We start from the raw sequence: 57,671 nt of genomic DNA, 5'->3' as shown, positions 1-57,671 counted from the left end.
CTAGCTTCACGGTGCAACACTTCTTTATAATCCTCATTGATGGGGTCGATACGCAATAGATGTGCGATCATATCTAGCAATTTTTGCATAACTGTAACATCGTGTTTACAGTAGGTTCTGAAAGGAGCCAGTACGTTAAATATGAGTTCTTTAAAGGTGATGGTTTTAAGGTTGATGATAGGATTTTCATCCTCGTCTAAAACGATGCTTTTATCGCTCTTTTGCATGCGTAGTGCAAACAATTCCGTTAGGTAATTGATGGTGTCTAAGGCCGTACCTGGATCGTTGATTCCGGGTGACATGGCTTTGATTCCTATCTCTGTAATTTGCTTGAATCCCAGGACGTAGTTGTCGCTTACTAACTCAGATTCTGTGAAATTGAAATTTTTTGCCAATTCCTTTACCTGCTCATCAGTAAGTTCTTTTTCTGATTTGATGTACTCTTGATTTTTAAAAACATAAAGACCTTTTGTAGCGATCAAATCAAATTTAGTATCGCATTGCTTTGCGAGGTCGAGCAGACCAGAAATGCTTATGTTTTGCATAGTACCACTTCGGGTTGCATGGTAGGTGTACCAACCGGATGAATCTGGAAATTCCTGACCGTAATCTTTTTCATCGACTACGTATTGAAGACGCTTTCGCGAAAGCGTGTAAATATTCTTCAATATGTTATTGATCTGGATACTGGTGGATATGCTATGAATGAAGTAAACGAATGCTCCTAATGCAAACACAGCGCTAATGATACCTATCAAAACGGAGAATCCAGGTAGTTGATAATTATCACCATCTGGTTCGATTCCCATCATGGTGATGATGTTATACAGGATCATCGCTAGAAATATTCCCAATATTGTCTGGTGCTTCCTGTTGGAGATTAGGCTGGGCAAAACTCTTGGTGAATAATTAGCCGCTGCCTGACTCAAGAGCAGCATTACCATGGAAAAGGAGAACACTAACATGCTTAGACCACCTGCAATAAGGGTGGTCAAAAGATTGCGTGCTGTATCCCTATTGTTAATTACTAGAACTGGAGCATTTTCTTGTACAAATCCAGACACGCCTCTAGACTCTGCATACATCATAGCAAATGCAAAAAAAACTGCTAAAATGGAGTAAAGCGTAGGATAAAACGCAATAGTGTTGGTAATTACATTGAAAAAGGAGCGCAGTCGAGTAATTATAATCATGCGTTAAATTTAAAGGTGTAGGAAGCGCTCCTGGGTTAATAATTTCATAAGGATTGATTATTTTCACGCAAACAATGATTGCTATGTCTTATACCATACAGGAAAAAACGGATATCCTGAAAGAATTGATTGCAATGGCACATGCTGATGATCATCTTAAAAAGGAAGAAGTCGAATTTATAAAGGCGATTGCTAGTCGTATCGAGGTAGATGAAGAACAACTGCGCATAATGTTGGACAATCCTGATAAAGAACCTGTGCAACCACCTAAACAATTTGTCAAACGTATCATTCACTTTCATAGATTGATGTTAATGATGCACATTGACGGTAATGTGGACGATAGTGAACTACAACTTTTACATGAAATCGCCTTGCGTTATGGTATACGCGGCCTGACGGTCAACAAATTGTTATCTACTATGGAGAAATATCCACATGGTGAGATACCGCCTAGCGAATTGCTAGAAATTCATTCTGAGACGAGTAATTAGACAACTTGACAGTGTAATACAGAATAAAAAGCGACATTGTGTCGCTTTTTTGCTTTGGTATTTATTTTGACTAATGCTATGTGTAATTATTAATCTAAAATTTTCAATTATGAAATTAGCACATAGAACAGCAAACAATTGGTTACCATCTTTAATAGATGAAATGTTTAACAACGATTATTCTGGAGGTACTGCTTTACCCTTAAGTCAACCTGCCGTGAACATCGCAGAAACCGACGAGCGTTTTCACCTTGAAATGATCATTCCTGGTTTTTCTAAGGAAGATGTTGCGATTGAAGTGGATAAGGATGTCTTGACCATATCTTCTGAGGTAGAGGAAGAGAATGAAGAAAAGACAGAGCAGTTCACCAGAAAGGAATTCACAAAGCGTTCTTTCAAAAGAAGTTTCAACCTACCGGAAACCGTGAATCAGGATCAAATCCAAGGATCTTACGAGAACGGAATTCTAAGTATTGAACTTCCCAAAAAAGAAGAAGCATTACCACAACCAAAGAGAATGATTTCTTTGAAGTAATAAATTGTGGAATTAGCCTGTTAATTGCAGAATGCAAAAAAAATCCCAGCCGCTAGGCTGGGATTTTTTATTAATTGCGAATGAGATTGATAATGACCCATTTTGTTCCATCGCTTTGTACTGTAACACTTCGTTGTTCAAGCGGATTTTTATTCAAATTAAAAGTTGATGATACTGAGCTGTTTCCAGGATAAAAGAACCCATTTCCTGATGTGGTGATCGTGAGATTGTCGGAATTAAGACCCAAAGCGATAGTGTATTTTTTACCCAAATTAGCTGCAGATGCTTCTGGAATGGAAATGTCACCTGTAATTAGTACAGTATCATCTGTATCTGCAATCGTACCAGTATTAATAGTTCTAATCGATGATCTTTCAGTTTCTGATATGGATTGCCAACTCGCAACGCCAGCGCCATTTGTAGTGAGAACTTGACCACTGAGACCATCTGTTGTAGGTAGGTTGTAGCCATCTCCAGCGAGATTAGAATTGCGAATTCCAAAATTTGGACCGATAAATATACCGGAATACTTGTTGGTAGAAGTGCTCCCAACCACTTCACTATACACACCATAAATGTTGCCAGTACTTGAGCCATCACCTACTATCGAACGTATACCGTAATTGTCTAGTCCACTTCCAACGATGTTTCCAATTTTGTTGTCAATACCAATGACATTGCCACCGTTCGTTGCGCTTGAATTATCGAATACCTCATTTAAAAACCCAACATGATTTGCAGTTCCAGCTGCAGTAACGATGGATCTGATTCCAACCTTATTACCTCTACTACCATCTGTTGGGTCCGTAGACCTCGAAGGTGTCGTTGCGTTGTTGGAGTCAATACCATAAGTATTACCTTGTGCTGTTGAAGAATTAGAATTATCTAACTTCAATGCTGTTCTTGCTAATCCCGTGAGAGGTTCTGTGCTTGATATTTCAATGTTCAACCTTCCAGAATTCAAAGAACCCCCTATACTTACATTTCCAGACCTTCTGATATTAGCGGTAGTGTTAGAAGCTAGATTTCCAGTAGCGTCATTGTTTACAAATGCTCCAGAAGCAGTATCATTTACATTGACAAAACTCGATCCATTAAAAAAATAAAAACCAGCAGGGTTGCTGCCATCAATTGTGGTTAGGTAAATGATCATTCCCGTTTGTTCTATTGTTGGAAATTCAATTCCAGAAGGAAGGACATTAACGCGAGGTATGAGTATACCGTCTGTAGCTTTTGGAGCATCAGGGTCATCGACCACAACATCTAATAAACTTTTGGGTTCTATGGTATTGATACCAACCTGCGCCATTGCATGGAAAGAAATCGTAAGAATAATGGTTACGACAAAAAGTAATTTTAACTTCATAGCTAGCAAGATGTTAGATAACGAAGTTAAGATTCTATCTCTATGATATTGAACGTGTTTGGCCAAGTTTGCGACGCTTGGCGTTCTATTTTGTACAACGTCTAAAATAAACGTTGAATTATAGATATAATCGTTGAATTACTGTTCTAAATTGGCCGTTTTTATATTTCAGAGATTTTTTCTTGAAGCATTTTTATTTGATCTCGCAAACGTGCCGCTTCCATGAAATCCAGTTCTTTAGCGGCTGCTTCCATTCGTTTACGAGTATCTCTTACCTTTTGTTCCAATTGTGGTTTTGACATGTAGGTAGCTTCCTCTTCTGCAGCCTGCAAATTCAACGTTTCTTCGATCGCATAAACTGCTTTGGTTTTTCCTGAAAGTGCACTATCCAGAGTTTTCTTGATCGCCGTAGGCGTTAATCCGTGCTTGGTGTTGTACTCAATTTGTTTGGATCTGCGGTAATCGGTTTCATCCATTGTTTTTTGCATGCTCTCGGTGATCTTATCTGCATATAGAATCGCTAATCCATTCACGTTACGAGCGGCACGACCTATGGTTTGGGTCAATGATCTATTGTTTCTTAGAAAACCTTCCTTATCGGCATCTAGAATGGCAACTAAAGATACTTCTGGTAAGTCTAGTCCTTCACGTAAGAGATTGACACCAATCAACACGTCAAATATCCCTTTACGTAGATCTGACATGATCTCCACACGTTCTAGAGTATCGACATCACTGTGAATGTAACGACATCTTATGTTGATTCGGGAAAGGTATTTAGTCAATTCTTCTGCCATACGCTTGGTAAGCGTGGTGACAAGAACGCGCTCGTCACGTTCTTCACGTAATCTTATTTCTTCAACCAGGTCGTCAATTTGATTTTGACTGGGTCGTACTTCTATAATGGGATCCAGCAGGCCAGTTGGTCGTATGATTTGCTCTACTACGATTCCTTCGCTTTTTTCCAGCTCATAATCGGCTGGTGTGGCACTCACGTAGATCACTTGATTTTGCAAGGCCTCAAATTCTTCAAATTTTAGAGGTCGATTATCCATAGCAGCTGGCAACCTAAATCCATAGTCCACCAAATTCACCTTTCTGGATCTGTCACCACCATACATGGCACCAACTTGTGGAACGCTTACGTGGCTTTCATCAATGATCATCAGGAAATCATCTGGAAAATAATCTAGCAAACAGAAGGGTCGTGTTCCTGGCATCCTACCGTCTAGATATCTACTGTAGTTTTCAATTCCAGAACAATAGCCCAATTCCCTTATCATTTCCAGGTCAAACTCGGTTCGCTCCTGTAGGCGTTTTGCTTCAAGTGGTTTACCTATTTCCTTAAAGTAGTCAATTTGTTTTACCAGGTCTTCTTGAATCGCGTGTATCGCGCCCTGCAAACGATCTGGAGAAGTCACAAACATGTTTGCCGGATAGATGGTAATGGTTTGATACTTTTCTATAACCCGACCATCCGTTGGATTGAAGCGTTCGATTTCTTCTATTTCATCGCCAAAAAAGTGGATTCTAAACGCCGTATCTGCATAACTGGGAAACACGTCTAGGGTGTCCCCATTGATTCTAAAATTACCACGATTAAATTCCGCTGTGGTTCTGGAATACAAACTTTGAACGAGTTGCTTCAAAAGATCTGTACGAGCAATGACTTGATCCTGATTGAGGCGTATGACGTTTTTCTGAAACTCTACAGGATTTCCAATACCATAAAGACAGGAAACAGATGCTACTACGATAATATCACGACGTCCCGACAATAGGGAAGAAGTCGTAGAGAGTCGCATCTTCTCAATTTCTTCATTAATGGAAAGATCTTTTTCTATGTACGTACCGCTGGTAGGAATGAACGCTTCTGGCTGATAGTAGTCGTAGTAGGACACAAAATACTCCACCGCATTTTCTGGAAAAAACGCCTTGAATTCTGAGTAGAGTTGTGCGGCCAGTGTCTTGTTGTGACACAATACCAAAGTTGGTTTTTGAACCTCTTCCACCACATTTGCTACCGTAAAAGTTTTACCACTTCCGGTAACACCCAGCAGGGTTTGGTAACGTTCTTCTGCTTTGACTCCAGTAACCAGTTTTTTGATCGCGCTAGGTTGATCGCCAGTAGGCTTGAAGTCTGATACTATCTTAAAATCCATATGTTGTAAAAATAGATTTTTTGGAATCTCGCTTTCGCGAAAGCGTCGTTAAAATAAACACCTTAAAAAAAAAGCCTCTGTAAAAGAGGCTTTCTATAATTAGATTTTGACGCGCCAGCCGTGCTGGTCTGGTGCGCGATTGTATTGAATATCCACTAACGCCTTTTTAAATTGGTTGGAATAGCTGTTTTCTAATTCTGGCAACTCAAAGGTGTAATCATGGTGCTTGTAGCCTTTGATAGGAACAACCACTGCCGCGGTACCACTACCAAAGAGTTCCTTGAGCTCACCATTCTTTGCAGCTTCGTTGATCTCATTGATGCTCACGCGACGTTCTTCTACATCTATTCCCATGTCTTTGGCAATCTGGATAATGCTGCGGCGGGTCACACCATTAAGAATACGGTCGTTGTGAGGTGCGGTCAATAATTTATCACCTATACGCACGAAAATATTCATGGTTCCAGCTTCTTCCAGATATTCATGGGTAGCAGCGTCTGTCCAGATGATTTGTTGATAACCTTCTTGAATCGCGAGGCTATTGGGGTAAAAACTAGCTGCATAATTACCGGCAGCTTTTGCATAACCTATACCACCATCTGCTGCTCTAGAATACTCTGTAGCAATGACAACGCGCACATCACCACGATAGTAGGATCTAGCGGGAGACATTACGATCATAAATTTATATTCTGTTGCTGGAGCTGCGGCAACACCGTTCTCACTAGCAATCATAAAAGGTCTCAAATAAAGGGACAAACCATCGCCGTGGCGTACCCAATCTCGATCAAGATTGACCAGCTCTTTAAGCCCATCCATAAATACATCTTCTGGTACTTCTGGCATGGCAAGTCTTTTGGCACTGGCGTTGAATCGTATCCAGTTATCTTCTGGACGGAAAAGAAAGACATCATCATTCTCATCCTTAAAAGCTTTCATTCCTTCAAAAATTGCCTGACCGTAATGAAAGACCTTGCAACTAGGTTCTACCATGATAGGTCCGTAAGGTTTTATTTCAACGGTACTCCAGCTACCATCCTTCCAGGTGCACTCGAGCATATGGTCCGTAAAGGTTTTACCAAAAGTTAGGTTCTCAAAATCAGTGGAATCAAGTTTAGAATTCCGAACTTTGTCAATAGCAATTTGGTGAGTGTGATTCATTGGGTATTTCTATTTTTGCAAAGATAGTAGTTATGCCATTATTATCGACATTGTCAAATTCTTAATTTTAAACCAAAATTTTAAAGATGAAACATTTATTTGCTCTATTTTTTATCACATTGACAATAGTGGGTTGTCGTGATGCCCAAGAAAATGATGAAACACCAGCGGTGAATGAAGACCAGCTAGAAGAAGTAGCTTTTACCAATTATGGAGATGACGTGACTGCAGACTCCTACATCAAGTCTGGAGACCTTACCTATTTGTTTTCTCAATTGAAACCCAATGATACGGTGAAAGTTAAAGTGCGTACGGTGATCAACGAAGTATGTGCCAAAAAAGGTTGTTGGATTGAAGTGCCTGTGGGCGACGATCAATCAGCTAGAGTTACTTTTAAGGATTACGGATTCTTTTTGCCTAAAAACAGTCAAGGAAAAGAAGTAGTGCTTTCAGGAAAAGCTTTCAAAAGCGTGACCAGTGTAGAAGATGCTAGACATTATGCGATGGACGGTGGTAAAAGCCAGGAAGAAATTGACGCTATTACTGAAGATCAAATTACCTTAAGCATCGTTGCCGATGGCGCTTTGGTAGAAACCTATGAAGGTGCAGACGTTTTTGTGCCAGCTCCAGCAGAAGAATCAGAATAAGTGAAACGAGAAATCATGACCACAGGCGATGGTTCCAAAACCATCCACATGCCTGATCTTAATGAACAATACCATTCTAAACACGGCGCGCTTCAAGAGGCGCGCCATGTGTTTATAAAAATGGGGTTGGAGCATTGCCTAGAGCAGTATCCAGAGCTTAGCGAGCTTCATATTTTAGAATATGGCTTTGGAACGGGATTGAATGCTTTGCTAACTGCGGTATATGAAACACCAGTGAAGATTCTTTACACGGGAATGGAAGCATTTCCTGTGACTATTGAAGAAATTGACGCCATGGATTATGGTTCCTTGATTGAAGAGGAGCTGTTATTCAAATCCATCCATCAAGCTTCATGGGATGAGAACGAGGCCATTTCAGATAGATTTCAATTGGTTAAAAAACAAATGACCTTTGAATCGGTAGCATTTGAAAATCAATTTGATCTTGTCTATTTTGATGCCTTCGGGCCACGAACCCAGCCAGAATTGTGGGAACTCAGTATTTTTCAAGCAGCGTTTAAAGCGTTAAAGAATAGTGGTGTCTTGGTAACCTATTGTGCTGCCGGCCAGGTAAGACGCAATTTGCAAGAAGCTGGATTTCATGTAGAACGATTGCCTGGACCACCAGGAAAACGCGAAATGCTAAGAGCTACAAAAGCATAACTTTTATTTTGAATTTGCTGTTTGTCGGTTCAAAAATGCTATTTCAATACCGCTTTTCATCCATCATTTAATATAAGCTTCACGGGTTGCGCGGTCGTTACCCGTTATTTTTACGTCAAAGCTAAAAAAGGAATTATGAGTGAGTTGGTACGCAGTTTAGAACCCTTGACGTTATGGAACCATTTTGCAGATTTAAATGCCGTTCCTAGACCATCAAAGAAAGAAGAAAGAATAAGGCAATTCATGGTTGATTTTGCCAAAACATTGAACCTAGTTGTCCTGCAGGATGATATAGGTAATGTAATCATTAAAAAACCAGCAAGTCCAGGAATGGAAGATCGCAAAACGGTGATCCTTCAATCTCACCTGGACATGGTGCATCAAAAGAATAATGATACCCAGTTTGATTTTGACACTCAAGGCATCGAGATGGAAGTCAAAACAGACCGAGTTACCGCAAAAGGTACCACGCTAGGAGCAGATAACGGCATAGGCGTCGCTGCTATTATGGCCATCCTATCTTCAAGAAATGTGGCTCATCCACCTATAGAAGCCTTGTTTACCATTGATGAAGAAACCGGTATGACAGGCGCCAAACAATTAGACAAAACTATCCTAACAGGTCAGATTCTGTTGAATCTGGATACTGAAGAGGATGACGAGATCGACATAGGATGTGCCGGTGGTATCGACATCACAGGTACCAAAACTTATACCTTAGAAAGTCTGGACTCAGACTTTGTAACAAAAAAGCTCACCGTCAAAGGTCTTAAAGGCGGCCATAGTGGTATGGACATCCATAAGGGATTGGGAAATGCCAACAAAATCATCACCCGATTGATGGACGCCATGCAGAAAAAAGGAGTGGTCCACTTGCAGGAATTTCAAGGTGGTAGTTTAAGAAATGCCATACCTAGGGAAGCGGTTAGTGTGGTTCGCTTTCGCGAAAGCGAACTAGAAAACATCATGGCTTCATTTGAAAGATGTAAGTCAGCTATTGAAAAAGAGTATCAATCGCTGGAACCTAATTTATCCATCAGTATCGAGGATGCTGCCAGTAAAGAGGTTTTGAATGGTGAAGACAGCAAACATTTAATCTACATGATTCTGGGTATTCAAAATGGTGTCTATCGATGGAGTCCGGACTTTGAAGATCTAGTTGAGGCCAGCAATAACCTAGCTCGCATCCAACTGAGCGATGGACAACTTGAAGTGGCTTGTCTAACCAGATCATCAGTAGAGAGTGTGAAAGACGACCTGAAAGCCACGGTGCGTGGTGTCATGGAATTAAATGATCTAGATGTTGTCTTTTCTGGAGATTATCCAGGTTGGGAACCTAGACAAGATAGCGAAATCCTCAATGTGGCTACCAGTATCTACACAGACCTATTTACACAAGAACCTAGAGTGGTGGCCTGTCACGCCGGTCTGGAATGCGGGATTTTAGGAGAACGTTATCCAGATCTGGACATGATTTCTTTCGGTCCTAATATTAGAGGTGCACACAGTCCAGATGAATACGTAGAAATACGATCCGTTCAGAAATTCTGGAAGTACCTACTGGAGATCTTGAAAAACGTGCCAAAAATATAATGCTTCATAGCACAAACAAAAAACCGCTGCAAGACGCAGCGGTTTTTTGTTTTTAGAACCTTGGATCTGGCTGTCTGCGCTGGTCGTATTTGATATCACTTAAGGCACCAGACTTAATTCCAATGAAGAAGAACCAGCTGTTGTTAACACCTATAGGGTTCCAGTTAAAACTCATACGGAAACTCTCCAGATCTCGCTGAAACCTTATCGTAGTAAAAGAAACACCTTTACCTACAAAGTCATAACCCGTGTTGCCGCCTATGCTCCATCGTGGCGAGAATTCCACGTCACCACTAAGCATGATACTGTTACCGCTTATTTCATTTTGCCTACGTGCATTGTTGTATGTAAAAGTATAGGCAATGTTCAAATTCCACGGGATTTTAAAACGATACAGGCTATCCTCCAGATCTACATCTTGCTGCGTAGGTTCCTCATCATCCAGAAAGTTTCCTGTGGCAGGATCGATAGGGTCACCAAACAAATCATCTGCTCGTCCACCATTGCGCAGAGTAGTGCTTTCTACTTTAGTTTCCTTGTCATCTTCATCTTTGGCGCCTTTCTCAAAATCCTTGCTGTCCAGTTTAAAATTGAAACGAGCACCTGCATTTGTCAATCGTGCTAAACTACCGCCATTGTTGATGTTGAACGTGTTGATTCTTTGATTGTTGGCATCTAGAGCGTAAGGATCAAAATTGGCATTAAGCTGTAAGTCCACGTCTTTATAGATAGGAATAACGCCACTTAAATTTAAAGGGCTTAGCTGCAGTGAATCGCCTGCAAGATTATAGCTCGTACTTATGTTGAGACTTTTTATCCATTGCTTCTTTTTGAGTTCGCCATCTTCACTATCTGGGTCCAAGACTTTGGCTTCTAGGTTATTTTGAATGCTCAGGCCTATATTGCTGGAGAAAACGCGGCCAGGAGCACCAAACAAGGTACCTTCAAATCGGCTAAAGAAGCGTTCCTCTTCAGATACCATGACGCCATCTTCTCTCAACAACCTTTCATAATACTGATCAAAACTTGGGTTGATGTTGTAAGAAACCGATGGTCTTATAACGTGACGTACCGCTTGAATCTTAGCTTCTGGATTAGAGCTGGTAAAACTACCATAGATGGTGGTACCTAAACTGGCGTTGAAGCTATAGGTGCGATAACTATCAAAACCGCTCATGGTATCTCTTCTAATGACTTGGTTTCCGCTTTCATTAGCAACCAAGGTTTGATCTATAGTGTCAAAAACCCAATTCTCTTGGAAGTTTGCACCAGTACTCACGCTAAAATACTTCGCAATCTTAAAGTTGGTCGATATGGGAATGCTATGCTGTATACCCGCACGAGCATCTTTGAAAATATCTGGAGTAAAGAGATTATCGTTGGTGGTGGTAGCTCGATTCTCGCCTCTCACATTATATTGTAAGTTGATGTTTTGAATGATTCCTTTCTTGAGACCACCTTCACTGGCAAAAGGAAATACTCTGGAGACGCTACCTTGAAATGTAGGCAAGGTAAGGTTGGTGGTGTTGGTATTCACATTCTGGTTAATGGAAACCGTGGTGTTCAAATTGACTTGAGGTTCTCCTGGGAAAGTTTTGGAATAACTAATGGAACTGCTCAAGTTGTTGATAAGCTGTGCGCTCTGGTTGGTTTGATTAAACGAGTTTCTATAGAAATCTGGGCTACCTAGGTTAACACTGGCGCTAAATCTGCTATTGGGACTTGCATTGGCGTCCTGACTGTGTTGCCAGTTAATGTTATAACGACCGGTTTGCGCAAAATCTGAAAAACCTCTTTCGCTTCTAATGGACTCTTCCAGTAAAAATCTGATGCTACCCGAATATTTATATCTTTTTCTATAACTACTTTCCACACGGGCACCATAACTACCGTTGGTAAAATAGTCTCCCAACACGGTCAGATCCACGTAGTCATTAATGGCAAAATAGTAACCACCATTTGTCAGGTTATAGCCTCGATTATTATCATTCCCAAAAGATGGCAAAATAATACCGCTGCGTCGCTCATTGGTCATCGGGAAAAACGCAAATGGCAATCCTAGCGGCGTTGGCACATCTGCGATGTACATGTTCACGAGGCCAGTGACGATTTTCTTTTTGGGAACAAACTTGATCTTGCGTGCTAGGAAATAATACTCGGGATTCTCAGGATTGGAAGATGTGGTGAACCTAGCGTTGCGCATAAAAAAGACACTGTCGTTTACCTTCTTGGTGATCTCAGCCACGACGTTGAATTCTCCTTGAGCCGTTTTGGAATTATAAGTAAGCGCTTTTTTCGTGTCTTTATTGAAAATGATGGAATCTGGCTCTACTTTATTGGCACCTTGTGTAAAAATGGGTTTTTGCACATAGGCATTGGTAGAATCCTCGACAATACCATAAGCATAAACGTTGCCCGTGTTATTATTAATAATGATTTTACCAGCTTCCAGTCGTATGTCACCATAAACAATAATCGCCTGGTCATAGAGCGTCAAAGTATTTTGCCTGCGGTCAAAACGGTTGTAGCCTTTAGCGCTGGACTCTAGTTTGTATTGTAGAAAAGCTTTGGGTTTGGTCGTGTCTTGAGCCGTAGAATCCTGTTCTACTAAGGCCTCTTGAGTAACCACAACAGGCGTTTCTACCTTACCAGAATCCTGAATAATAGGTATAGGTCGTTGTACCACAGGATTTTCCTGCGCATAACACCAGTGTAGTCCTGTTAAGAAAACTATTGATAAAATGATATGCCGTAAAAAGGGATACAATCTATACTAGGGTATATTCGTTAACGAATTGGTCTGGTTTTTGAAAAGTCAAAACTACATATAATTTCTAAGGGTTTTTTTGATATTTACGCTTTCGCGAAAGCGAATTCAAAACAACCTTCTTGCAACCGATGAGGTCCTTTTATGAAAACGAAAATTTATTTCTTTATTGCGCTATTCACTGCACCGTTGGTACTATTTGCCAATGTTATGGCATCTCATGAGAACGATCCGCCTAACCGAAAGTTCAAGGTAGTTCTGGACGCTGGACATGGTGGCGACGATGGTGGTAATTCCTATGGCGGCGTGCGGGAAAAAGATGTGGCGCTTAAGGTGACCATGGCGCTGGGAAAGAAGCTGGAAGCACATGCAGATATTGAAGTGATTTATACGCGCAAAACAGATGTTTTTATACCATTATGGAAACGCGCTGATATAGCCAACAAAGCGCAGGCAGACCTTTTTGTTTCCATTCACTGTAATGCCTTCAAAAAGGAAAGTGCAAATGGCAATGAAACCTGGGTACTTGGATTGAGACGTAGTAATGAGAATCTTGACGTAGTGATGAAGGAGAACAGCGTGATCCTCTTAGAGGATGATTATGAAGAAAACTACGATGGATTTGATCCTAACGATCCTTCATCCTATGCGACCAGTGTCTTGACTCAAGAAATATATATGGAGGACAGCATCGACCTGGCTGCGATGATTCAAAACAACTTTGCTTCAAATGTCAAACGTACCAATCGTGGCGTGAAACAAAACGTTTTTGCCGTCTTGCGTCAGAGCTACATGCCTAGTGTATTGGTAGAAATAGGTTTTTTATCCAATACAAGTGAACGCAATTACCTGACCAGCACTAATGGTGAGAAGGCAGTGACCGTATCAATTTATGATGGTATCATCGCTTATAAGCAGAATAGAGACATTAACGTTTCAACGATTTCTGAAGGTCAAAAAGCATCCTCTTCAAGTGCGGTGGCGATCGAGCCTGTGAGTTCCAAAGCCGTTTACAAAGTCCAGATTGCTGCCAGTAGTAAGGCGTTGGCGCCTAAACCCAACAATTTTAAAAAGCTGCCATTGATTTCCAGAGAGAAAGAAGGTGATATCTATCGATATTTTACCGGTGAAACCAATTCCTTAGAAAAGGCTAGTGAACTTAGAGAACTAGCTGTAAACAAAGGCTACAAGACTGCATTTATCGTCATTATCGAGAACGGAACCAGACGCAGATTATAGCAACTCCCAATTAATTGTTAGTTCTAATATATAGGCAAGTCTTATATTTACATTTGCTGAAACTGCTATGCAATGAAATTTACTAAAGAAATCAAGGTTGGATTATTAACGGTAGCTGCTATTGCACTGTTTGTTTTCGGCTATTCGTTCTTGAATGGGCGCAACCTTTTAAAAGCAGATCGCTCTTTCTATGCGGTCTATAATAACGTGGAAGGTTTGACGAAATCTGCTCCTGTAACCATCAATGGTCTAGTTGTGGGGAATATCGATGATATCTATTTTTTGGATTCTCGTGGTCGATTGATCGTTAAATTTCACGTAGATGAAAAATTCAACTTCTCTAAAGAAAGCACGGCAACGGTTTACAGCACAGGATTAATAGGTGGTAAGGCACTGGCTATCATTCCTAACTTTGAGTCAGATGCAAGACTGGCAAAACCAGGTGATACGTTGATCTCAAAAACTGATAGTGGTATTGAAGGTCAGATCATGGAAGAGTTTCTTCCTTTAAAGGATAAGATTGAAAACATGGTGGTAAGTGCAGACAGTGTTCTTACTGCAGTAAACAAAACGCTTAATCCAGATACTCGTAAAGCCATCGTGCAAAGTTTGCAGGAACTTAATAGAACCTTGATTCAAGTGCAAGGTCTTTCCAGTAATGCGAACCAATTCCTAACCAATAACGATAAAGAACTTTCTAGTACCATTAAGAATCTGAACAAGACAACAGAGAATTTTGCCAAAATATCAGACACGCTCGCACAAGTTCAAATTGCAAGTGTGGTTAAAGATTTGGAAGTCACCGTTGGGAAATTCAATAACCTACTTGATGATGTTGCAGAAGGTGAAGGAACGCTAGGTAAGTTAATGACAGACGATAGACTTTATACTAATCTTGAACGCGCCACACGCCAGGCAGAAATGCTTCTTCAAGACATTAAATTAAATCCTACTCGATACATCAATATTTCTGTTTTTGGTAAAAAGAATAAGGAATACGTAGAACCAGACGACCGTAAGTTATAATTCATGCAGTACATACCTAATATTATTTTTGCCATCCTGTTAATAGGAATGGTAGGCTTTTTTGCGACGAACATCCGTAAGATGATTCGCAACATCAAACTAGGTAAAGAAGTTGATCGTAGTGATCGTAAATCAGAACGCTGGTCGCAAATGGCCAAGATTGCGCTAGGCCAGTCTAAAATGGTGCGCAGGCCTATTGCTGGATTTCTGCACGTCATTGTCTACGCAGGTTTTGTCATCATTAACATTGAAGTACTGGAGATCATCATCGATGGTTTGACAGGTCAACATAGAATCTTTGCTCCGTTTCTGGGTGGTTTCTATGACTTCTTGATTGCAACTTTTGAAATCTTGGCTTTCCTAGTTTTAGTTAGCGTGATCGTGTTCTGGACCCGTAGAAATGTGATGAATATTCGCAGATTCCTTGCAAGGGAATTAAAAGGCTGGCCTAAAAACGATGCGAATTACATCCTATATTTTGAGGTAGTTCTAATGGCATTGTTTCTAACCATGAACGCCACCGATCTGGCAATTCAAAATGGTGTTTTAAACGGAGCGTTCACTAGTGAAGCAGCGATGCATTACGTTCATGGCAATGTCGTGACTGGTAGTTTTCCCATCAGTAGTTGGATGACACCATGGTATTCAGGAATGAGCTTTGAAACACTTCACATCATCGAGCGAGCCTGCTGGTGGTTGCATATTGTAGGTATCTTGATCTTCTTGAATTATTTGTACTGGTCCAAACACCTTCACATCATGCTGGCGTTTCCAAATGTCTGGTTGGCAAAATTGACTCCTAAAGGACAATTCACCAACATGGAGGCTGTCACCGCAGAGGTGAAACTAATGATGGATCCTAATGCAGATCCTTTTGCGGCACCAGCTGCAGGAGCAGAGGACGAGATGCCGGCATCTTTGGGAGCTAGCGATATCTTTGACCTGAATCAGGTGCAGCTGCTTAATGCTTACACCTGTACAGAATGTGGTCGATGCACTGCAGAATGTCCCGCAAATATCACGGGTAAAAAATTGAGTCCACGCAAGATCATGATGGACACACGCGATCGACTGGAAGACGTGGGCAGCATCATCAATAAAGAAGGAGAATGGAAAGATGATGGAAAGACTTTATTGAATGACTACATCACCACAGAAGAGCTTTGGGCTTGTACTACTTGTAACGCCTGCGTAGAAGCATGTCCAATAGGTATTGATCCATTGAGTATCATCATGGAGATGAGAAGATATTTAGTGCTGGAAAACAGCGCTGCACCAAATGAACTGAACGTAACCATGAGCAACATTGAAAACAATGGAGCGCCATGGCCTTACAACCAACAAGATAGATTGAACTGGGCAAACGAAATTTAATGAGCGACGACAAAAACTTTATAGAAGCCAAAGCAGAAGACGGATCACTAATCAGTCCTATTTTGCCAGAAGGCGTGAAGAACTACCTCATCGACATTGATGGTACTATTACAGAAGATGTTCCCAATGAAGAGCCAGAACGCATGGCGACCTGCGAACCTTTTCCAGACGCGCTACAAACTTTGAACGAGTGGTACGATGATGGGCACGTGATCTGTTTTTTCACCTCACGTACAGAAGATCATAGAGATGTGACAGAGAACTGGCTCAACAAACATGGTTTCAAATATCATAGTTTACTGATGGGTAAGCCTCGCGGCGGTAACTACCACTGGATCGACAATCATATGGTACGCGCCACTAGATATACAGGTGAGTTCACCCATTTGGTAGAGAAAGAGGTGACCATAGAAGTGTTCAAGAACCATAAATAGTATGCTTTCGCGAAAGCGAAACATCTCAAAATTAATGGAGTATTAAACTATACGATTCCAAAGTAAGAAAATATAGCAATTCTGAATTGACAATTCATAATGCAGAATTATAAGATATGAGTGAAGCAATAAAAGTCCCAACGGTAGCCGAATTTATCGCGCAGAACAAACAACCAGAAGTCCTTTTCTGGGTAGGTTGTAGCGGTAGTTTTGACGATCGCTCCAAGAAGATTACCAAAGCTTTTGTAAAGCTTTTGAACAAAGCAGGCGTTGAGTTTGCCGTTTTGGGAGCAGAGGAAAGTTGTACGGGTGATCCAGCAAAACGCGCTGGTAACGAGTTTTTGTTCCAGATGCAAGCCATGATGAACATTGAGGTTCTCAATGGTTACGAGATCAAGAGAATAGTGACTGCATGTCCGCATTGTTTCAACACCTTGAAGAATGAGTATCCAGAATTGGGTGGTAATTATGAGGTGATTCATCACACTTCATTCCTTAAAGACTTAATAGCTACAGGAAGACTTACCATTGAAGGTGGAAAATTCAAGGGCAAAAAAATTACATACCACGATCCGTGTTACCTGGGAAGAGCTAACGAGATCTACGAAGCACCTAGAGATTTAATTGAAAAACTGGATGCTGCATTAGTAGAAATGAAGCGCAGCAAGCGAAATGGCTTATGCTGTGGCGCTGGTGGCGCACAAATGTTCAAGGAGCCAGAAGAAGGTAAAAAGGATATCAACATCGAGCGTACTGAGGAGGCGCTGGATACTGGTGCTGAAGTGATTGTTGCTGCTTGTCCATTCTGTAATACCATGATGAGTGACGGCATAAAAGCGGCGAACCAAGAAGGAAAAGTAGAAGTTCTTGATGTGGCAGAGATGATTGCAAACGCCGAGGATTTGTAATGTTTAATATGGGGATTTTAGCAACGAATGAAAATAGAGCAACTCTAAAGGTTAGGATCATATTTTCTGTGGTCTGTTCTTTAATCACTACAGCTCTCTTAGTCGGCGCTAATTACTGGGTGGACATGATTGATTTTGAACCAACAAACGCTTTTATTTTTCTTTTAGGGTATTCCATCATTTTGTTTTTGACTTCATATTTTTTCTTAAAAACGAACAAGGAAAAAGGTCGCTGAGAAAAGTTCTCTGATCTCCGTACTTTCTATCGGTTTTAGTTGTGGGTTTTTATACGCCATTGGAATGACTTTGTAGGATTATCTGAATGAAGAACCATTTCAATTGATCCAGTTTTTATTTTATATGATATTCTTTGGTTTTTTTATGGGTTTCTCATCCCGTCACAAGATCACAAAAATTTAATTATGTTAGTAGACTTTCAAGAACTTCCTGATGATGCCAGAGTATGGATCTATCAAGCAAATCGCACCTTCACGGATGAAGAGTTAGAAATTCTCAAGCCTCAACTTGATGCATTTTTACAACAATGGACGGCTCACGGTAAGGATTTGAAAGCAGGTTATGATCTTCCATATCACCGTTTTATCGTCATAGGATTAGATCAAACAGAGGCTGGAGCCACAGGATGTTCCATAGATGCTTCCGTGCGTTTTATTCAAGCTGTGGAAAAGGAGTTTGATATAGATTTGATGGATAAGATGAATGTGTCCTTCAAAAACGGACCTTACGTGGCCTATAAAGAGCTTTCTGACTTCAAAAAAATGGCCAAGGCTAAATCCGTATCGGCTAACACCATCGTTTTCAATAACCTCGTTCAAAACGTAGGTGAATACAAGGAACATTGGGAAGTTCCTGCTTCTGAAAGTTGGCACTCCAGATTCTTTTAAACCGTTCATAAAACAGTTGATATCATCTTTTAATTCTGCCGTATCCATTGGCGGATGGCTAGCAATATTGCTATATTTCCGTGTAGGGAACGATTCTTGATTTCCCTTGCAGACAAGCCGTTTTAGAAGATTATGATGAAGAATATTATAGGGTTGTTTTTGGTTTTCGCTTTCGCGAAAGCGTATCCTCAACAATCCATAAACCCATTACAAACTACAGATGCACAAGCCCAAAAAATATGGGTGGACAGTGTTTATAATTCCCTGAGCCAAAAGGAGAAAATAGGTCAGTTGTTTATGGTGGATCTATTTTCCAATAAGGATAAGGCGCACGTTGACCGTGTGCGCAACCTTGTCAAAAACCACCGTATAGGCGGCATTATCTTTTCTAAAGGTGGACCACTGCAACAGGCTCACTTGACTAATGAACTGCAGGCAGCGTCAAAAACTCCCATGATGATTGCCATGGATGCAGAATGGGGTCTTGCGATGCGACTGGACAGTGTGTATGCTTTCCCATGGAACATGACGCTGGGCGCGACACGCACATCTACCAGCAGTTATGCAGTAGGTAAACGCATAGGTGAGCATTGCAAGCGACTGGGCGTTCATATGAATTTTGCTCCAGATGTGGATATCAATACCAATCCTGATAATCCTATTATTGGGAATCGCAGTTTTGGCGAAGACATGGAAAATGTTACCCAAAAATCTTTTGCCTTCATGAAAGGCATGCAAAGCACGGGAACATTAGCTTGTGCAAAACACTTTCCAGGACATGGTGATACAGATCAGGATAGCCATAAAACACTACCTACGGTAGGTTTTACCGCAGCGCGCATTGATAGTGTTGAGCTATATCCTTACCGACGTCTCATAGACCATGGACTGGCTAGCGTCATGGTAGCACATCTTAATATCCCAAGTCTGGAACCTCGCGCAGGATATCCTACCAGCATTAGCAAAAAAGTAGTGACCGACCTTCTTAAAAAACGACTCAACTTTCAAGGCCTGATCTTTACTGATGCGCTTAATATGAAGGGCGCGAGCAATTTTAGCAAACCTGGCGACATCGATCTTGCAGCCTTCAAGGCAGGAAATGACGTTTTGCTAATTTCTGAAGATATTCCAACCGCCATCAACAAGATTGCAGAGGCCATCGCTAAGGGAGAGATTACTCAAGAACGATTGGAGCATAGTGTTAGAAAAATACTGATGGCAAAATATCAAGTAGGCTTAAATAACTATTCACCTGTCGATACCGAAAACTTGATAAGCGATCTACACACCCAAATGGATGATATGGTGTATGAGTTCGCCATGGAGCAAGCGATTACCTTGCTAAAGAATGATAAGAAGATATTGCCCATCAAGAACCTGGAAACCAAAAAGATCGCCTATGTACATTTAGGTGACGATTCTGGTGACGCTTTTTTAAAGCAATTGAACAAATACACGACGGTTGATAGGGTAGAAGGTAATGATATAGCCACCTTGTTGCGCAACCTTTCTAAGTACAACACGGTTATTGTAGGAGCTCACCGTAGCAACGATAATCCATGGACATCTTACAAACTATCCTCAAAAGAATTAAGCTGGCTTAAGGCGATAAGTAAAAATCACAAAGTAATTGTGGATTTATTTGTGAGACCCTACATGCTGGATCAGTTAAAGGATATTAAAGGCATGGAAGCCATTGTGATGTCCTATCAAAATAGTCAATGGAGCCAGGAAATAAGCGCACAGATGATTTTTGGTGCTAGAGATATTACCGGTCGTCTACCGGTAAGTTCTGGCAACTTTAAGGTAGGCGATGGATTGGAATTAGAAGGTGTCAAACGACTTTCTTATGGTGCCACACCTGCAAGCGTTGGAATGGATCAGTCGATTTTAAATAAAATTGACAGCGTGGCCCAATTTACTATCGATAAAAAAGGCGCTCCTGGAATGCAGATTTTAGTTGCCAGAAAAGGTAAAGTGATCTTTGATAAAAATTATGGTGGTCATACTTATGGGAAAGACGATCCAGTGATGTCTGAGGATATTTATGATATGGCCTCTATTACCAAAATCATGGCAAGCTTGCCTATGTTAATGGAGCTGGAAGACCGGAACGTGGTCAATTTAGATAAGCCACTTTCTGCTTATGACGAGAAATATCGCAATACCAATAAGTCAGATATTACGCTCAAGGAAATGCTTTCCCATTATGCTCGCTTGAGACCTTGGATACCGTTTTACAGATATACCTTAGATACTTTGGACGCTACGCCATTACAACAGTTTTACTCTAAAAATAGGAGTTATCGCTATCCCATTGAAGTGGCAGATCATTTTTATGCGAGCAATTTAGTAACAGATACCATATTTCATAGAATTGCGACCAGCGATCTATTGGAAAGAAGAGAATACAAATACAGTGATTTACCGTATTACATTGTCAAGGATTTTTTGGAAGATTATTATAAAAAGGATCTGAATGAACTGACGCAAAATCATTTTTATGCCTCACTAGGAATGGATCATACAGGTTACCTACCTTTGAAACGTTTCCCTAAAAACCAGATCGTACCCACTGAAAATGATACATTATTTCGTAGGCAGCAAATTCAGGGATATGTGCATGATCAAGGCGCTGCCATGCAAGGTGGCATAGGTGGTCATGCAGGTTTGTTCTCCAATGCCAATGATGTGGCAAAAATGATGCAAATGTATCTACAAAAAGGCTCCTATGGTGGTAAGACCTATTTTAGTAGTGAGACCTTTGATAAATTCAACTATCGATATTTTGCAGATGATGAGGTGCGTCGCGGTGTAGGCTTTGACAAACCATCCTTGGACGATGTAGGGAATACTTGCAACTGTACTAGTGATAGCAGCTTCGGTCATAGTGGATTCACAGGAACCTACACTTGGGCAGATCCAGAAGAGGAACTTATCTATGTTTTCCTTTCCAATAGGGTTTACCCAGATGCTAATAACCGATTTATCATTAGCGAGAACATCAGGACCAACATCCAGCAAATCATTTACGATTCCATCATCCAGTAAAAACCAATACTTATGAAAATTGCAATAGTCTGTTATCCAACCTTCGGCGGCAGTGGAGTAGTAGCCACCATGTTGGGAACAGCGCTGGCACATCGCGGTCACGAGATACATTTTGTCACTTACAAGATGCCGGTACGACTGGAGTTGTTGTCACAGAAAATCTTTTTTCACGAGGTAGATGTAGAGGAATATCCGCTGTTTCATTACCAGCCGTATGATCTGGCTTTGAGTAGTAAGTTAGTGAATGTCGTGCAGGAATACAAAATCGACGTGCTTCACGTGCATTATGCGATACCTCATGCATATGCTGGTTACATGGCCCAACAAATGCTAAAGGACCAAGGCATCACCTTACCTATGGTGACCACCTTGCACGGCACGGACATTACTCTGGTAGGAAGTCATCCAGTCTATAAGCCATCGGTTACTTTTAGTATCAACAATAGTGATGTGGTTACATCAGTTAGTGCCAGTTTGAAGCAGGATACTCTAGATCTTTTTGATATCAAGAAAGAAATCAATGTGGTTCCTAACTTCATAGACATGTCGCTTTACAAGACCGAGTTTTCTGATTGCGATCGCTCCATTATGGCGTTTCCTAATGAGCGCATTGTGACCCATATAAGTAACATGCGTCCCGTGAAACGTATCAAGGATGTCGTCAGGGTTTTTGAGTTATTATCGCAAGAGGTGCCTAGCGTTCTTATCATGGTAGGCGATGGATCTGATCGTATAGAGGCAGAAGAATATGCTCGTTCACGCAAGCTACAGCATAAGATCAAATGGCTGGGAAATAGTAGTGAGATTGACCGTATTTTGTGTTTTTCAGATTTATTTCTCCTGCCGTCAGAAAAGGAAAGCTTTGGACTTGCCGCGCTGGAAGCAATGGCAAACCGCACGCCTGTCATCAGCTCTAACACCGGCGGTCTTCCAGAGGTTAATGAGAATGGAGTCACTGGTTACACGAGTGACGTAGGAAACGTCGAGGAAATGGCGCAAAATGCCATTCACATCCTTAAGGATGACGAAGTGTTGAGAGGTTTTAAAGAGTCCGCTTTCGCGAAAGCGAAACAATTTGACATACAGTTGATCATACCACAATATGAGAAACTGTACGAATCTTTACTGCACGTCCAGCCATAAAAAAAGCGACCCAATTGGGTCGCCTTTAGTATATAAACATCTGTTTTCTAGAATTGGTATCTGATACCTAAAGCGATATCTGATTCTAAATCGTCACGAAAATCTCCAAAATATAATTCTGGTCTGATGTCTAGTGAAAGAATCAAAGGGATATTAAAATTATACTCGATCCCTACTTGACCTGCGGCTAATATAAAAGTCTCGCTATCGTCATTATTAGGTCTGAAATCATCATCAAAGTCAATGCTACCAACACCACCACCAACACCTGCGTACCAGTTGAAACCACCGTCAATATTCCATACCCATTGGTAAACTCCTGTAAGCTTGAAACCGTCAAAGCGATTACCGTTTTCGATACCTAGATCTACTTCTAGTCGATTGTTGCTTCCTAAAGCTCTTTGATATGAAATTTCAGCACCAAAACCATCACCGTCACCAAAACGGAGACCAATAGCATTATCTGAAATGGTTTGCGCCTGTACGGCAAAAGTTGTTCCTACGATTAGGGCTAACGTAAAAAGAATTTTTTTCATAATATTTGAATTTGTTGTCAAATATCCAATTATAAAAAGGTATTAAATCCTTATTTCATGTTAAGATGATGAAAGGTTTATCCTTCAAATTCTTCATCTGGTGCAGCCTCTTCTTCTCGTCGCTGTTCTCTTTTTTGCTGGTTGAAACGGTAGGTGAACGCTAGTGTTACTTGACGTTGTCTGTATTGAAACTCGCTATCAGAAATAAATGATGCCGTGTTAGTAGTTGATTCGCGTCTTCTGGAATTTAATAAATCACTAACATTTAAGGTCAAGGAACCCTGCTCATTAAGTATGTCTTTGCTCGCTGCAAGATTTACAGTGGTGATAGCATTTTGTGTTCCTTGGGCGTTTTCTGAAGCTCCACGATAATTGATTCGTGCTTGAAAATCAATTTCTGATGGTAAAGTAAATTTTTGATTTAACCTTAAGAAGTAGGTTGTGTTGACAAAATCAAAATCTTGATCATCATTTACTCCAGTTGGATCTGTGTAAAAGCCATCTGTCTCTACTCTAAAGACATTGGCATCAGAGTTAATGGTCCACCATTTGAAAGGTCGGTAGGTTAATGTTAGTTCATATCCGAGACGTTCTTGAGTAGAGAGATTTACAGGAAATCTGAAAATTGCTGGATCACCAGTAGAAGGATCAACTCCACGTGTCTCTAAAGTTTCTACATTGTCATCTGTTCTATTATAATAAATAGAGGTGCTTAGTGTCAGTTTAGACCATCTTCTCAAATAACCTAGATCTATTTGATTAGAAAACTCTGGATTCAAATCGATGTTACCTCGATAAAAGGAATTTTGACTGGATCTACTTGGAAAAGGATTCAATCGACGACCTCTAGGTCTGCGCACTCTACGATTATATCCCAAAGTGATATTTTCATCTTCCTGCAGTTCGTACGCTAAGTTTAACGTAGGGAAAAAACTACTGTAATCTTTTTGGTTCGTTACATTAGTAGTTGCTTGATCGATGTTGATATTAGTTTGTTCGAATCTTAACCCAGCCAATAGAGAAAATTCGCCAAATTCCTGTCCATATTGGCCGTAAACAGCATTCACAAATTCTTCATAGTTGAATGTATTATTTTGTTCAAGATCTGGCTGTGGTGTTCCATTAGGTAATTCGTCTCTAGGAACTTCCTCAAAGAAAAAGCTATTTGCAATGTCTCTATAATTCCCACGGTAACCAGCTTCATATTGAATATTCTCACCAACTGGTTTTACCCAATCCACTTGGAGCAAAGCTTCAGTTTCGTCTTCGGTCTCTAGAAGTCTTTCTAAGTCATTTATTCTACCGGAAATTAATTCAGTTTGATCAATATTTGCTTCTTGGTCCTCAACTGAGAGTGAGTATTGAGCAGTCGCTGTTAGTTTTTGACCGTTTTCATCAAGATCGTTTTGATAGTCAAGTGAAAATTGCAAATCATTTTCATCTTCAGATTCTAGCTCTCGTCTTAAATTAATTTCGTTTAAACTCGCAAGCTCATAAGTTCTCGTGTTGTTGTTTGTAGTTTCATCGTCATCATTACCCAGTCTGTAAACGACGTTACCCACAATGCTACTATTGTCATTGATAAAGTACTCCGCTCCAAAACTGGTAAAATAGTTTCTACCCAACCTATCAAAATCCCTGCGTTCTCTTACTGAAAGCAAAGTAGAATCAGGTAGCTGTTCATTTTCATCAAATTTGTAGTCAATATCAGTTCGTGCAAAGCCTGGTGCTGTTCTGTAGTTGTATCCTGTATTGGTAAACAAATTCCATTTGTTAGTTCTATAGTTAATGTTAGCAGATGCTCCATAACGTTCTGGATATCCTGCACTAATATTAAACGAACCGTTAAAACCTTTAATCTGATTCTTTCTAAGAATGATATTTAAGATACCTGCGGTACCTTCAGCATCATATCTGGCACTTGGTGATGTAATCACTTCAACACGCTCGATAGCTTCTGCAGGAATTTGTCTCAATGCTTCTGCACCGTTAAAGCCCACTAAAGCACTGGGACGTCCATCAATTAGGATGCGCACGTTATCATTACCTCTTAACGAAACGTTTCCTTCCACATCCACAGAAACAGAAGGGACATTGTCCAAGACATCACTTACTGATCCACCGCGTACAGTAAGATCTTGACCTATATTATAGATTTTTTTATCCAGTCTCAAATCTACAGTGGTCTTTTCTGCCACGACGACAGCAGCCTCGAGCTGTGCGATATCTGGCTCCATGGAGATGGTTTCAAATACTTTTTCACTCTCGATTACTACGTTCTCACGTACCACAGGTTTAAAGGATATAAATTCCCATTTCACGGTATAGGTGCCTGGAGTTACTAGAAATTGATAATTACCATCAAGATCTGTAATTCCGCCTTGTGGCGATACATTAGGATCTGAGCTGATCACTGATACCGTGGCAAATTCTAATGGTGTTTGTGTGGTTTTGTCCAATAGTTTTCCCGAAACCTGTACTGGTTTTTGAGCAAAAGAAATAAATGAACAAGATAGAAGAAGGGAATAAAAAATATGTTTCATGATAGATTTAGCTTATTGCTAAGACTGCAAATCTATCTTCTGGTTTAAGCGCGAATTGCTAAGTTTGAGTTAAAGGCACGCCACAATTTCATAACTAAAAGTTAATAAGTTGTAGCTACAATTGATCTGTTGGTTTTTCCTGTCCAGTCTCCATTAAAAACGCTTTGAGAAATGCATCCAACTCGCCATTAAGAACAGCGTCCACATTTCCGGTTTCATGATTGGTTCTAACATCCTTGATTAACTTATATGGATGTAATACATAATTACGTATTTGAGAACCCCATTCAATCTTCATTTTACCAGCTTCAATCTCGTCACGAGCGGCATTTTGCTTTTGCAACTCGATTTCATAAAGCTGGGATTTCAACATTTGCATAGCTTTCTCTCTATTTTCAAGCTGCGATCTGGTTTCCGAATTATGGATGATGATTCCTGAAGGATGGTGTGTCAATATTGCCTTGGTTTCTACCTTATTGACATTTTGACCACCAGCGCCGCTGGATCGTGCAAAATCCCAAGAAATATCTGCAGGATTGATTTCTATTTCTATACTGTCATCTGCTAGCGGATATACATATACAGACGCAAAAGATGTATGCCTTTTTGCATTGGAGTCAAATGGTGATATACGTACTAGGCGGTGTACACCATTCTCACCTTTAAGCCATCCAAAGCTATAATCACCTTCTATCTCTAGCGTCACTGTTTTTATACCGGCTACATCACCAGATTGAAAGTTGAGTTCCTTGACCTTATAGCCACTCTTTTCTGCCCACATGATGTACATGCGCATGAGCATTTCTGCCCAGTCACAAGACTCTGTACCACCAGCACCAGCCGTGATCTGTAGCACGGCGCTAAAGTCGTCCCCTTCATTAGACAACATATTTTTGAACTCCAGTTTCTCTACCAGTTCCAGTGCTGCTTGGTACTTTGAGGTCACGTCTTCTTCTGTGGCTTCGTCTTCTTTATAAAATTCATAGAGCACTTCAAGGTCCTCGCCCAGCGTTACCGCAGTAGCATAATCTGTGGTCCAGGCCTTTTTGTTACGCAGCTGTTTCATGATGGCTTCGGCATCCTTGGGCTTGTTCCAAAAATCTGGTGAGAAGGTTTTCTCCTCAAGATTGGTAATCTCGATTTGCTTGGCTTCAATTTGCAGATAATCTTTCAACGCTGCCGTTCGTTCCTTCAATTGCGCGATTTGGTCTGCTGTAATCATGTACTAGAAATAATTTGAAGGGTAAAAATACAGCTTAATTCCCTTTTTTATTGATGATTCCCGATGGTTAAGTGTGTAAATGGGATTAAATTTATCTCGCTTTCGCGAAAGCGAAATATCCTTAAATCTACCTGCGTCTTTAAGGCATAGGAAAATATAAAATGTTTATGATTGATTTGCGTAGTGATACCGTAACCAAACCTAGTCCCGCCATGCTTGAAGCCATGTTTCATGCAGAAGTAGGCGATGATGTGTATAAGGAAGATCCAACGGTAAATGAGCTGGAACGCCGTGTGGCCGAAATGTTTGGAATGGATGATGCCTTGTTTTTTCCCACCGGTAGCATGGCTAATCAAGCGGCAATCAAAATGCACACGCAACCTGGCGAGCAGTTGATCTGTGATAAATATGCCCATGTGTACAATTATGAAGGTGGTGGCGTGTCTTTCAATAGTGGCGTCTCGTGCAAATTGCTGGACGGTTCTCGCGGCATGGTAACAGCGGCACAAGTAGAAGAGGCCATCAATCCACCAGATTTTTATCACAGTCCATTGACCAGTCTTGTTTGTTTAGAGAATACTACCAATAAAGGCGGCGGTGCATGCTATGATTGGGAAGTGGTTAAAGAGATCAAAGCGGTTTGCATCAAGCACGGTTTAGGGTTGCACCTGGATGGTGCCAGATTGTGGAACGCGATAGTCAAAACAAATCAAGATCCCAAAGAATACGGTGAGTTGTTTGACACGGTTTCCGTTTGTTTTTCAAAGGGAATGGGAACACCACTGGGAACGGTACTTACCGGGAAGAATCCGCTGATGAAAAAAGCGATGCGCGTGCGTAAGGTTTTAGGTGGTGGAATGCGTCAGACTGGTTTTATAGCTGCAGCAGCGCTTTATGCGCTGGATCACAATATCGAGCGACTTAACGAGGATCATCGCAAAGCATCAGAACTGGAAACCTTTCTCGCAGCGCAGTCATGGGTGAAGAAAGTCGAGCCGGTAGAGACCAACATCATCATTTTTGAGGTGTTTGATGAAAAGGCGGTAAGCGATTATTGCGCCCTGAACGATATCATCATTAGCAACATGGGACAAGGCAAGCTACGACTGGTCACACATCTTGATTACACTGATGCGCAACACGTGCAGTTTAAGGACTTGATGACGAAGTTTGGTAATTGAATTTGAACTTGAAAATTGAATAGCTAATGTGACCCTGAATTTTTTCAGGGTCTAATTGATCCAACCAATAATTCTATTCATTTTTTCTGTGCCAATCCAATTGCAGCAAGTCAAAATCTAATCTGCTATCTTAAAGGTGCTAAAACCCTTCGGCAAACTCAAGGCTGGGGAATTTAGCATCGCAGAAATAATGTAACCAGCTTACTTGAACATATCTAGTCCCGGAATGTTGGGCATTCCTTCAGATGCAACGGCAGCTACCTCTTTATCATAAATGTCAGAGGCGCGATTCAAGGCTTTATTCAAGTTAAGAATCAAGTAATCTTCCAGTTGCTCTTTGTCTTCAAGAAGCTCATCTGCAACTTCAATTTTTTTGATTTGACGATCTGCAGTTACTGTGATATTAAGAAGGCCATCGCTTGATTTTTCATCAATCAACACGGTAGACATTCTTTTCTTAGTGTCTTCTACTTTTTGTTGGGTTTCTTTTAGTTTGCCCATCATTCCCATCATATCTCCGAACATAATCCTCTCTTTTTTGAATTTTAGAGCACAAAAATAACAACTCCTAGCTTTCTCAAGCATCAGTTAACCTTTGATTATCTTGCGGGCTTATTTTTCAAGAGTACAATTCCCTATGAATATCACACCACCTAGAGCAAAGAAAATACCACACGTTCACGAGATGCATGGTCATCAACGACTGGATAATTACCACTGGATGAAGGAACGCGACGCACCTGAAGTCATCAGTTATCTCAATGAAGAGAACGATTACTACGAGAAAATGACCGCTCATACTGCAGACCTCAAAACGGAATTGTTCGAAGAAATTAAAGGCAGACTGAAAGAGGACGACGAATCGGTACCTTACCTATATAACGGCTACTGGTACTTTACTAAGATGGAAAAGGGTGAATCTTATCCTTATTACTATCGTCGCAAAGATGGATCTGAAAAGGTTGAATTGCTTTTCAATGTGAATGAGATGGCTGCTGGTCACGAGTTTTACAAGCTCTCAGGAATCAATGTATCGCCTAATAACAATTTAATTGCTTACGGTGTTGATGCGGTAGGTCGTAGAGAGTACTCGCTTTTTGTCAAGAATCTGGAAACCGGTGAGATACAAGCAGAATCCATTCTGGGAACCACAGGAAGCTCTGTCTGGGCAAACGACAACCATACATTGTTTTTTGCGCGTCAGGATCCGCAGACTTTGAGAGCTAACAAAATCTTTAAATACAGTCTGGATCAAGAGGCGAGCGATGCATCTGTGATATTTGAGGAAAAGGAGGATACTTATAACTGTTTTGTTTACAAAACGATGAGTGCTAGGTACATCATGATCAAATCCTCATCGACATTGAGTGATGAGATCAGATACATTGACGCCAATAAGCCGGACAGTTCGTTTACCTTGATTCAGGAACGCCAGCCAGAAATGGAATACAGCGCCTCACACTATGACGATCATTTTTATATCATGACCAATAAGGACGATGCGTTCAACTTTAAGGTGATGAAAACCTCGATTGAAACGCCACAGATGGAAAACTGGGTTGATTTGATTCCGCACGACCCTAAAGCTTTGCTGGAAGACCTTGATATTTTTAAGGAATTCATGGTAGTCACAGATCGTTTCAACGGTTTGAATCGCATCAGGATCAAATCTTGGGATGGAACTGTGGATTATTTTTTGCCCTTTTCCAGTGAAACTTATACTGCATACACAAGTGCAAACTATCAATTTGATACAGAAGTCCTGCGCTACGGTTACAACTCGCTCACTTTGCCACCATCAGTAATTGAATTCAACATGCGCACGCGTGAGGAGAAAATATTAAAGACTCAAGAAATTGAGGATCCAGATTTTAATCCAGATAACTATGCATCACAACGTGTTTGGGCCACTGCAAAGGATGGCGTCAAAGTGCCTATAAGCCTGGTGTATAGAAAGGATCAAAAACGCACAGATGGAAATCCCTTACTGCAATACGGCTATGGAAGTTATGGTCACACGATCGATCCCTATTTCTCGATCTCCAGATTGAGTCTGCTGGATCGTGGTTTCTTTTTTGCGATTGCGCACATACGTGGTGGAGAGTACTTGGGCCGTGAGTGGTATGAGCAAGGCAAGATGTTCCAAAAGATGAACACTTTTACCGACTTTATTGCTTGTAGTGAGTATTTGTTGGAGCACGCTTTCGCGAAAGCGGGACACCTTTACGCCTCTGGTGGATCTGCTGGTGGATTGTTAATGGGAACTGTCATGAATCTAGCGCCACACTTGTATAATGGCATTTTAAGTGCCGTACCATTTGTAGACGTGGTAAGTACAATGCTGGATGATTCCATACCGTTGACAACAGGAGAATATGATGAATGGGGAAATCCGAATATCAAAGATAGTTATGAATACATGTTATCATATTCACCTTATGACCAGGTCAAGGATGCGGTATATCCTAATGTTTTGGTGACTACTGGTTATCACGATAGTCAGGTGCAATATTGGGAACCGGCTAAATGGGTCGCAAAATTGAGAGATCATCAAAAAGGGTCGCAAGTCATTCTATTCAAAACAGATATGACCAGCGGTCACAGTGGCGCATCAGGTAGATATGACGCTTTAAAAGAAGTCGCTATTGACTTTGCTTTCTTGATCGATCTGGAGAAACAGGCAGAAAAGTAATTTTTGTTTAGATTTGCAACGTTTTGCGCTTTTTTGAGCCGGGACGAAAACATACCATATGAGCGGACAAATTCAGGCGTACAACAATGTTCTTGAGTTAATAGGAGAAACTCCTCTTATCAAACTTTCTAAAACCGTTGAAGGCTTCCCTGGCGATTATTATGCTAAGGTTGAGTCGTTTAATCCAGGACATTCTTCAAAAGATCGAATTGCATTACATATTATAGAGCAGGCAGAAAAGAAGGGAATTCTCAAGCCTGGTGATACTATTATAGAGACTACCTCTGGTAACACAGGTTTTAGTATTGCAATGGTAAGCCGCATCAAGGGTTACGACTGTATTCTTGCCGTAAGTTCAAAATCTAGCGCAGACAAGATCGATATGCTCAAATCCATGGGCGCCAAGGTATATGTTTGTCCAGCACACGTGAGTGCAGATGATCCACGCAGTTATTATGAAGTGGCCAAAAGACTTCACGAAGAAATCAAGAACAGTATTTATATCAATCAATATTTTAATGAGCTAAATATGGAAGCTCATTATCTTTCTACAGGTCCAGAAATCTGGAAACAAACTGCAGGGAAGATTACCCATTTAGTCGCGTGTAGTGGTACTGGAGGAACCATTTCAGGTACCGCTAAGTATTTGAAAGAACAAAATCCTAATGTCCAGATCTTAGGTGTGGATGCTTATGGTAGTGTCTTGAAGAAATACCATGAGACCCAGGAGTTTGATAAAAACGAAATCTATCCGTATCGTATTGAAGGATTAGGTAAAAACCTTATTCCTACGGCGACCGATTTTGACGTGATCGACAGTTTTACTAAAGTAAAAGATGAGGATGCCGCACACATGGCGCGCAGGATCTCACAAACTGAAGGTATGTTTGTAGGCTACACCAGTGGTGCTGCCATGCAAGCCGTAAAGCAGTTGGTAAAGGAAAGTGCCTTTGGTGACGATGCTGTTGTAGTGGTGATTTTCCCAGACCACGGCTCTCGATATATGAGCAAGATCTATAACGATAAATGGATGGAAGAACAAGGATTTTTTGACAGCATTTCTACCGCTGCAGATCAACACATCGAGTACATCAAGTAAACTATCTAATAATTAGGTGGTTAGGACGATTGGGTACTCAATTTCGCGAAAGCGAACTTACATTTTCAACCCTTTAGTTATCAACACTTTATCAACCAGCAAAGGTTCTCTTTGCCCGCATAAGTCATAGGAAATATGCGATTTCTATCGTATATTTGCTCACTTAATTTGTATCATGAGCGATTTATTTGATAAGATTTATAAAGATAAAGGTCCTTTAGGAAAATGGGCTTCCATAGCGGAAGGTTATTTTGTCTTCCCTAAATTAGAAGGTCCTATTGCAAACCGCATGCGTTTTAATGGCCGTGAGGTAATTACGTGGAGTGTGAACGATTATCTAGGACTCGCAAACCATCCAGATGTTCGTAAAGTAGATGCAGAAGCTGCTGCAGAATATGGTAGTGCTTATCCAATGGGTGCGCGTATGATGAGCGGTCATACAGACTTACATGAGCAATTAGAGCAGGAACTTGCTGCTTTTGTTCATAAGGAGGCGGCTTATTTATTGAACTTTGGTTACCAAGGCTGTATGTCAACTGTCGATGCTTTGGTATCAAAAGATGATGTCATTGTTTATGATGTTGACGCACACGCTTGTATTATTGATGGAGTACGTTTGCATCAAGGTAAACGTTTTACCTACAAGCATAACGATTTAGAGAGCATTGAGAAAAACTTACAACGCGCCACTAAATTAACCGAAGAAACTGGCGGTGGGATTTTAGTGATTTCAGAAGGGGTTTTTGGTATGCGAGGTGAGCAAGGAAAATTGAAAGAAATCGTTGCTCTCAAAGAAAAATATAACTTTAGACTTTTTGTAGATGATGCCCATGGTTTTGGTACTCTAGGAAAAACCGGAGCTGGAGCAGGTGAGGAGCAAGGTGTCCAAGATGGCATAGACGTTTATTTTGCAACTTTTGCAAAATCATTGGCAAGTACTGGAGCCTTTATCGCAGCTGACAAGGAAATCATGGATTATCTTAAGTACAACTTAAGATCACAGATGTTTGCAAAGTCATTGCAAATGCAGTTAGTTATTGGTGCATTGAAACGTTTAGATATGTTGCGTACGATGCCTGAGCTTAAGGAAAAGCTTTGGGATAACGTGAACGCTTTACAATCGGGTCTTAAGAAAAGAGGTTTTGATATAGGTACCACGCAAAGTTGTGTAACTCCTGTTTACTTGAAAGGAAGTATTCCAGAGGCTATGGCGCTGGTTAAGGACTTAAGAGAAAATTATGGAATTTTCTGTTCAATCGTTGTTTATCCTGTAATTCCAAAAGGATTGATATTGTTGAGGTTGATACCAACAGCGACGCACACTATGCAGGACATTGAAGAAACCCTTGATGCATTTGACGCGATTCGGGATAGGTTAGATAATGGAGTATATAAAAGATTAAGCGCTAGTGTCGCTGAGGCTTTTGCTTAATCAGCTTCTATATAACAATTAAAAAATCCCGCTGAAAAGCGGGATTTTTTTGGTTTCAATTCTGTAAAAGAAACTATCACATACAGCATTGAAGCAACTATTCCTTATAAAGTGTAGCGCGCTGCATTACAGAAAGCGGATAGTTCTTGACGATGGCACTTTCTTCGTTTCCTGTCATAGAGGTATCTTGGATTCTAGAAAGGGCAATCATGAATTCCATACGGTCGTCATAGAAGATTTCAGTACTATTTAATAGGTTGTCTGCGACCTCATAGGTGCTGTATAGCGTTTGATTGGCATAGGCACTTTCCAGAATGATTCCGTTATTCTCGTCAACTAGAAATAAGTTAGGATTGTGCGTTCGCTTCAAGTTATAATTGCGTGGTGACCGCTCTTCTCCATAATAAATACTGTATTTAAAATTGTCTGTAGAATCTGTGGCGTTTAAATGAAATTCCATAGGGATTTGCTGCTCACCATTACTAGAAGTGATCTTGAGAGTACCTTTATAGACTCCCAGGAAATCCTCTGGAAATTGTTTTATAGAGACAACCTCGTTCTCAATTAAAGAAGCAGCTGTGGTCTCTACAGTTTCTTTTTGTTCCTGTTTGCAGCTCACAAGGAGTATTAGGGTAATTATAAATGTTATTTCTTTCATGATCCAAAAATACTTTATTCTCTATTTTACTAACCTCTATAAACGAGGAAATCCCGAGAGTCAAAAGACATCTCGAGATTTCCCACTAACCAACCAAAAAACTTTATGAAAGAAATTTACTCTTCATAAACAACCTTCAATTACTATACTACAATTCGTGTGCCAAACTAACTTTAGCCTCTTTTACAACCACTTTTTCCATTTGAAAAAACCTAGTAAAGCCACAAACATACAGCCACTTAGAATCCAGAAATATCGGTAACCGTGTTCCCAGTGTAATTCTGGGATATTGTCAAAGTTCATCCCATAGATACCAGCAATGAAGGTAAGCGGTATGAAAATGGAGGACATAATGGTTAGCACCTGCATGATCTGATTCATTTTATGGCTCACACTAGATAGATACATATCTCGTAAACCTCCATTTATCTCTCTATAGGATTCCACGGTTTCTATAATTTGGATGCAGTGGTCGTAGGCATCCTGGAAATAGTTCTTGATCTGCGGATCGATGTATTTGGAATCTTCCTTCAACAGTCGGCTTATGGATTCCCTCAAAGGGAATATAGCACGTCTCAATTTGAGCAGCATGCGTTTGTTTTTTTGAACTCGCTCTAGCGATGAGCGCTGTGGATCGTCAAAAATCTCATCTTCTAACTCATCCAGATGTTCTCCTATTTGTTCTACTGCGATAAAGTAATGGTCAATCACCGTATCGATAAGCGCATAGAATAAATAATCATTGTTGCTGTATCTAATGCGGCCGCGATTCTGCTCAATACGCTCTCGTATGTTTTCAAAAACATCACCTGTTTTCTCTTGGAATGTAATCACCGCATGTTTAGTTAGCAAAATGCTCACCTGTTCTTGATCTATGTCCTTTTCTTCGACATTGTAGCTTATCATCTTGATACACTGATAGATGCACTCTTCGTAGAATTCCGTTTTAGGTCGCTGAGTAGTATTCGCAATATCTTCTAACAGCAAATGGTGTAAGTGAAACTTACTACCTACTTTTTCTAATAAGTCGATCTCGTGCACACCATCTACATTGAACCAGTTGACTTGATCATCTTCCAGTTTTTCAAGATAGATACCTTCTAGCTTTGTATATTCCTTGGCGTCATAAAAGATCGTCTCTGTAGTTACTTCTTCATGTCTATCTTCACCCACATAAGAGATCGTTCCAGGCGGCTGAAATACACTGTGTTTTGATTTAGGAGTTGCTTTACGACGCAGTCTAGGCTTTTTCATCAAAAGGTTTTTAGGAACTTCTAATTTAGTTTTTCTGCGATAAATGGCGCTGTGTGACTTTCCTTGACTTTCGCCACTTCTTCGGGTGTTCCAGAAGCTACTAGATAACCGCCTTGTGCGCCACCATCTGGACCTAGATCAATAACGTAATCTGCACATTTGATGAGATCCATGTTGTGCTCTATAACAATCACACTATGGCCTTTTTCTATAAGCGCATTAAAACTATCCAACAGTTTATTGATGTCGTGAAAGTGCAATCCAGTGGTCGGTTCATCAAAAATGAACAGTGTCTTGTCGCTGGTGGTTCCCTTGACTAAAAAGCTCGCCAGCTTGATACGCTGTGCCTCACCACCAGAAAGTGTGGAACTACTTTGCCCCAGTGTGACATATCCTAAACCAACATCTTGCAAGGGTTTGATTTTACGCGAAATTTTATCTTGTGAATGTTCCTCAAAAAATTCCATCGCATCATTGATGGTCAAATTGAGCACATCGTCAATGTTCTTGCCCTCGAACTGTACCTCCAAAATTTCCTTTTTGAAGCGCTTACCGTTGCAGGTCTCACAAACCAAAGTGACATCTGCCATAAACTGCATTTCTATAGTTACCTCGCCATCACCCTTGCATGTTTCACAACGGCCGCCATCGACATTGAATGAAAAATGTTTTGGCTGGTAATTTCTAATCTTGGCTACCTTCTGGCTGGCAAAAAGACTGCGTATATCATCATAGGCCTTGATATAGGTTATGGGATTGGACCTAGAACTGCGTCCTATAGGATTTTGATCAATAAACTCAACAGTTTTGACGTTCTCAAACTTCCCTTTGATGTCAGTAAATTGTCCTGCTTTGGCACCGTATCCACCTAGCTTTTTCAACATGGCTGGATATAGGATCTGCTTGACCAGCGTAGATTTTCCGCTACCTGATACTCCTGTCACCATGGTGAGAACACCTAATGGAAACGTCACATCGATGTTCTTAAGATTATTTTGTCGGGCACCTGTGATATCAACGTGATATTTATGTTTTCTTCGCTTTCGCGGAAGCGGAATTTCCATAAAACCATTGAGATATTGAGCGGTCAGACTTTTACTTTTCAGAATCTCTGCAAGTGTTCCTGCAGCAACGACTTCACCACCGTGCGTTCCTGCTTCTGGACCTATGTCGATGATGCGATCTGCAGCCTGCATGATTTCCTCATCATGCTCCACGATGATGACTGTATTACCCAAATCCCTAAGGTTTTTCAAAACCTTTATCAATCGCTTAGTATCTCGTGGATGCAATCCTATACTGGGCTCGTCCAAAATATACATACTTCCCACAAGGCTACTACCTAGCGATGTTGCCAGATTGATGCGTTGTGATTCACCTCCAGAAAGGGTATTGGATTTACGGTTTAAGGTCAGGTAATCCAATCCTACATCAGACAAAAACTCGAGGCGGCTGTTGATTTCCTTAAGCAATCGTTTTGCAATGACCTGCTGTGACTCATCCAGCTTGATTTCCTGGAAATAGGTTTTTAAATTTTTGATGGGCATTTCTACAAGATCTGTGATCGTCGTGTCATTGATCTTGACATAGTTGGCCTCAGGTCTAAGACGTTTTCCCTTACAAACCGAACATTTTGTTTTACCTCTATAACGAGAAAGCATTACTCGGTTTTGGATCTTGTAGGCCTTTGATTCCAGCTCTGCAAAAAAATCATTGAGACCGGTGAAATATTTGTTGCCATCCCAAACCAGATCCTTTTGCTTATCTGTTAATTCAAACCAAGGCCTATGGATAGGGAAATCAAATTTTGACGCATTCTTAATCAACTGGTCTTTGTACCAACTCATGTTGTCACCGCGCCAGGGAAATACCGCACTTTCATAAACCGATAATGCCGTATTTGGAATCACGAGATCTTCATCGATCCCTATCACATCGCCATAACCTTCACATTTGGGACACGCACCATAAGGATTATTAAAACTGAACAAGTTAGGATTAGGCTCTAAAAACTCCATGCCATCCAGCTCGAACTTGTTGGTAAATTCTCGAGTTTGAGATCCGTCAAGATGTTCAACATAGGCAACACCTTTACCTTCAAAAAAGGCAGTGTCTACAGCATCTGCAAGACGATTATAAAAATCTTCATCATCGCGTTTGATAATACGGTCAATGACGATAAAGACTTTATCCTTACTTGAAAAGGTAAGATCATTTTCATCGATACGATGTACTTCATCATTGACTTTGATACGTGTAAATCCCTGTTGTAATAAAACCGCAAGTTGTTGCGGTATATCACGTTTACCCTTTACAATGAGTCGAGTGGTCAGTAATAACTTGGTTCCGTCTTCCTCTTTTTTAATGTAATTAATAACGTCTGTAACCGTGTCTTTTTTCACTTCATTTCCCGAGATAGGCGAGTAGGTACGGCCTATACGTGCAAATAATAACTTGAGATAATCGTAGATCTCAGTCGTTGTTCCTACTGTACTTCTAGGATTGGTGGAATTGACTTTTTGCTCAATGGCTATAGCAGGCGCGATACCTTTAATGTATTCTACTTTGGGCTTGTTCAATCTGCCTAAAAACTGACGCGCATAGGAGGAAAGACTCTCGACATATCGTCGCTGTCCTTCGGCATATAAGGTGTCAAATGCAAGGGAAGATTTTCCGCTACCAGAAAGCCCAGTAATCACGACCATTTCGTTTCTGGGAATGACCGCATTGAGCTTTTTAAGGTTGTGTAACTCAGCACCCTTAACTAAAATATTCTTTTTGGGACTAAGGGAATCTATATTATCGAAGATGATCTTTTCTGCCATAAACACAAAGATAACAAGCGGTTCAACGATAATGGATTCTATGTAATCATTAATATGTTAAATTGTAATGACTTATTTTGTTAGTTTGGAACAAATGTTGTTATCTTTAACCCGTTAACAAAATTTAAACACAGCGTATACAATAAAACTACTTTAAAACAGATCGGTTTCCATTTGAAAAAGATCGTTAGTTGTTATTGTATGAACTTCAAAGACGCAAGTGATGCGGTACTGGTAAAACAGTACATGAGTGGTCAGGAATCTTCTCTAGAAATCCTCATCAAAAGACATCAACAAAGAATTCACGGTTTTATTTTCTCCAAAGTATTGGACAGAGATATTACCGAAGACATTTTCCAAGATACCTTTATCAAAGTCATACGCACGCTCAAACGTGGCAAGTATAATGAAGAAGGTAAGTTTTTACCTTGGGTAATGAGAATTGCACACAATCTTGTTATCGATCATTTCCGTAGGAACAAGCGCATGCCTAAGTTTCAATCCCGTAACGACTTTGATATTTTTGATGTCATCAGTGACGGTGAGGACAGTATTGAATCTGCGTTGATTACAGACCAAGTGCACAGTGATGTCAAAAGGTTGATTGACGAACTTCCTGAAGACCAAAAGGAAGTCCTACTCATGCGCATTTATAAAGAGATGTCTTTTAAGGAGATAGCAGAGACGACAGATGTTAGTATTAACACTGCCTTGGGAAGAATGCGTTACGCTTTGATCAATCTGCGTAAAGTAATTGATAAACACAATATCGTTTTAACACAATAATCTTTTCTGGATATAATATTGCTTAGTTTTTTGCGTTTTGTGATAAATCAATAATTAATTCACATGCCAAAACTTTACAATCAAACATCTCCAGAATCATTGAAACCATCAGGGCCACGGCCAGAAACCATTCAAAGGATTTTATCCTTTTCAAAAGCACTGAGTGTCGTAAAAATTAATAATATGACTTTTGAAACACTCAACAACTAAGTTTTGTTTTAGATTTACTTGACCCGTCTATGCCTAGCCTAGACGGGTTTTCTTTTTGTAGTATTCTGCAAGAACCGTTTTCCTACCTATTGTTTTTGTGATGATATCGTCATCAAGATTCCATCCACGCGCAGGACTATACTGACGGCCATACCATATAATCTGCAAGTGCAGATCATTCCATTTTTCTTTAGGGAATAATCTCTTGGCATCTTTTTCTGTTTGCACCACATTTTTACCATTGGTTAGATTCCATCGATACATTAATCTATGAATGTGGGTATCCACAGGAAATGCAGGGATACCAAAGGCCTGAGATAACACTACCGCTGCCGTCTTGTGACCTACAGCAGGAAGTTCTTCCAGTTCCTCATAGGTTTGTGGTACCAGACCATTGTGTTTGTCAATCAAAATATGACTTAGGCCATGTATACCTTTGGCTTTCATAGGTGACAACCCAACGGGCTTGATGATCTCTCTAATCTCTTCCACTGATAATCTGATCATATCATAAGGATTATCAGCTCTTTCAAACAACAAAGGTGTGATTTGATTGACGCGTACATCTGTACTTTGTGCGCTCATTAAAACAGCAATTAAAAGTGTGTACGGATCTTTGTGATCCAGCGGCACGGGAATTTCTGGATACAACTCTTCCAAGGTTTGGATGACAAAATCTACTTTTTCCTGCTTATTCATTACTATCTTTATGTTTTAAAAACTTCATTATGACAACTCTCAAAGCTGGCGACAAAGCTCCTGATTTTTCAATTCCCAATCAAGATGGTGACATCGTATCCCTTTCTGATTTTAAGGGCAAAAAACTCGTGTTGTTCTTTTATCCTAAAGCAAGTACGCCAGGATGTACTGCTGAAGCTTGCAATTTAAGAGATAATGTATCTCGCTTTCGCGAAAGCGGATACGAAATACTAGGTGCCAGTGCCGATAGTCCTAAGCGTCAATCCAATTTCAAGGAAAAATATGAATTGCCTTACGATTTGCTAGCTGATGAAGACCACAAACTACTTAATGCGTACCAAGTTTGGGGTCCTAAAAAGTTTATGGGAAAGGAATATGATGGGATTCACCGCACTACTTTTGTCATTGATGAAAATGGTGTGATTGAAGATGTAATTTCAAAAGTAAAAACCAAAGAACATACCGATCAGATCTTATAGATCCTGATCGACTTGAGCCTCACAATTTTTATTGCAACCAAAGAAGTCACCTTCATCGATCAATTCTGGGATTCCTTCTGGCAACATTTCTTGCCAGCCGTCTTGTCCAGACTCAATCATGCGAAGTACTTCGCGAGAATAGATGTGACCTATGGTAGGGTCAAAATCTTCAATGTCGATAACGCGACCATTGTATTTGAAGAACTTGTAGAGTTCCTTCATACGTGGATGTACCTTAAGGTTCTCGCTGGTGGTAAGTTCGCCAGTCTCTGCATCCTGCATAGGATAAAGGTAAACACGCAAGTCTTTGAAAAACAGCTTCCCAAAGGCCTCGAGAATTCCACCACTCAAGTGATTGTAGTATTGGGTATCAAATATATCAATGAGGTTGTTGGTTCCCATGACGAGACCTATGCGCTCTTTTGTATAATTGTTTAGATATTCCACCAAGCGATAATATTCCTTAAAGTTGGAAATCATAACCGTTTGACCTAATGAACAAAGCAGTTCCGCTCTATGCATGAAATCTTCTTCATCAATCTCACCAGAAGCCTTTAAGTTACTGAGCGTAATCTCAAAAATAGTTTCCAAGCGATCTTCCTGGACCTTTCCAGATTTGATAAACATGGCTCTGGACTTGTGATACATGTCCATGTTCACCTTAGTAACTGGTCTAAAGCTACCGCGCAATGCCAACACGTTCTTTTTGTAAAGAATTCTTGCCGCAAGAATGTTGTTCCCATCTGGACCAAACATTACGGCTTCCGTCATCTCGTTACGTAACAGCTGCAGACTCATCAATCGATTATCAACATGCGCAAATCGAGGACCATCAAAATTGATCATATCGATTTCAATTTTATCCTTATCGATGTGATCGTATAAGTATTTCAACAACTTCTTAGGCTGGTCATGCTTATAAAAAGCACCGTAGATCAAGTTGGTTCCCAGAATTCCTAAAGTAATCTGTTGCAATCGGGCATCACGTTCTTTGAATCTAACGTGTAGAATGATCTCGCTATATTCTTCGCCAGGCGCTGCTTGAAATTTAATACCTACCCAACCATGACCTAAAAACTTTTTGGCAAAGTCAATTGTAGCAACGGTATTTGCGTAGGTAAAGAATAATTTATCTGGATGTTTTTCTCTGGAAATACGCTCTTCAATCAGATCTGTTTCATGCTGGAGCATTTTGCGCAGTCTGGATTCTGTCACATATCGACCATCATCTTGAATACCATAAACAGCATCAGAAAAATCTTTGTCGTAGGCGCTCATAGCTTTTGCGATGGTTCCAGAGGCACCACCAGCCCTAAAGAAATGTCTTACCGTTTCCTGACCAGCACCTATTTCGGCAAAGGTCCCGTAGATATTGCGATTTAGATTTATTCTTAAAGCTTTGTTCTTTAAGGAAGGAACTGACTCAAAATCGTTATCTCCTGGTAAGGTAATAGCCATGTAAACGTCTTTATATGTTGTAAACAAAGGTAACGAACGTCCTAGTAGAACAAAAAAATATCAATACTTTTAACCTAACTTAATGAAAGTAAAACTCACCATACTAGGCACCGGTACATCTCAAGGAATTCCTGTCATAGGCAGCGATCATCCTGTGTGTCTAAGTACCGATCCTAGAGACACAAGGTTAAGAGTAAGTGCGGCCATAGAAGTGGATGACAAACGATTCATAATCGACTGTGGTCCTGACTTTAGACAACAAATGTTGACCAATCGTATTAACCATTTTGATGCGCTTTTGTTTACCCATGAACACGCAGACCATACGGCAGGCTTGGACGATTTAAGGCCATTTTTTTTCAGGCAAGGTGCGATTCAATGCTATATGTCGCAACGGGTTCAAGAATCTTTGGAAGATCGATTTAGCTACATGTTCAAGGAAGAAGACAAATATCCTGGTGTGGCAGATCTCGATATCCATCTATTTGATACAGATGATCTAATTATTGATGGAGTCATCATCAAACCCATTCTCGCGAGTCATGGATTTATTCCGGTTCATGGTTTTCGTATAGGTGATGTTGCCTATATGACAGATGTCAAGACTATAGAAGCAGAAGAAAAGGAAAAGCTCAAAAATCTAGATATTTTAGTCATTAATGCCTTGAGGTATGAACCACACAAAACCCATTTGAATGTGGAAGAAGCTTTAGCATTAGTAGAAGAACTTCAGCCTAAACGTACCTATTTTACCCATATCAGTTTCCATTTAGGCTTTCATGCAGAAGTTGAAAAAAAGCTTTCTGAAAATGTATTTCTAGCCTATGACACATTACAATTAACATCCCATTCATGAGACGTAATCTCTTTTTATACCTATTCATATTTGCAGCCTTGATTGCTTTGATACTCTACGTCAACGGTAGAAACTATCAAGAGTCTATTGAAAAGGACGTGATTTCTTTGAGAGCCAAAACTCAAGAGCAGGAAGCGCTCCTAGACAGCATCGCAGACGCTAGGCTTGACCAGCCGCTCAATTTTACCTTGGAACAGCATCAAGAAGCCAAAAATTATTTTGAGAAATTGGGCTGGACCTCAGAACGGGTACAGCAAAATGTAACGGATCAATTGCTGGAACTCAATCTTACCGCGGGCGGGAATCCGCTAGTGCCGTTCACGGGTCAAGGTCGGGGTTTTCAAGTGAATGACACGAGATTTGTCAATCACAAATGGGTGCTGGTCAATTTTTCAGACAACAATCAATGGGGTGAGTTGCTGGTCACTTACACCATTGTCGATGAGGAAAACATCACTCTTGAAACCACTGCAGCGGTTCTTAATGATCGTTATCGATAATTATAGGCGGCTTTCCAGCCACCTTTTCATATCGTGAAAATTCTCTGGTGAGACGCCATGACCCATTGGATATTGTTTGAAAACATAATCCACATCCAGTCGTTCCATAACAGGTTGAGCCTGCATTGCCCATGAAAATGGTATAACCTGATCCATCGTACCATGGGAAATGAAGAAGTTGGTCGTTAGTTCGCTTTCGCGAAAGCGAGATTCCAATCTATCCATATCCACTACAAGATCTTCATTCAAATAACCAGACATCGCAACTACATTTTTAAAAATAGAAGGTTCAGATAAGGCCATGGCCATGGATAAAATGGCACCTTGGGAAAAGCCCAACATATTGATGCTATTTGCATCGACATCATAACGATCTTTCACTTCGCCGACAAATTTTTTGAGCAACTGGATGCTTTGCCTAGCTTGATTTAGGTCAGAAAACTTTCCTTTATCTGCGGTGTAATCAATAGCATACCACGCCGCACCATAAGGAGGCAACTCGTAGGGCGCCCTAACCGAAACGATGTGAATTCCAGCGTCCATTTGTGGCGCAAAGGAGAATAAATCCTGTTCATTGCTACCATAGCCATGTACCAATATTAGTAATGGTGCATTCTTCCGGTTTGCAGGGCGCGAGATATAGTGTAGACTCAAATCTGTATTCATATTATTTGATAAAGGTAAACCACTTTTGAAATTGCTCGCCTATGTAGGGTAGTGGTGTAGTTTGGTTTTTATAGGCATCCGCAAAACCTAAAATTGCCATTAAAAAGATAAGGCTGATCAATACAAAAGCGATCCAACCACTAGGTAGAATGCTGCCAAATGCAGTAATCAAGAATGCGATACAGGCAATCCCCAACATTTGCCTGTGATGAAAGGCGGCAAACGGCTGATTCCTGTTGTAGTTTAGTAAAATGGCAACTCCTAACACGGCGATGAAAAGCATGAGATGTACATACAAAAATAACGCACTTGCATAAGCTAAAAGCGCTAACGACTTGCCTTGTGGATCTTTATTCATTCCAAATCAATTTACCGTTATTATAAACACCCAGGACTTTTCCGGTCATTTTAGAACCTAGGAAAAGGCTGTTTTTTGATGTGCTTTTGAGTTTGTTCTTATCCAAAGTGCTAGTTCCTTGCGGAGTGAAAAAAGATAGGTTTGCTGCTGCACCTTCTTCAAGTTTAGGTATTTCTAGCAAAAATAATTTGTATCCTGACGTTAGCAATCTTATGATGGTATCCTGATCTAACTTTTGGCTCAAAGCGCCGTAGGCACTTTCTAAACCAATCGTACCATAATCTGCCTGATCAAACTCTACATTTTTCGCCTCAATGGTCAACGGGATGTGATCTGTCGTGATCATGTCCACGGTACCTGATTTAATATGTTTGATCAGATTCTTATTCTCACTGGCTTCCCTTAATGGTGGCTGCACTTTAAAGTTCGTGTCGTATTCGTTCAGGTTTTCGCTATTCTTCAGTATATGGTGAACAGACACGCTACAGGTGATGCTAAGGCCTTCTTTTTTGGCCTTTTTAATGAGGTCCAATGATGCACCTGTTGTTACCGTTGGTATGTGTAAGGCGGCACCTGTATATCTTGCTATTTCGATGTCTCTAGCGATGCGTAATTCTTCGGCAAACTTAGGTATGGTTTTTAAGCCTAATTGTGTGCCAGCCGCATCTTCATTGACCATTCCTTTACCAGCGATTTGAGCATCTTGAGGAAAGGATTGAATTATCGCATTAAATGGTTTCACATATTGTAAACCAACTTTTAGCAGGTTGGCATTTTCCAGTGAATGCTTAAAATCATAGAAGGACACCGCACCTGCTTGATGCATATCATAAAGCTCTGCAAGATGTTCTCCTTTTTGATCGATCGTAAAATTACCTACAGGATGAAGAGTCGTGGCATGTCCAGCACTAATGGATTTTAAATAGTTGATTCCTGATGCATCTTGTGGGTTAGGCTTATTGTTAGGATTGAGCATCACATGAGTAAAGCCACTGCTGGCAGCAGTATCCAGCCCGTTTTTCATGGTTTGACGCTCTTCAAATCCAGGTTCACCAAAACTTACGCTACTATCAAACCAACCTATGGACAAGTGGAGATCCTCGTGATCAATAACTTGATCGGCTTTTGTTTTGATGGATGTGGCTATGTCTTCAATAATTCCATCCTTGATGAGAATATCCATTCTCTTATCGTGATAATTACCATCTGGATGATGGATGTGCGCGTTTTTGATTAGGATCATTTCAGGAATTTTAAAATCATTAATTCACAAATAAGAAAAAACAATGCACCGGCAACGAACCATTTCCAGAGTTCTAATCGATTGTTTTCTCCGTTCAACTCTTGGACAAAAGCACCTATCTCACTGAGTACTGGAGCACCAATTTCTTCATCAGAGTAATAATCGGATTGATTTTCAATTCTGGATGCATTGAAAGAAACATATGCGATGGACTCATCTTTAAGCATGACATCATAATTCGCAGCATGATTGATCTCAGCACCAGTAACTATGGTGACAAAAGAATTATAGGCTCTTTGTTCTGGTATAATGCGGTCATTATCCAACTGTAGTTCCAGAATCTGATCTTGTTGCAGCGATTTAGGGAAACTAATTTCATTGCGTTGGGACATAGGGTAATAAAGAACTCCAGCGCTGGTATTTCTCAACCCCATTTTATAAAACACGGGAACTATTAATGGAGAGTTTTGAAAATTTGAATTCTCTTCATTGAGCGGTGAAGCAAATAAAAAGGTATTTTCAAATTGGCTCAAAAACGAACTACCATCATCAAAAGATAGAATTGAATTACCACCAGCATTTTGAAAAGCCGTGGAGCTTACCTTAGGGTATTGGAAATTAGTCACACGTTGACTAAAAACGTTCTGCAAAATTGGATGGTCAAAATTGATTCCAGTGATTCGCTTTTCTACGACAGATGGTTCTGAACCACGTAATCCATTCAAAGCTTCATATCCTGATGCGTCACTAGAAGGAATGATGATCAAAGTGTTCCCAGCTATTGTAAAGTCGTTCAGTTCCTTAGCTAATGCAGGGCTTATGACTTCTAATTCATTGATAACGACTACTTGTTGATTTTTGATACTATTGTAATTGACATTACTTGGAGTCGCTGTCGTGTAATCAAATTCGTCACCGGTGTAAATGCGTTTTAAAAAGTCGTTCTCGGTATTGTTGATGTGAAGTACGCTGATTTTTTCTCTTGTATTACTCGAGATGAACAAACGATTGTCAAACTGCAAACCGTCGTCTTCGATTTGGATCGTTCCTTTGAAAGAGTTGATGTCAGATAATGCAAAACTTGCTTCACCACGCTGATCTTTAAGACTCGCAGATGTTTTTGCAACTAATAGATCATCATTAAAAAAACTGATGGTTACCGGTTGTTCTTCATCAAAATTGGAGGATAATGATAATTGGATGGTGTGGTCATTATCATTGGTCATGGATATAAAAGCAGAATCAATGCTGATATTCTGATACTCTACAGGAATAAGCTTTACAAAACGAGTGTTCCACGCCTTATCGGTAGAAACAAATGGACTGTTTCCAGATCGCTGAAAATCTGAAATCCATATGAACGAAATATTATCATTGCTTCTAGGCCTGAAGGAGTCGGCTTTTAAAAGGACTTGCTCTGGGCTGAGTTGGGCGGATGAATAGGAGCCCGATAGCAATTCATTGGCGATCTCTTGTTTGGTTACATTTTGAAAAGAAGCAACGTTGGTAAATAACGAAAAGCTAAGTCCAGAAGGTAACTTTTCAATCAAATCATTGACCGCTGCTTGATACAGTCTGCCATCAGTTCCCTTTGCTTGTAAACTGTTGGAATTATCTAAATAAATCACCAGATTTTCATCGAGCTTCAAACCAGATTCTGTTGGGAAAAACGGTTGTGCAAATGCAAATACGATAGCAGCAATTGCTAAAAGTCTAGTAATTAGAGTAAGCCATTTTTTAAGCGTACGACTTTTTCTAGTTTGAGTGATTAGAGGTTCTAAAAAAGCAACATTAGTAAAAGCCACTTTTTTAAATTTCCTAAGCTGGAAAAGGTGAACAATAATCGGTATTAGGAGGAATAAAAGCCCGTAAAGTAGATTGGGATTTTTAAAAAGCATCGATTATCTAAGATTACTCAAAGATAGGATGTTCCCTAAGATTGACCAACATGTTTTGCAACGGTAAATGTAAAGGTTGTTCCCACGTTTAATGCGGACTTACATTTTATAACGCCACCCAATTTATCCACTAAAATCTTTACCGTAGACAAACCTATGCCATGACCTATCTTGCCACTGCGGTCTGCTTGATTAAGCGTGGTAAATAATTTGAAAACCTCTTTTTGTTTGGCTTCTGGTATTCCTATGCCATTATCAATGACTGAAATACGGTAATATTTATCACATTCTGTCGCGGTAACTTGAATTCTAATCGATTCGCGATGGTTATATTTTAGACTATTGCCCACAAGATTAACCAGAATCTGTTCCACGACAGATTCATCACACTGCATTTCCATGTTTTCTTCAGGAAGTATGAACTGGATAAAATCTTGACGCATTCCTAACATCTCTTCAATATTGAGAAGTACTGTGTGAATATCAAATTTGTCACCTGTATTGAATACCATGTGTTCGCTCTCGTAGTGTGTCAGAATGTTATCGATATAATCTCTCATTGAAAAAGCAGCAGATTTGATATCTGCTAGGTAGTTAACTCCAGCTGCATCCAACTTATCCGCATACCTTTGTCTAATGACATCGCTAGTCATGATCATGTTTGCTAGTGGCATTTTCATGTCATGAGAAACGACATGGGCAAAGTTTTTGAGCATGTCGTTCTTTTCCTTTAGAACTGTTTGCTTTTTTTCAAGCTTCAATTTGTCCTTACGCAACTGCATTTGTCGCATGATCAACTGGCTAATCATTTTAAGCGAGTCTTTTTGTTCTTCACTTAATTTTCTAGGTTTATTGTCAATGACGCAGACCGTTCCTAATGGCAGGTTCTCACTGTCCATTATGGGAACTCCAGCATAAAATATGACTGGATCTTCTGCCTTGACATATGGGTGATGCTTGAAGTAGGGATGAAGCCTTGTATCCTCAATATAAAAGACGTCTTGATCGCTAGCTATGGCGTGTGAACAAAAACTCAGGTTTCTAGGCGCTGGCGGTAGATTGAATCCGTATTGTGATTTGAAATTCACTACATCACGTTCCACGATGGATATAAGGCCCTTGGGAATGCCCAGTAATCGACAGGCCATATCAAGCAGTTGATCTAAATCATCAGTAGGTACCTCTGGCTGTACGACAAACGAATTCAAATACTTAAGGCGATCATCTTCAAGATGATGTAAGGGAGCTGGAGTCATCTGTGGCTGGTATTATATGGTTTTTAAAGATATAACTAATCTATTATAAAACTTTTAACTACTTATTCTAAATTCCTACAAATCTTTAAAAACGCCTAATCCAAAAAGCGCATAATCATACTTAACGGGATCTGCCGGATCCAGTTTTCTCAAGGCTTTATCCAGCTCCAGCACTGCTTTTGCATCGTTTTGCTTGCGCTTCAACAGTTTCAGTTTTCGGGAAATATTACCAGTGTGTACATCTAATGGTAGAGATAGTTCGCTCATCGACAACTGGTTCCAGATGCCAAAATCCACTCCATTTAAATCCTTTCTTACCATCCATCGCAGGAACATGTTGATCCTTTTGGCGCTGCTGTTTTTTAGCGGGTCGCTTACATGCTTCTGCGTTCGCTGCAAATGTTCGACCTCAAAAAATCGTTGTTTGAACCTTGAGATTCCTTCCTGTAGATTAGTGGATGCTTTGTTCGCTTTCGCGAAAGCGAATTCTAAACCACCATCTCGCAACTCTATATCTTGCAGTGCTCTCATAAAGGTCTTGCAATCATCGCTGTTGAAGGTGCGATGTACAAATCCTTCAAATCGATCCAGATCTTTAGGCTGAAAATTCCGAATAAAATCTGCTGGAGAATGATCCATAAGTTCCATCAATCGATCTGCATTGTTGATGATGGATTTACGGTTGCCCCATGATATTGTGGCGGTCAAGAAACCGGAGATGGCGATATCCTTAGGGTCTGTGAACCGGTGCGGTATCTGGATAGGGTCATGTGGGATGAAATCTGGCTGGTTGTAGATCTCTACCTTGTGATCCAGAAATTCCTTGAGCTCCTTTTTATTCATGGTGTACAAATCTACCGTCACTCATGGTAAGTGTGCGATCTGCAAGTGTTGCTAGTTCTTTATTATGGGTAACAATGACAAAGGTCTGGTTGAAATTCTTGCGCAGGTCCAGTATGAGTTCATGAAGGTTTGCTGCAGTATTGCTGTCCAGGTTTCCCGTGGGTTCATCTGCAAAAATCACTTTGGGGTCGTTGATTAAGGATCGAGCTACCGCAACGCGTTGCTGCTCGCCACCACTTAGCTCATTAGGTTTATGGTGAATGCGACCTCCTAGACTCAGGTATTCCAGTAATTCCTGCGCACGCTTTTCTGCTTCTGCCTTTGATTTCTTATTGATATAGGCAGGAATACAAACATTTTCTAATGCCGTGAACTCTGGTAACAGTTGATGAAACTGAAAAATAAAACCCAAAGACTGATTGCGAAAATGACTTAACTGTCGTGAGGATAATTGGGTCACATCTGTACCATCGATGATCAAGGAAGAATTGGCCGCCTTATCAGGCTTTTCCAGTGTACCCAGGATATGCAACAGTGTGGTTTTACCAGCACCTGAACTACCTATAACACTCACAATCTCTGACTCTTTGATGCTTAGGTCAACGCCTTTGAGCACCTGCAAGTCATCATAGCTTTTGTAAATATTCTTTGCTTCAATCATGGTTGTAAAGGTAATTGCTTTTAAGTGGAAGAAAACCAAGTTTTGGCCTCATTCACGTCTATGAAGTAGGTGATACGCAGACTCAAATTATGTCTAACCGGCTGCATAAACAATTCATCTAGACTATCCTGAAAACTAATATCGCCTTGATCATCAAAGTTAAAGATGCTGTTGCGATACAATAATCTAGCTTCACTACCTGGTGCAAATCGCCAGCGATAGGACAGGTCCAGATTCCACACATTGAAGTTAGCATCTGGATTTGAGCCTTCATCTAATTCAAAGCTGCTATCTTCAGTAGTGCCATCGTCCTGTAGTTCTTTAAAATCACGGCTAAAGGATGCTCTATTCCAGTTATTTCTAAACGCTAGGCTCAACGCCCGTTTATTATCAAAATTGAACGTTCCAGAAACAGAATTTTCCACACTATGGGTATCTCGACGACTAAGTATGGAAGAGGTGCCATTATTTGTGGTCGTCACAAAGCTATTACGTAGATCGTTTTTGCTCCAGTCAAACCTATAGATCAATAGAAATTTATCACTAAACCTATACCTAGGCGATATATTGAAATCATAGCCTTTTTCTGGATCATCAAAAAGATAGAAGTAGCCACCTCTAATGTCTATCGCAAATTTTTTGCGATAATCTGTAGATATGAATCCGCCGAAGGATTGATTTGCAGCATAGCGCACATTAAGACCAGAGACTCTGGATTCAAACCTGTTTAGATTACGAGTATTTAAGGAGGTATTAAAGCCAAAGGCATTTCGTTCTCTAGTAAAAAATCTGGAACTTAATCTTACATCACTCTGGATGTGAAAATCTGGATCTGCAGATCTTCTATGGCCAGCACCTAATTCAAACCTATAGCTATTGAATATTCCTTTAGGAACAAATTGTTCGTAACGAATCTCGCCATAGAACTGATGGAAATTGGTTCTAAAATTTCTTCCCAAATCATTGGGATCCCAATCATTGCTTATAAAATCATAGGATAATCTAGGTTGCCAGTTACCACTGGTACTTCTCCAGTCTAAGGCTACTGCGGTTCCAGATTTTGTCTCATCTGGCTGGAAGCGGTTGCTCAATTTAACTTGAGCTCTATAATTATTGTTCAAGTCACGATCATTATGATCTACCACAAGTGCTGTCACATTAGCGTCCGTAAAACTACCGTTGCGCAATGTACTTGCGTTTGTCAATGATACTGAAGAATTTGACCCGTACTGTTGATCCAGTACAAATACATTATAATTAGTTAGGGCCTCTGTGACCACATTGCGACGAGATATTATAGTGTCGTTGGCTGGCGTTATTTCTATGCCTTGTATGGTAGCCTCCGTTTTTTCAGTAATGGCATTAAGAAAACCTATACCTAAACCTCTACGGTTTCTTCCAGTAACTTTAACGGCGTTTAGGAGTTTTGCGTTACTAGGATTATCAACGATGTCTTCATTTTCAAATAATTCTATTCTGCCAGCGCCCGAAGGTGTTTGACCTATGCGTCTAGAGAAAAACAGACCACCTTTATTGAAAAGGTCAGTACCTTCAGAAAAGAAGGCGCGGTTCTCACTAAAAGTTTGTTCAAAAGGACCCAAGTTGAGTGTTACCTGATCAAACGCTACCTGGCCAAAATCTGGAATGAGCGTAGCATCCAGCGTGAATGCTTCATTGATTCCATACTTGATATCCATACCGGCACTTATATCAAATTGCTTTTCACCATCGAAAATATCGTAGCTGGATGCAGCAAAAGGATAAAGATTAAGCCTTAGTGGCGGATTGATATTTTTTATGCCTGTTAATAAAGCATCGTATTGTGAAGAAGAACCGGTAGTACGGTCAATATAGTTATAGGAATAGTCCTCGTTCAAATGTCTAATCCTGCGGAATATCTGAAAACTCCAATCTTGAACAAGAGCTTCAGTAAATCGCAGTGTGCGATAGGGAATACGCATCTCTACGTACCATCCATTGTTGTCAATGCTGGTTTCTGACTTGAAAACCACATTGAAACTAAAATCTTCACTTCCATTTTCTGATACGGCGTCGCCCAGCGCATTGGCACTCGTTGCATAAAATCGAGTCTGATTGATTTGATTGTTATAGGTGTTGAGAAAAAAACCAAAAAGATCTGCCTGGGCAAATACCTCATCTCTTTGTGAGAACTGCCTTAAGATGCGCTCTGGTTCGTTATCATACATATAACCAGCCACATACAGAGCATTATCATCATAGGCAATTTTAAACTTCGTGGGATGCGTATCTCTTTCATCTAGGCCGCTGGTAGGTTCAATCATCTTGAAATCACCACCTGATGGAATGGATTCCCAGAATGCTTCAAAGGGTTTTCCGTCAATGGTAGGTTGTGTGGTAACCCTTGTGGCTTGATACGTTTTACGTTTTATGTCAGTCTGGTCTGATGAGGATTGCGCTTTCGCGAAAGCGAAATACATAAAAGCTAAGACAACTAAAAAGGTCCTTTTTAGGACAAAAAAATCACGCATTTTGCAAAACTAAAGCAAAAAACCATTTTATAACTAAAGAGTTGTTAAGAATTGATGGGACTGGTGCCTGCGTCGTAACTTGTATAAAAAAGAAAAATGGAAGCAATATTTGCAGGCGGATGCTTTTGGTGTACAGAGGCAGTTTTTCAACGCGTCAAAGGTGTTAGTGAGGTCATTCCTGGATTTAGTGGTGGAAACATTAAAAATCCGCCGTATCGGGAAGTGGTGCAAGGAAGAACGGGCCATGCCGAGGCTATCAAAATCACTTTTGATCCTGAAATAGTAAGTTTTAATGAATTACTACAGGTATTTTTTGCCACGCATGATCCAACGACATTGAACCGTCAAGGTTATGATGTGGGAAGTCATTATCGCAGTGCCATATTTTTCATGAACGAAGAACAGGAAAAAGAAGCTCTAGAGATGATTCAAAAACTCAATGAATCGAATGTTTATGAAAACCCTATAGTTACAGAAGTGTCGGCATCAAAAGGTTTTTACAAAGCCGAAGATTATCACAAGGATTATTACAATAACAATAGAGAACAAGGTTATTGCCAAATCATTATTGATCCCAAAATCAAAAAGCTGATGACAGGATTCAAGGAACTGGCTATTTAAATGGCTTCTACTTCAATAACCTGAGGATCTTTGGCAGCTGCAGGTTTCTCTTTTTTGATCATGTAGGTATAGATCCAGGTGAGCGTAAAGGTTGGTATGATGTCCAGTCCTGGTACCAATTCTTCTATAGTGGTCAAAATACCAGCGGTCTTACCGGTTTGACCTGGATATACCTTGGTCATTAGGTAACCGGCAATAGGTGCCCAAACAATATCAATAAGTTCACCTACAAAAGGAATGGCATAGGATGCCATTCCCATAAGGTCAAATAGAATACTGAAAAATAATTTTGATGATTTTGATTCAAACATGGTTGTTGTCATTTATCACAGAATCTTCAAAATCCGTTCCAATTTTACTAATGCAAGTCGCTGGAAATAAGGTGTAAAAACTCTGATCTAGTCTCTACTTTTTCAAACTGTCCTCTAAAACCACTAGTAGTGGTAGAGCTATTTTGTTTTTGCACACCGCGCATCATCATACACATGTGCGAGGCTTCAATTACCACAGCTACACCTTTAGGTTTTAGCGTTTGATGGATGCATTCCAGAATATCGTGAGTCAAGCGTTCTTGTACTTGTAGCCTTCTTGCAAAAATGTCTACAATTCTTGGAATTTTGGATAATCCAACGATATGGCCATTTGGGATATATGCTATATGCGCCTTTCCAAAAAACGGTAGCATGTGGTGCTCACAAAGAGAATAAAGCTCAATGTCTTTGATGATGACCATGTCTTGATAATCTTCTGCAAACATGGCGCTTTTCAATACTTCTGATGCATCTTGATCATATCCACTAGTCAAGAATTGCATGGCTTTGGCAGCTCTTTCTGGGGTCTTGAGAAGACCTTCTCGTTCTACATCCTCACCCAGGTCTGTGATAACGCTTTTATACTTTTGTTGTATATCTTCGGTTACTTCAATGTTGTACTCTTCAAATACTCTGTAAGGCATTCTATTAATTTTAAGGGGCCAAAGTTAAAAGCAAAGCTTGATGAATTGTATTGTTTTTACTGAAAATTGGCTTTTGGTTCATATTCCCAGCCTATGTCGTTAAGAATTCGTTTTTTTTACGAAAACTTCATAAAAAGTTTGAGATAGTGAAACAGCCTCTTTCCATATAGAATCAATTTGTTTTAAGTTTGTTAATTACCAATATAAAATCATGAATCAAAAAGTAGTTACCCTAGGTGAAGTCCTCATGCGCCTAACCGTTCCCAATCAAAAAAGACTTTTCCAGACCGTAAATTTTGATGTTAATTTTGGTGGTTCTGAAGCTAATGTAGGCATCTCTCTGGCTCATATGGGATTGAAAAATTCACATATCACAGCATTGCCGCACCACGATCTAGGAGAACGAGTGGTACGTTTCTTAAACATGAATAATGTGGGTAATGAAGGAATCGTGAGAAAGGATGGTCGTTTGGGAATCTATTATTTGGAATGCGGTGCCATGCAACGTCCTTCAAGAATTGTCTACGATCGATTTGATACTACGTTTTCATACCTGAAAGAAGATGAAATTGATTGGGATGCTGTATTTGAAGATGCCAACTGGTTCCATTATAGCGGTATCACGCCAGCCATCTCACAATCTGTGGCAGATGTTACCTTGCGAGCTTTGAAAGAAGCAAAGAAAAGAGGTGTGAAGACTAGTGGCGATATTAATTATAGAAGGAACCTTTGGCAATATGGAAAACAACCGCTGGATGTTATGCCTGGATTGGTGGAATTGACAGACTACGTAGTAGGCGGTAGAGTAGATTTAGAGAATTGCCTAGGGATCTATGATGATGATTGGTCGCGCAACTGTGAATTGGTTTTGGAAAAGTATCCTAACATAAAGGCTTTCTCAAAATCAATTAGAGATTCACATTCTGCATCCAGGAATGATTTGACGGTAGTGATGTATAAAGATGGTAAGCTCTACACATCCAAGAAGTACGAAATGAACAATATAGTTGATAGAATAGGTGGTGGCGATGCTTTTATGGCAGGCCTTATATATGGACTACTCAATCTAAATGAACAACAAACCGTAGAATACGCCGTGGCGGCTTCAGTCTTAAAGCATAGTACCATTGGAGATGTGAATTTGAGTAGTAAGGAAGAAATCATGCATCTAGTAGATGGTGATAATGTTGGACGTCTTTTAAGATAGCATATGAATATTGAAACCTTTATTTCCAGGACAGACCAGCATAAGATCGTGCCTGTTTTTTATCACAGCGACCTTCAGACTTGCATCGATGTTGTCAATGCCGCCTATAATGGTGGAGTTCGCACTTTTGAATTTGTGGACCGTGGCGCTAACGCCATTGATACTTTTAGGGAATTGATGAACCGCAAGTCAAAGTGGCCAGATCTAGAGATAGGGATAGGTACTATTTATGATCTACAAACTGCTAAAGAATATATCAATCTAGGCGCTGCTTTTGTCGTTTCCCCATGTTTGGTAGCCGAGGTGGCCATACATTGTCGTGATCATAACGTCTCGTATATTCCGGGTATTGCTACAATAAAGGAAGCATTTGATGCCAGTACCTTGGGTTGCAAAATGATCAAGATTTTCCCTGCAAATGTGATAGGTTCCGCTTTCGCGAAAGCGATAACATCAGTATTACCTCAACTAGCCATCATGCCTACGGGTGGTATCGAGCCTTCTGCAAGTGGGTTAAAAGAATGGTTTGATGCTGGCGTGAACTGCGTGGGAATGGGAAGCCAGTTGTTTGACAAAAATAAGATTAGCAAAAAAGACTATGCAGGATTGTCAAATGACATAGTGGATGCGATCAATAATGCTAATCTTGTAAAATAATTGCGTGAAAAATTACGATTATGCCTATTTAAACGTCATTAATCGATTTACTTAAAATAATACTAACCCAATATTTGGTAAACATAAACTTTCATTGTTTATTTGGTTTGCCAGATTGGTCGACCAAACATTTATGATACACAATCGTCTTAAAAATATTACAGATGTAAAGTTGTCTTCTGGTGATCTAGATCGAGATGACAATACGTTCAACGAGATAAAAAAGCTGATTTCTGACCATCGTTACGAGAAAGGTGACAAGTTACCGTCACAGCGTAAATTGAGTGAAAAGTTAGGTGTAGGGCGCAATCAGATAATGACTGCCCTGCAAAAGCTGGAGTTCTATGGAATAGTGAAAACCTTACCTAAAAGCGGAACGGTGGTAACCGGTATTCAAAACCCGTCTGTCAACATGATGATGTCAGATATTCTGGAACTGGAGTCACCAGATTTTAAATCGCTGGTAGAGTCCAGGCTTATACTAGAAGAGAACGCCGTAAGACTCGCCGCCATACGCAGAACGGATAAAGATTTAGAAGAATTGCAAGAACTGCATGGCGAATTTGTGGAGCGCATACTAAGTAACGAGCCAGCACTTTCAGAAGATTTTGCTTTTCACAAGGGATTAGTAAAAGCAAGTAACAACAATGTGATTTATAGCTTAATGAGCATTATTGTTCCAGACTTGATTGCCCATTTGAATGCAGAACATATTTGTGATAGGTCTGAGGTGAGTATGCTTATTAGTGAACATACCACGATCTTAGAAATGATTGAGAACCAGGATGAAGAAGGTGCCGTGAAAGCGTTGAAACATCACTTTAGGTTCCTCTATCAATACATTAAGAAGTAACATACAGGCTGCCACCTGTATATTTAAAAAAAGTAAAGCACAGGCTGCCACCTGTGCTCTAGGGTAAATAAATAATCGAAAAGAGTTGAACCTCTTTATATTGCAAAAATAGGTAGTATTTACTTTTCTTATCTAAAAAGGAATGTAAAAAGTATCTTTTTGATGTAAAGTGGTTCCATTATTACATCAAACATGAAAAAAATCCTATTATTCGCACTCGCCATTACCTTATCAACTATATCGTTTGCGCAACAAACCAGGGAAATCACTGGTATTGTAACATCATCTAGTGATCAAGAGCCTATACTAGGTGCAGTGATACAAGTCTTAAACACCAACCGGGCATCTGTCACAGATCTTCAAGGTCGTTTTACTATTCAGGCTGGACCAGAAGAAGTACTAGTTATTAGTTCGCTAGGCTTCAAGACCCAAAATATACTCGTAGGCGATAAGAGTTCTTTTGAGATTCAAATGGTGCAAGATCAAGAGCAACTCGACGAAGTCATTATCGTTGCTTACGGTACGGAGTCTAAAAGCAATTTGACCAATTCTGTCGCACAATTAAAGAATGAAAATCTTGATGAACTTACCTATAGTGGTGTATCTGATGCGTTAAAAGGTAAACTCGCAGGAGTACAAATCACAAATACTAGTGGTCAAGTTGGAGAGCCTGCTAATATCAGTATTAGAGGTCTATCTTCCATTACCGCCAGCAGTAATCCATTGATTGTCGTGGATGGATTCCCTATCGATGATGCTCTGGAATTCATTAACCCAAGCTCTATCAAATCCATTGAAGTACTAAAGGATGCAAGTTCTGCTGCACTCTATGGATCGCGTGGTGCAAATGGT

The 57,671-nt window shown here is 40.3% G+C and carries 50 protein-coding genes (2 of these 50 cut by a window edge); 26 read left to right on the top strand and 24 right to left on the bottom strand.

All coding sequences use genetic code 11. The features are described 5' to 3' along the window. Positions 1-1,193: the 5' portion of a DUF2254 domain-containing protein gene (locus BST86_RS06440; RefSeq protein ID WP_105982550.1), read on the bottom strand. Its footprint begins 91 nt before the window's first position; only the first 1,193 of its 1,284 coding nucleotides appear in the window; it begins with the start codon at positions 1,191-1,193; its stop codon lies beyond the left edge, outside the window. 83 nt (positions 1,194-1,276) lie between these two features. On the opposite strand from BST86_RS06440, the gene BST86_RS06435 reads away from it, so the two are divergent. Next, positions 1,277-1,687 carry a tellurite resistance TerB family protein gene (locus tag BST86_RS06435; protein WP_105982549.1) on the top strand — a complete coding sequence of 137 codons (411 nt, stop codon included), beginning with the start codon at positions 1,277-1,279 and terminating at the stop codon, positions 1,685-1,687. Between the two features lie 109 nt (positions 1,688-1,796). Next, positions 1,797-2,222: an Hsp20/alpha crystallin family protein gene (locus tag BST86_RS06430; RefSeq protein WP_105982548.1), complete on the top strand. Its 426-nt coding sequence runs from the start codon at positions 1,797-1,799 to the stop codon at positions 2,220-2,222. 70 nt (positions 2,223-2,292) lie between these two features. Here the strand turns inward: BST86_RS06430 and BST86_RS06425 are convergent, their stop codons facing one another. The 3 genes from BST86_RS06425 to BST86_RS06415 all read right to left on the bottom strand — a co-directional run bounded on the left by BST86_RS06425 (position 2,293) and on the right by BST86_RS06415 (position 6,911). Further along, on the bottom strand, positions 2,293-3,588 hold the full coding sequence (locus BST86_RS06425) for an autotransporter outer membrane beta-barrel domain-containing protein (RefSeq protein ID WP_146126721.1): 1,296 nt from the start codon (positions 3,586-3,588) through the stop codon (positions 2,293-2,295). A gap of 161 nt (positions 3,589-3,749) precedes the next feature. After that, positions 3,750-5,750 (bottom strand): excinuclease ABC subunit UvrB, encoded by a 2,001-nt coding sequence (gene uvrB / locus BST86_RS06420; RefSeq protein WP_105982546.1) that lies wholly within the window; start codon positions 5,748-5,750, stop codon positions 3,750-3,752. A gap of 99 nt (positions 5,751-5,849) precedes the next feature. After that, positions 5,850-6,911, bottom strand: a complete 1,062-nt coding sequence (locus tag BST86_RS06415; protein WP_105982545.1) for a branched-chain amino acid aminotransferase — start codon at positions 6,909-6,911, stop codon at positions 5,850-5,852. An 86-nt stretch (positions 6,912-6,997) separates the two neighbouring features. Here BST86_RS06415 and BST86_RS06410 point away from each other — a divergent pair, with 86 nt between their 5' ends. From BST86_RS06410 to BST86_RS06400, 3 genes are all read left to right on the top strand, one after another. Then, complete coding sequence (locus BST86_RS06410; protein ID WP_105982544.1) at positions 6,998-7,558, top strand: DUF4920 domain-containing protein; 561 nt, start codon at positions 6,998-7,000, stop codon at positions 7,556-7,558. Then, entirely contained in the window at positions 7,559-8,221 is a 663-nt protein-coding gene (gene mnmD, locus BST86_RS06405) for a tRNA (5-methylaminomethyl-2-thiouridine)(34)-methyltransferase MnmC2 (RefSeq protein WP_105982543.1), read from the top strand. It begins immediately after the preceding gene. Between the two features lie 135 nt (positions 8,222-8,356). Then, the gene (locus BST86_RS06400) at positions 8,357-9,814 is read left to right on the top strand and encodes an aminoacyl-histidine dipeptidase (protein WP_105982542.1); all 1,458 of its coding nucleotides are present in this window, start codon (positions 8,357-8,359) and stop codon (positions 9,812-9,814) included. A gap of 52 nt (positions 9,815-9,866) precedes the next feature. Here the strand turns inward: BST86_RS06400 and BST86_RS06395 are convergent, their stop codons facing one another. Beyond that, positions 9,867-12,581 (bottom strand): putative LPS assembly protein LptD, encoded by a 2,715-nt coding sequence (locus BST86_RS06395; protein WP_105982541.1) that lies wholly within the window; start codon positions 12,579-12,581, stop codon positions 9,867-9,869. A 144-nt stretch (positions 12,582-12,725) separates the two neighbouring features. On the opposite strand from BST86_RS06395, the gene BST86_RS06390 reads away from it, so the two are divergent. The 8 genes from BST86_RS06390 (at position 12,726) to bshA (ending at position 22,661) form a co-directional block, all read left to right on the top strand. Beyond that, positions 12,726-13,820 (top strand): N-acetylmuramoyl-L-alanine amidase family protein, encoded by a 1,095-nt coding sequence (locus tag BST86_RS06390; protein ID WP_105982540.1) that lies wholly within the window; start codon positions 12,726-12,728, stop codon positions 13,818-13,820. A 72-nt stretch (positions 13,821-13,892) separates the two neighbouring features. Further along, complete coding sequence (locus BST86_RS06385) at positions 13,893-14,846, top strand: MlaD family protein (protein WP_105982539.1); 954 nt, start codon at positions 13,893-13,895, stop codon at positions 14,844-14,846. Between the two features lie 3 nt (positions 14,847-14,849). Further along, a complete protein-coding gene (locus BST86_RS06380; RefSeq protein ID WP_105982538.1) occupies positions 14,850-16,220 on the top strand; it encodes a 4Fe-4S dicluster domain-containing protein in 1,371 nt (456 codons plus the stop codon). Beyond that, positions 16,220-16,654 carry an LNS2 domain-containing protein gene (locus BST86_RS06375; RefSeq protein WP_105982537.1) on the top strand — a complete coding sequence of 145 codons (435 nt, stop codon included), beginning with the start codon at positions 16,220-16,222 and terminating at the stop codon, positions 16,652-16,654. Before BST86_RS06380 ends, BST86_RS06375 begins: the two co-directional genes overlap by 1 nt. Positions 16,655-16,770: 116 nt before the next feature. After that, complete coding sequence (locus tag BST86_RS06370; protein WP_105982536.1) at positions 16,771-17,562, top strand: (Fe-S)-binding protein; 792 nt, start codon at positions 16,771-16,773, stop codon at positions 17,560-17,562. Positions 17,563-17,984: 422 nt separating this feature from the next. Further along, the gene (locus BST86_RS06360; RefSeq protein WP_105982534.1) at positions 17,985-18,467 is read left to right on the top strand and encodes an ABC transporter ATPase; all 483 of its coding nucleotides are present in this window, start codon (positions 17,985-17,987) and stop codon (positions 18,465-18,467) included. Between the two features lie 132 nt (positions 18,468-18,599). Continuing rightward, the gene (locus BST86_RS06355; RefSeq protein ID WP_317046523.1) at positions 18,600-21,518 is read left to right on the top strand and encodes a serine hydrolase domain-containing protein; all 2,919 of its coding nucleotides are present in this window, start codon (positions 18,600-18,602) and stop codon (positions 21,516-21,518) included. Between the two features lie 12 nt (positions 21,519-21,530). Continuing rightward, on the top strand, positions 21,531-22,661 hold the full coding sequence (bshA, locus tag BST86_RS06350; RefSeq protein ID WP_105982533.1) for an N-acetyl-alpha-D-glucosaminyl L-malate synthase BshA: 1,131 nt from the start codon (positions 21,531-21,533) through the stop codon (positions 22,659-22,661). Between the two features lie 47 nt (positions 22,662-22,708). Here bshA and BST86_RS06345 read toward each other — a convergent pair whose 3' ends face one another. The 3 genes from BST86_RS06345 to prfB form a co-directional block, all read right to left on the bottom strand. Next, positions 22,709-23,197: a hypothetical protein gene (locus BST86_RS06345; RefSeq protein WP_105982532.1), complete on the bottom strand. Its 489-nt coding sequence runs from the start codon at positions 23,195-23,197 to the stop codon at positions 22,709-22,711. Positions 23,198-23,274: 77 nt separating this feature from the next. Further along, positions 23,275-25,740: a TonB-dependent receptor gene (locus BST86_RS06340; RefSeq protein WP_105982531.1), complete on the bottom strand. Its 2,466-nt coding sequence runs from the start codon at positions 25,738-25,740 to the stop codon at positions 23,275-23,277. Positions 25,741-25,855: 115 nt separating this feature from the next. After that, the gene (gene prfB, locus BST86_RS06335) at positions 25,856-26,962 is read right to left on the bottom strand and encodes a peptide chain release factor 2 (protein ID WP_105982530.1); all 1,107 of its coding nucleotides are present in this window, start codon (positions 26,960-26,962) and stop codon (positions 25,856-25,858) included. A gap of 161 nt (positions 26,963-27,123) precedes the next feature. Between prfB and BST86_RS06330 the strand changes: the two genes are divergently transcribed. Then, on the top strand, positions 27,124-28,143 hold the full coding sequence (locus BST86_RS06330) for a threonine aldolase family protein (protein ID WP_172443320.1): 1,020 nt from the start codon (positions 27,124-27,126) through the stop codon (positions 28,141-28,143). A gap of 201 nt (positions 28,144-28,344) precedes the next feature. Here BST86_RS06330 and BST86_RS06325 read toward each other — a convergent pair whose 3' ends face one another. Next, on the bottom strand, positions 28,345-28,728 hold the full coding sequence (locus BST86_RS06325) for a YbaB/EbfC family nucleoid-associated protein (RefSeq protein WP_105982529.1): 384 nt from the start codon (positions 28,726-28,728) through the stop codon (positions 28,345-28,347). A 52-nt stretch (positions 28,729-28,780) separates the two neighbouring features. Between BST86_RS06325 and BST86_RS06320 the strand changes: the two genes are divergently transcribed. From BST86_RS06320 to BST86_RS06310, 3 genes are all read left to right on the top strand, one after another. Next, positions 28,781-30,835: a S9 family peptidase gene (locus tag BST86_RS06320; protein WP_105982528.1), complete on the top strand. Its 2,055-nt coding sequence runs from the start codon at positions 28,781-28,783 to the stop codon at positions 30,833-30,835. Between the two features lie 58 nt (positions 30,836-30,893). After that, positions 30,894-31,934 carry a cysteate synthase gene (locus tag BST86_RS06315; protein WP_105982527.1) on the top strand — a complete coding sequence of 347 codons (1,041 nt, stop codon included), beginning with the start codon at positions 30,894-30,896 and terminating at the stop codon, positions 31,932-31,934. Between the two features lie 175 nt (positions 31,935-32,109). Continuing rightward, positions 32,110-33,366 carry a cysteate-C-fatty acyltransferase gene (locus BST86_RS06310; RefSeq protein WP_105982526.1) on the top strand — a complete coding sequence of 419 codons (1,257 nt, stop codon included), beginning with the start codon at positions 32,110-32,112 and terminating at the stop codon, positions 33,364-33,366. A gap of 97 nt (positions 33,367-33,463) precedes the next feature. Here BST86_RS06310 and BST86_RS06305 read toward each other — a convergent pair whose 3' ends face one another. The 3 genes from BST86_RS06305 to uvrA all read right to left on the bottom strand — a co-directional run bounded on the left by BST86_RS06305 (position 33,464) and on the right by uvrA (position 38,103). Further along, a complete protein-coding gene (locus BST86_RS06305) occupies positions 33,464-34,024 on the bottom strand; it encodes a hypothetical protein (RefSeq protein WP_105982525.1) in 561 nt (186 codons plus the stop codon). Between the two features lie 183 nt (positions 34,025-34,207). Further along, a complete protein-coding gene (gene corA, locus BST86_RS06300) occupies positions 34,208-35,278 on the bottom strand; it encodes a magnesium/cobalt transporter CorA (protein ID WP_105982524.1) in 1,071 nt (356 codons plus the stop codon). 20 nt (positions 35,279-35,298) lie between these two features. Continuing rightward, positions 35,299-38,103, bottom strand: a complete 2,805-nt coding sequence (gene uvrA, locus BST86_RS06295) for an excinuclease ABC subunit UvrA (protein ID WP_105982523.1) — start codon at positions 38,101-38,103, stop codon at positions 35,299-35,301. A gap of 201 nt (positions 38,104-38,304) precedes the next feature. On the opposite strand from uvrA, the gene BST86_RS06290 reads away from it, so the two are divergent. Continuing rightward, positions 38,305-38,889, top strand: coding sequence for an RNA polymerase sigma factor (locus tag BST86_RS06290; protein ID WP_055412986.1), 585 nt, complete (start codon positions 38,305-38,307; stop codon positions 38,887-38,889). Between the two features lie 243 nt (positions 38,890-39,132). Here the strand turns inward: BST86_RS06290 and BST86_RS06285 are convergent, their stop codons facing one another. Beyond that, on the bottom strand, positions 39,133-39,798 hold the full coding sequence (locus tag BST86_RS06285; RefSeq protein WP_105982522.1) for an endonuclease III domain-containing protein: 666 nt from the start codon (positions 39,796-39,798) through the stop codon (positions 39,133-39,135). A gap of 29 nt (positions 39,799-39,827) precedes the next feature. Between BST86_RS06285 and bcp the strand changes: the two genes are divergently transcribed. Then, positions 39,828-40,277: a thioredoxin-dependent thiol peroxidase gene (gene bcp, locus BST86_RS06280; protein ID WP_055412984.1), complete on the top strand. Its 450-nt coding sequence runs from the start codon at positions 39,828-39,830 to the stop codon at positions 40,275-40,277. Here the strand turns inward: bcp and BST86_RS06275 are convergent. After that, positions 40,272-41,735, bottom strand: a complete 1,464-nt coding sequence (locus BST86_RS06275) for a nicotinate-nucleotide adenylyltransferase (protein ID WP_105982521.1) — start codon at positions 41,733-41,735, stop codon at positions 40,272-40,274. The genes bcp and BST86_RS06275 overlap by 6 nt on opposite strands. An 82-nt stretch (positions 41,736-41,817) precedes the next feature. On the opposite strand from BST86_RS06275, the gene BST86_RS06270 reads away from it, so the two are divergent. Both BST86_RS06270 and BST86_RS06265 read left to right on the top strand, forming a co-directional pair. Next, positions 41,818-42,591 carry an MBL fold metallo-hydrolase gene (locus BST86_RS06270; protein WP_105982520.1) on the top strand — a complete coding sequence of 258 codons (774 nt, stop codon included), beginning with the start codon at positions 41,818-41,820 and terminating at the stop codon, positions 42,589-42,591. Beyond that, positions 42,588-43,091 carry a hypothetical protein gene (locus BST86_RS06265; RefSeq protein ID WP_105982519.1) on the top strand — a complete coding sequence of 168 codons (504 nt, stop codon included), beginning with the start codon at positions 42,588-42,590 and terminating at the stop codon, positions 43,089-43,091. Before BST86_RS06270 ends, BST86_RS06265 begins: the two co-directional genes overlap by 4 nt. On the opposite strand, the gene BST86_RS06260 is transcribed toward BST86_RS06265, so the two are convergent. The 8 genes from BST86_RS06260 to BST86_RS06225 form a co-directional block, all read right to left on the bottom strand. Continuing rightward, positions 43,092-43,757, bottom strand: coding sequence for an alpha/beta hydrolase (locus BST86_RS06260; RefSeq protein WP_105982518.1), 666 nt, complete (start codon positions 43,755-43,757; stop codon positions 43,092-43,094). Between the two features lies 1 nt (position 43,758). Continuing rightward, entirely contained in the window at positions 43,759-44,115 is a 357-nt protein-coding gene (locus BST86_RS06255; RefSeq protein WP_105982517.1) for a heparan-alpha-glucosaminide N-acetyltransferase domain-containing protein, read from the bottom strand. Continuing rightward, a complete protein-coding gene (locus BST86_RS06250; RefSeq protein ID WP_105982516.1) occupies positions 44,108-45,358 on the bottom strand; it encodes a dihydroorotase in 1,251 nt (416 codons plus the stop codon). The genes BST86_RS06255 and BST86_RS06250 overlap by 8 nt, the downstream gene beginning before the upstream one ends. Next, complete coding sequence (locus BST86_RS06245; RefSeq protein WP_105982515.1) at positions 45,355-47,256, bottom strand: BatA domain-containing protein; 1,902 nt, start codon at positions 47,254-47,256, stop codon at positions 45,355-45,357. Before BST86_RS06245 ends, BST86_RS06250 begins: the two co-directional genes overlap by 4 nt. 35 nt (positions 47,257-47,291) lie before the next feature. After that, positions 47,292-48,512 (bottom strand): sensor histidine kinase, encoded by a 1,221-nt coding sequence (locus BST86_RS06240; RefSeq protein ID WP_105982514.1) that lies wholly within the window; start codon positions 48,510-48,512, stop codon positions 47,292-47,294. Positions 48,513-48,587: 75 nt separating this feature from the next. Continuing rightward, positions 48,588-49,355, bottom strand: a complete 768-nt coding sequence (locus BST86_RS06235) for a TIGR02757 family protein (RefSeq protein WP_105982513.1) — start codon at positions 49,353-49,355, stop codon at positions 48,588-48,590. Beyond that, positions 49,348-50,016, bottom strand: coding sequence for an ABC transporter ATP-binding protein (locus BST86_RS06230; RefSeq protein WP_105982512.1), 669 nt, complete (start codon positions 50,014-50,016; stop codon positions 49,348-49,350). The genes BST86_RS06235 and BST86_RS06230 overlap by 8 nt, the downstream gene beginning before the upstream one ends. 20 nt (positions 50,017-50,036) lie before the next feature. Beyond that, on the bottom strand, positions 50,037-52,526 hold the full coding sequence (locus BST86_RS06225; protein ID WP_105982511.1) for a DUF5916 domain-containing protein: 2,490 nt from the start codon (positions 52,524-52,526) through the stop codon (positions 50,037-50,039). A gap of 96 nt (positions 52,527-52,622) precedes the next feature. On the opposite strand from BST86_RS06225, the gene msrA reads away from it, so the two are divergent. Further along, positions 52,623-53,147, top strand: a complete 525-nt coding sequence (gene msrA, locus BST86_RS06220; protein ID WP_105982510.1) for a peptide-methionine (S)-S-oxide reductase MsrA — start codon at positions 52,623-52,625, stop codon at positions 53,145-53,147. On the opposite strand, the gene BST86_RS06215 is transcribed toward msrA, so the two are convergent. Both BST86_RS06215 and folE read right to left on the bottom strand, forming a co-directional pair. Next, positions 53,144-53,470: a hypothetical protein gene (locus tag BST86_RS06215; RefSeq protein WP_242446479.1), complete on the bottom strand. Its 327-nt coding sequence runs from the start codon at positions 53,468-53,470 to the stop codon at positions 53,144-53,146. The two genes, msrA and BST86_RS06215, sit on opposite strands and share 4 nt — an antisense overlap. 35 nt (positions 53,471-53,505) lie before the next feature. After that, positions 53,506-54,102, bottom strand: coding sequence for a GTP cyclohydrolase I FolE (gene folE / locus BST86_RS06210; RefSeq protein ID WP_105982508.1), 597 nt, complete (start codon positions 54,100-54,102; stop codon positions 53,506-53,508). Positions 54,103-54,313: 211 nt separating this feature from the next. Between folE and BST86_RS06205 the strand changes: the two genes are divergently transcribed. The 4 genes from BST86_RS06205 to BST86_RS06190 all read left to right on the top strand — a co-directional run. Then, positions 54,314-55,309 (top strand): sugar kinase, encoded by a 996-nt coding sequence (locus BST86_RS06205; protein WP_105982507.1) that lies wholly within the window; start codon positions 54,314-54,316, stop codon positions 55,307-55,309. Positions 55,310-55,312: 3 nt separating this feature from the next. Then, complete coding sequence (locus tag BST86_RS06200; RefSeq protein ID WP_105982506.1) at positions 55,313-55,966, top strand: beta/alpha barrel domain-containing protein; 654 nt, start codon at positions 55,313-55,315, stop codon at positions 55,964-55,966. Positions 55,967-56,099: 133 nt separating this feature from the next. Continuing rightward, positions 56,100-56,819 carry a FadR/GntR family transcriptional regulator gene (locus BST86_RS06195; protein WP_105982505.1) on the top strand — a complete coding sequence of 240 codons (720 nt, stop codon included), beginning with the start codon at positions 56,100-56,102 and terminating at the stop codon, positions 56,817-56,819. Positions 56,820-57,011: 192 nt separating this feature from the next. Continuing rightward, on the top strand, positions 57,012-57,671 hold the 5' end (the start) of the coding sequence (locus BST86_RS06190; RefSeq protein ID WP_105982504.1) for a SusC/RagA family TonB-linked outer membrane protein. Its footprint extends 2,487 nt past the window's final position; the window shows 660 of its 3,147 coding nt (coding positions 1-660); the start codon lies at positions 57,012-57,014; its stop codon lies beyond the right edge, outside the window.

The sequence above is a fragment of the Nonlabens agnitus genome (assembly GCF_002994045.1).
Lineage (GTDB): Bacteria > Bacteroidota > Bacteroidia > Flavobacteriales > Flavobacteriaceae > Nonlabens > Nonlabens agnitus.
Note: the sequence above shows the minus strand (reverse complement) of the source record. Positions and strands in the feature narration are given on the sequence as shown.

What these genes read in the sequence shown, in the direction of transcription:
- BST86_RS06435 (WP_105982549.1), top strand. Translation starts at nt 1,277, where the DNA reads ATGTCTTATACCATACAGGAAAAAACGGATATCCTGAAAGAATTGATT.
- BST86_RS06430 (WP_105982548.1), top strand. Translation starts at nt 1,797, where the DNA reads ATGAAATTAGCACATAGAACAGCAAACAATTGGTTACCATCTTTAATA.
- BST86_RS06425 (WP_146126721.1), bottom strand. Translation starts at nt 3,588, where the DNA reads ATGAAGTTAAAATTACTTTTTGTCGTAACCATTATTCTTACGATTTCT.
- uvrB (WP_105982546.1), bottom strand. Translation starts at nt 5,750, where the DNA reads ATGGATTTTAAGATAGTATCAGACTTCAAGCCTACTGGCGATCAACCT.
- BST86_RS06415 (WP_105982545.1), bottom strand. Translation starts at nt 6,911, where the DNA reads ATGAATCACACTCACCAAATTGCTATTGACAAAGTTCGGAATTCTAAA.
- BST86_RS06410 (WP_105982544.1), top strand. Translation starts at nt 6,998, where the DNA reads ATGAAACATTTATTTGCTCTATTTTTTATCACATTGACAATAGTGGGT.
- BST86_RS06400 (WP_105982542.1), top strand. Translation starts at nt 8,357, where the DNA reads ATGAGTGAGTTGGTACGCAGTTTAGAACCCTTGACGTTATGGAACCAT.
- BST86_RS06390 (WP_105982540.1), top strand. Translation starts at nt 12,726, where the DNA reads ATGAAAACGAAAATTTATTTCTTTATTGCGCTATTCACTGCACCGTTG.
- BST86_RS06385 (WP_105982539.1), top strand. Translation starts at nt 13,893, where the DNA reads ATGAAATTTACTAAAGAAATCAAGGTTGGATTATTAACGGTAGCTGCT.
- BST86_RS06380 (WP_105982538.1), top strand. Translation starts at nt 14,850, where the DNA reads ATGCAGTACATACCTAATATTATTTTTGCCATCCTGTTAATAGGAATG.
- BST86_RS06375 (WP_105982537.1), top strand. Translation starts at nt 16,220, where the DNA reads ATGAGCGACGACAAAAACTTTATAGAAGCCAAAGCAGAAGACGGATCA.
- BST86_RS06370 (WP_105982536.1), top strand. Translation starts at nt 16,771, where the DNA reads ATGAGTGAAGCAATAAAAGTCCCAACGGTAGCCGAATTTATCGCGCAG.
- BST86_RS06360 (WP_105982534.1), top strand. Translation starts at nt 17,985, where the DNA reads ATGTTAGTAGACTTTCAAGAACTTCCTGATGATGCCAGAGTATGGATC.
- BST86_RS06355 (WP_317046523.1), top strand. Translation starts at nt 18,600, where the DNA reads ATGATGAAGAATATTATAGGGTTGTTTTTGGTTTTCGCTTTCGCGAAA.
- bshA (WP_105982533.1), top strand. Translation starts at nt 21,531, where the DNA reads ATGAAAATTGCAATAGTCTGTTATCCAACCTTCGGCGGCAGTGGAGTA.
- BST86_RS06345 (WP_105982532.1), bottom strand. Translation starts at nt 23,197, where the DNA reads ATGAAAAAAATTCTTTTTACGTTAGCCCTAATCGTAGGAACAACTTTT.
- BST86_RS06340 (WP_105982531.1), bottom strand. Translation starts at nt 25,740, where the DNA reads ATGAAACATATTTTTTATTCCCTTCTTCTATCTTGTTCATTTATTTCT.
- prfB (WP_105982530.1), bottom strand. Translation starts at nt 26,962, where the DNA reads ATGATTACAGCAGACCAAATCGCGCAATTGAAGGAACGAACGGCAGCG.
- BST86_RS06330 (WP_172443320.1), top strand. Translation starts at nt 27,124, where the DNA reads ATGTTTATGATTGATTTGCGTAGTGATACCGTAACCAAACCTAGTCCC.
- BST86_RS06325 (WP_105982529.1), bottom strand. Translation starts at nt 28,728, where the DNA reads ATGCTTGAGAAAGCTAGGAGTTGTTATTTTTGTGCTCTAAAATTCAAA.
- BST86_RS06320 (WP_105982528.1), top strand. Translation starts at nt 28,781, where the DNA reads ATGAATATCACACCACCTAGAGCAAAGAAAATACCACACGTTCACGAG.
- BST86_RS06315 (WP_105982527.1), top strand. Translation starts at nt 30,894, where the DNA reads ATGAGCGGACAAATTCAGGCGTACAACAATGTTCTTGAGTTAATAGGA.
- BST86_RS06310 (WP_105982526.1), top strand. Translation starts at nt 32,110, where the DNA reads ATGAGCGATTTATTTGATAAGATTTATAAAGATAAAGGTCCTTTAGGA.
- BST86_RS06305 (WP_105982525.1), bottom strand. Translation starts at nt 34,024, where the DNA reads ATGAAAGAAATAACATTTATAATTACCCTAATACTCCTTGTGAGCTGC.
- corA (WP_105982524.1), bottom strand. Translation starts at nt 35,278, where the DNA reads ATGAAAAAGCCTAGACTGCGTCGTAAAGCAACTCCTAAATCAAAACAC.
- uvrA (WP_105982523.1), bottom strand. Translation starts at nt 38,103, where the DNA reads ATGGCAGAAAAGATCATCTTCGATAATATAGATTCCCTTAGTCCCAAA.
- BST86_RS06290 (WP_055412986.1), top strand. Translation starts at nt 38,305, where the DNA reads ATGAACTTCAAAGACGCAAGTGATGCGGTACTGGTAAAACAGTACATG.
- BST86_RS06285 (WP_105982522.1), bottom strand. Translation starts at nt 39,798, where the DNA reads ATGAATAAGCAGGAAAAAGTAGATTTTGTCATCCAAACCTTGGAAGAG.
- bcp (WP_055412984.1), top strand. Translation starts at nt 39,828, where the DNA reads ATGACAACTCTCAAAGCTGGCGACAAAGCTCCTGATTTTTCAATTCCC.
- BST86_RS06275 (WP_105982521.1), bottom strand. Translation starts at nt 41,735, where the DNA reads ATGGCTATTACCTTACCAGGAGATAACGATTTTGAGTCAGTTCCTTCC.
- BST86_RS06270 (WP_105982520.1), top strand. Translation starts at nt 41,818, where the DNA reads ATGAAAGTAAAACTCACCATACTAGGCACCGGTACATCTCAAGGAATT.
- BST86_RS06265 (WP_105982519.1), top strand. Translation starts at nt 42,588, where the DNA reads ATGAGACGTAATCTCTTTTTATACCTATTCATATTTGCAGCCTTGATT.
- BST86_RS06260 (WP_105982518.1), bottom strand. Translation starts at nt 43,757, where the DNA reads ATGAATACAGATTTGAGTCTACACTATATCTCGCGCCCTGCAAACCGG.
- BST86_RS06255 (WP_105982517.1), bottom strand. Translation starts at nt 44,115, where the DNA reads ATGAATAAAGATCCACAAGGCAAGTCGTTAGCGCTTTTAGCTTATGCA.
- BST86_RS06250 (WP_105982516.1), bottom strand. Translation starts at nt 45,358, where the DNA reads ATGATCCTAATCAAAAACGCGCACATCCATCATCCAGATGGTAATTAT.
- BST86_RS06245 (WP_105982515.1), bottom strand. Translation starts at nt 47,256, where the DNA reads ATGCTTTTTAAAAATCCCAATCTACTTTACGGGCTTTTATTCCTCCTA.
- BST86_RS06240 (WP_105982514.1), bottom strand. Translation starts at nt 48,512, where the DNA reads ATGACTCCAGCTCCCTTACATCATCTTGAAGATGATCGCCTTAAGTAT.
- BST86_RS06235 (WP_105982513.1), bottom strand. Translation starts at nt 49,355, where the DNA reads ATGAATAAAAAGGAGCTCAAGGAATTTCTGGATCACAAGGTAGAGATC.
- BST86_RS06230 (WP_105982512.1), bottom strand. Translation starts at nt 50,016, where the DNA reads ATGATTGAAGCAAAGAATATTTACAAAAGCTATGATGACTTGCAGGTG.
- BST86_RS06225 (WP_105982511.1), bottom strand. Translation starts at nt 52,526, where the DNA reads ATGCGTGATTTTTTTGTCCTAAAAAGGACCTTTTTAGTTGTCTTAGCT.
- msrA (WP_105982510.1), top strand. Translation starts at nt 52,623, where the DNA reads ATGGAAGCAATATTTGCAGGCGGATGCTTTTGGTGTACAGAGGCAGTT.
- BST86_RS06215 (WP_242446479.1), bottom strand. Translation starts at nt 53,470, where the DNA reads ATGACAACAACCATGTTTGAATCAAAATCATCAAAATTATTTTTCAGT.
- folE (WP_105982508.1), bottom strand. Translation starts at nt 54,102, where the DNA reads ATGCCTTACAGAGTATTTGAAGAGTACAACATTGAAGTAACCGAAGAT.
- BST86_RS06205 (WP_105982507.1), top strand. Translation starts at nt 54,314, where the DNA reads ATGAATCAAAAAGTAGTTACCCTAGGTGAAGTCCTCATGCGCCTAACC.
- BST86_RS06200 (WP_105982506.1), top strand. Translation starts at nt 55,313, where the DNA reads ATGAATATTGAAACCTTTATTTCCAGGACAGACCAGCATAAGATCGTG.
- BST86_RS06195 (WP_105982505.1), top strand. Translation starts at nt 56,100, where the DNA reads ATGATACACAATCGTCTTAAAAATATTACAGATGTAAAGTTGTCTTCT.